The sequence below is a fragment of the Streptomyces sp. NBC_00690 genome (genome assembly GCF_036226685.1).
Lineage (GTDB): Bacteria > Actinomycetota > Actinomycetes > Streptomycetales > Streptomycetaceae > Streptomyces.
Genome location: NZ_CP109009.1, coordinates 1,095,759 through 1,153,429, shown reverse-complemented (window position 1 = coordinate 1,153,429; position 57,671 = coordinate 1,095,759). Strand labels below are relative to the sequence as shown.

Sequence of the window (57,671 nt, the reverse complement as noted above, 5' to 3'; positions counted from 1 at the left end):
ACATCACCCAGACCGGGGCTCCGCTGGGGCCGGGCATCCGCAACGGCCGCATCACCCACTCACCCGCACCCGGTGCGCATCGGGCCGTCGGTATCGGGCCCGGGGGAGCGGGGCGCATCCTCCAGCTCTACTTCTCCGGCGCCCTGACACTGCCGTCCGGTCCCCACCCGCTCCACGCCTACAACGCGGCCGACGTACCCACGGACGGCATCGGCGCCTACACCAGCGCCTGGGGTGCAGCGGACCGTGCCCTCACCGTGAACACCGCTGCCACCACCGCCGAAGCACTCGTGTCGGCGGGCCGGGTCGTCTCGGTCACCTCCCGACCGGGAAGCGGGCACCTCCCCCCGGACACCACCGCCCTGGTCGGTCGGGACGCCGGTGCCCGCAAGCTGGCCGCTCTCCGCCCGGGCGACCCCGTGTCCTGGGAGTTCCGACCGCGTACCGATGCCGGACCGGTTCCCCGTACCGCGGTGGGAGGCCGTGAGCTGCTCGTCGTCGACGGTGTGCCGCGGAGCCATGAAGGGCGGCCCAACAACGCACCGGCCCCTCGTACCGCGGTCGGCTTCTCCCGGGACGGTCGTACGCTGCACATCGTCACCGTCGACGGGAGACAGGCCGACAGTGCAGGAGTCACCCTCACTGAACTCGGCCGGATGCTGCGGCGCGCGGGTGCGCATCAGGCGCTCAACCTCGACGGCGGCGGTTCGTCGACCCTCCTCGCCCGCCCCGCGGGCGAGGACATCCTCCAGGTGGAGAACAGCCCGTCGGACGGCAGCGAACGCACCGTCCCCAATGGAATCGCCCTCACCGTGCCCGACGGCAGCGGGTCGTTGCGAGGGTTCCGCCTCCACACCCGCACCCCCGCAGCCTCGGCACCCACTGCGGACCCCATCGCCGGGGGCCACCCCGACCGCGTCTTCCCCGGACTGACCCGACAACTCGACGCAGTGGGGTACGACGAGACGTACGGCCCGGCTGCCGGCACACCCCGTTGGCACTCGTTGCGGCCCACCGTCGGACGGGTCGATGCGGGAGGAGCGTTCCACGCCCGCACCAGTGGTACCGCGGTCGTGCGGGCCGAGCGCGCCGGTGTCCACGGCTCCCTGCCCCTCACCGTCCTCGGTCCACTCGCCCGGATCGAACCCACCATCCATCGGGTCTCCCTCGCCGACGGACGGACCACCGGGAGTTTCGGCCTCGTCGGCTTCGATGCCTCCGGCACCAGCGCGCCCGTCGAACCCAGCGATGTGCGCCTCGACTACGACCGGTCCCGATTCACCGTGCGTCCGAACTCCGAAGGTTCCTTCACGGTGGCCTCACTGACCGGCAGCGGGGCGGGCCGAATCACCGCGACGGTCCGTGACACCACCACCTCCATCGCCGTCAGCGTCGGCCTCACCACCCACCCGGTCGCCGATTTCGACGATGCGGAGCGCTGGACCTTCAGCCACGCACGGGCGGCCGGTGCCCTGTCCGCCGTGCCCGACGGCCACCAGGGCACCGGGCTCGGACTGGACTACGACTTCACACGATCCACGGCGACCCGGGCCGTCTATGCGGCACCCCCGCGCCCGATCGACGTACCCGGTCAGCCGCAGTCCTTCGGCCTCTGGGTCAACGGCGACGGCCAAGGGGCGTGGCCGACCCTGCACCTCAGGGATGCGGCGGGCTCCCATCAACTGCTGCGCGGGCCCTTGGTGACCTGGACCGGTTGGCGGCATCTGACCTTCTCCGTCCCGCAGGGCGTCGCTCACCCACTGACGGTCCATCGCTTCTACCTCGCCGAGACCGCGGCGGCACGCCAGTACCGGGGACGGATCGTCATCGACGGACTCAGCGCACAGGTGCCGCCCGAAGTCGCCCTGCCACCAATGGAGTCGACCGCGGACCCGCTGATTGACACGGCGGCGCTCACCCGGCGCAGGGAGTGGCGGTTCGCCGTGATGTCCGATGCCCAGTTCGTCGCCCGTGAGCCCACCGGCCCCATCGTGCGGCAGGCGAGGCGCACCCTGCGGGAGATCAAGGCGGCACGACCCGACTTTCTGATCATCAACGGGGACCTGGTCGACGAGGGTTCACCGGCGGACCTCGCCTTCGCCCGGAGCGTCCTGACCGACGAGCTCGGCGATGATGTGCCCTGGTACTACGTGCCCGGCAACCACGAGGTCATGGGAGGCCGGATCGACGACTTCATCGCCGCCTTCGGACCCGCCCACCGCACCTTCGACCACCGCGGCACCCGCTTCCTGACCCTGGACACCTCCCGTCTCTCGCTGCGCGGCGGCGGCTTCCCGCAGATCTCGATGGTGCGAGAACAACTGGACGCGGCGGCCCGCAGTTCCCACATCGGATCGCTGGTCATCGTCCAACATGTGCCGCCCCGCGACCCCACACCCCAGCGGGGCAGCCAACTCGGCGACCGCAAGGAGGCAGCACTCCTCGAACGCTGGCTGGCCGAGTTCCGGCGTACGACCGGTAAGGGCGCCGTGCTGATCGGTGGACACGTGGGCGTCTTCCACGCGGATCGGATCGACGCGGTGCCCCATCTCATCAACGGGAACTCCGGCAAGTCACCCGCCGGTCCGGTCGACGCGGGCGGATTCACCGGCTGGTCGCTCATCGGCGTGGACCGGGTGGGCATCCGGGACCGCATCGCCGCGGTGCGACGACCCTGGCTCGGCGGAGCCGACTGGATCTCGGTCCAGACCCGTGCCCACCTCGACTCCCTCGCCGTCGCAGCGCCCGCGACCCTGGTGCCCGGCGAGAGCGGCGAGGTCCGCGCCACGGTGACACAAGGACCGCGCCGGGTACCCGTGGGCTTTCCGATGAGCGCGGACTGGAGCGGCTCACCGGAACTCCACATCGGGGCCGCAAGCCGGGCCCGCGGTCACCACCTGGCGTCCTTCGATCCCGTGACCGGAAGGATCGCCGCTCTACGGCCGGGCAGTCTGACCTTGGCGGTGACGGTGAATACCGTCACGGAACGTGTTCGGATCAGGGTCGACACCTCAGGCACCTCGGTCGGCAGATAGGACGGGACGCCCGGTCCCTGCACCCGTACGCCCGACGCCGTCGGCGCAGGACCGTCCCGACCGAGAGCGGCCGGGCCAGCGGTGACGCCCCCGGTGCTGGGGGCGTTCCGGAGCTTCTCTCACCGTGCGGGAAGCCCTCGTAGCGGGCAGCCTTGGTCATGAGCGCTACGAAGGAGGTGGTGCCCTGTGGCAGGGCCGAGTGCCTCCGCGGCGATGCCCTCCGGCCAGGGTGACGAGGGCTTCCCACCGTTGCTGTCGCTGGCCCTCACCGGGATCCTGGACGACGTACGCGCCCAGTCCGGGGGTCTCTACCTGCTCTCGTCGAGCGGACAGATCCTGGAGATGGTGGCGAAGGAGGGGCTGCCGCGCGACTTCTCCGCCCCCTGGGAGCGCATCCCCCTCTCCTCACCCGTTCCGGTGGCCGTCGCCGTGCGTGAGCAGCAGTTGGTGTGGGTCTCGGGGGAGGAGGAGATGGCCCGCCGCTATCCGCGGATCGCCCTCGTACTGCCCTATCCGTACTGTTTGGCAGCCCTCCCCATCGCCGTCGCCGGCACCATCTACGGCGCGGTCTACCTCACCTGGCCCATGTCCCACGCCCGCGAACTCGCACCGGCGGAGCGTGAGAAGCTCGTCGCCGCCTGCGACCTGCTGGCCCTCAATCTGCAACGAGCCGCCGAGCAGGGCAGCCCCATCCTTCCCGAGGCATTCCTGCCGGAAACCGACACTGCGGCCGTCTCCGCTCCACAGGTCGAAGCCATCCGTACGCTCGCCAGACTGCCCGACGGCATCTGCTCCCTCGACGTGCACGGCCGCATCACCTACGCCAACCCCGCCGCCGCCGATCTCCTCGGCACACCCGCCTCCGGCTTGGTCGGCCAGCATCTGTGGGGCGCCCTGCCCTGGGTCGACGACCCCCTCTTCGAAGACCGCTACCGGGCGGCGATGCTGAGCCAGCGAGAGACCTCCCTCACCGCGCTTCGTCCGCCGCGTACCTGGCTGGCCTTCCGGCTCTATCCGGGCCGTGGCGGCATCACCCTGCGCATCACCCCCGCGACCCGCGAACCCGTTCGGACCGTGGCGGCGGCCGACTCCGCCGCCCCGTCGGTGCGCCTGGTCACCATCTCCCACATCCTCAGCCTGGCGAGCGCCCTGACCGAAGCGGTGGGTGTCGAGGAAGTCATCGAACTGGTGGCCGATGAGATCATGCCCGCGGTCGGCAGCAGTGCCCTCGCAATGTTGGCGGCCGAGAACGGCCGCTTGCGGGTATTGGGACAGCGCGGCTACCAGGACCGCCACCTCGTGGACCGGTTCAACGGCACCCCCCTGACCGCGCGGATACCGGGAACCCAGACCCTCGCCACCGGCATACCCTCCTTCTTCGCCTCCCGGGCAGAACTGGAACGCGCCTATCCCGCGCGCCACGCCACCCCCGACGGCATGTCCGCCTGGGCCTACCTTCCCCTCATCGCCTCCGGGCGCCCGGTGGGCACCTGCGTCCTCGGATATGCGGAGGAGCACCGCTTCTCCCCACACGAACGCGCGGTCCTGACCAGTCTGGGCGGGCTCATCGCCCAAGCCCTGGAGCGCGCGATGCTGTACGACGCCAAACACCGGCTCGCCCACGGCCTCCAAGCCGCCCTGCTGCCGTGTTCCCTGCCCGCCCTGGACGGCCTGGAAGCCGCCTCCCGCTATCTTCCGATCACCCAGGGCATGGACATCGGCGGCGACTTCTTCGACCTCGTCCCCACCGACGGCAAGGCAGCGGCGGTCATCGGTGATGTGCAGGGACACGATGTGACGGCGGCCGGTCTGATGGGGCAGGTGCGCACGGCGGTGCGCGCCTACACCGCGGTCGGCCAACCGCCGGGAAAGGTACTGGAGTCCACCAACCGGCTACTGATCGAACTGGAAGGGGACCTGCTCGCCAGCTGTATCTACGTACATCTGGAGCTTGAGGAGCAGCGCGCCCACATCGCCCGGGCCGGTCATCCGCCACCCCTGCTCCGCGAGCCGGACGGCCGGGTCCGACTGCTGGAACTCGCGGGCGGTCCGCTCCTCGGCGTCGACCCGGCCGGCACCTATCCCGTCACCACGATCCCCCTGTACCCGGGATCGGTCCTGGCGCTCTACACCGATGGGCTCGTCGAACTCCCCGGAATCGACGTCGACACCGCACTCGCCGCACTCGCGGAACGGCTCAGCCGCGGCGGTGGCGACTCCCTCGAAACCCTCGCCCGCGACCTGACGGGACCGGTGGGCAGCACCGGTGAACGCGCGGACGACACCACGCTCCTGTTGCTGCGCCCGCTGTACTGAGGGCCACGCGGTTCGAGCCGGCCCATCCTGCTCCCGTGCGGTGCCCAACGACCGCCGCGGGAGCGCCGACGCCCGGCAGCCCGTTCCGCTCAGGCCGGTGACAGCCCCAACTCCCCTTCTCCGAGCGGGGCGAAGAAGCGTTCGACGTCCGCATCCGTCACACCGTCGAGCGAGGGCGGCAGCCAGCGCGGTGTGCGGTCCTTGTCGATGATCTGGGCCCTCACGCCCTCGATGAGATCGGGCGATGAGTGCGCCGCGCAGGAGACCCGGTACTCCTGGTCCAACACGGCCTCCAGAGTGCTCAGGCCGCGGGCGCGTCGCAGCGCGGCCAGTGTCACCTTCAGCGCTGTGGGCGACCGGGTGAGCAGCACATCGGCGGCGCCCTTCGCGGCCGGATCGCCGTGATCGAGCAGTCGGGTCACGATGCCGTCGACCGTGTCGTGCGCGTAGCAGGCGTCGATCCACTCCCGATGCTCCGCCAGTTCACCCCCGGGAGCGGCCTGCGCATGGCGGGGCAGGACCTCCGCCACATCAGCGGTGGCGAGTTCGGCCGAGAGCTGCGGCAGCCGATCCGACGGTACGTAGTGGTCGGCGAGCCTGCAGAGCAGCGCATCGGCCGCACCGACCGGGCGGCCCGTGAGGGCCAGATGGGTGCCCAGTTCACCGGGCGCCCGGGCCAGGAGGTGCGTACCGCCCACGTCCGGAACGAAACCAATACCGGTCTCGGGCATCGCCACCGTCGACTTCTCGGTGACGACACGCACGTCACCATGGGCGGACACACCGACTCCGCCCCCCATCACCAGCCCGTCCATCAGCGCCACATAGGGCTTGGGGTAGCGGGAGATCCGGGCGTTGAGCCGATACTCGTCGCGCCAGAAGTCGGCCGACGCCCGTCCGCCGGCGACCGCGTCGGCATGGATCGCCCGGATGTCACCGCCCGCACAGAGTCCGCGATCGCCCGCACCGGCGATCACGACCGTGGCGATCGCCCCATCGCCCTCCCAGCGGTCGAGGGCGGCAGCGATGGTGCGCACCATGCCGTGGGTGAGGGCATTCAGGGCCCTGGGCCGGTTGAGCAGGATGTACGCCGCCCGCCCCTCGGTGCGCAGCAACACGGAGTCGTCCTGGACCATCGGCTGCCCTTCCTCTGGAGATGGTTCCCGCCCGCTGCCGCCCGCCCCCGCTGATCTGAGGGGGAGCAGGGCCAGCGGGACGGCCGTCACGTCTACTCGAACCGCGAGGGGTCGCCCGCTCCCCGACGTACGATCTCCGGCTCGCCACCGGAGAAGTCGATCACCGTGGTGGGCTCGGTGCCGCAGTCGCCCGAGTCGACCACCGCATCGACGACGTGGTCGAGGCGCTCCTTGATCTCCCAGCCCTGGGTCAGCGGCTCGTCCTCGTCGGGCAGCAGCAGCGTGCTGGAGAGCAGGGGCTCACCGAGTTCGGCGAGGAGGGCCTGAGCGACGACATGATCGGGAATGCGGACTCCGACCGTCTTCTTCTTGGGGTGCAGCAGTTGGCGCGGTACCTCCTTCGTCGCAGGGAGGATGAAGGTGTACCGACCGGGAGTCGCCGCCTTGATCGAACGGAACACGTCATTGTCGATCTGGACGAACTGACCGAGTTGGGCGAAGTTCTGGCAGACCAAGGTGAAGTGGTGGCGGTCGTCGAGGCGGCGGATCGACCGGATGCGGCTGATTCCGTCACGGCTGCCCAACTGGCTACCGAGCGCGTAGCACGAGTCCGTGGGGTACGCGATGAGCGCGCCGGCCCGGATGCTGTCGGCCACACTGATGATCGTGCGCCGTTGAGGGTTTTCGGGGTGCACATCGAAGTACTTAGCCATTCGGCGAGTCTAAGGGCTTGTCCCGGCATCCCCGCGGGTGCTGATCCACCGCGGATTCGGGACAGCCCTCAGATGATCGCAACAGTGCCGCCGCTGGGAGCGGGCGCCCCACCGGATCGACGCCCACCGAGTGCCTCGTGCGCCGTGTAGTCCGCCGCGCTCCGCACGAACATCGCATGCAGATCCCGAGCGGCCCTCGTGGTGGTGGCGGACAGCGGGCGTTGGATCACCATCAGGACCGCCGGCACATCCCCGGCGATGGGGCGCTGAGTGATGATCCCTGAGCGCTCCAGCGGGTCACCACTGACACTGAAATCGGGCAGCACCGTGGCGCCCAGGCCCTCGGCGACCATGAGCTTGCCCATTTCCGCACCGTCCGTGGAGTACGAGAACGCTGGATTGCGCCCTTCCAGAAGTCGATGGACATACCGGTGCATCACATAGCCGGAACGCATCACGATGAGCGGTTCCCGCAGCAGGTCGTTGACGGAGACCGAGCGCAGCGCCGCGAGCCGGCTGTCGGAGCGCATGCAGACCACGGGGCGTCCACGCAGCAGTTCGGTGGTCTGGAGACCGGGGGGTTTGTCGTCGCCCTGGAGGTAGTTGACGAGCCCGAGGTCGAGGCCGCCCTCCGCGAGTTCCCGGTGGATGTCCACCTGCTGCCCGCCCGTGACCTCGATCTGAGTCTCAGGATGGCTGCTGCGGAACGCCTGGATGGTGGGCACCAGGAGCGGCACGGTGGCCGCGTTGACCGTCCCCAGTCGGATCATGCGCGTGGTGCGGTGCTGATCGTCGGAAGCTCGGCGCAAGGAGTCGACCGCGTCGAGCACACCCATGATGTGGGGCAGGAGCTCACGTCCCGCGGCGCTGATCCTGGCTCCTGAGCGTCGCCGGTCGAGCAGGTCGACACCCAGTTCGCGTTCCAAATTGCGGACCGTTTCGCTCAAGGCCGGTTGGGACACATGGAGCGCCTCGGCCGCGCGGCGCAACGATCCGAATCGGGTGACGGCCGCGATGTATTCGAGCTGCTCGATCCGCATGGGGTGTCATCACCTTTCGGCCCTTTCGAACTCATGTCCGCGCCGGGTCCATTTCGGTGAAAGGGAAACCCTATCACCGGCTCGATTATGCCGAATCGACCCCAAGAAGTCCCAGCGGTACGCTCCATGGCCAGAGAGCTGTCGAGCGTGCGGAAAGGCGGGTGGCACGGCGGTGAAGGAGCTTCGGAGGCTTGCGGGCCTCACGCGTCGCCGTCACGTTGACCTCGTCCGTGTCTCCAGCGCCCTGTGTCCCATCAGGGACTGAATCGCCCGGAGAAATCGGGATCCCCGGCCGTCATCGGGCTGTCATTCCCCAAATTCCCCCACCCTTTTCCTTGTGCCCAGGGCCCCTGATGTAACGAATTCTTCATGAATTCCATCGACGGCCCATGGGTTCGGCAGACTCCATCCCATTCCGCAAACCGGGAGACCCGATGTCCGTCCCGTCCGCCGCCGAACCGCTGCGCTTCGCCTACTGGGTGCCCAACGTCAGTGGTGGCCTGGTCACCAGCACGATCGAACAACGCACCGACTGGGGATACGACTACAACCGGGAACTGGCGGTCCTCGCCGAGAACAGCGGCTTTGACTACGCCCTCAGCCAAGTCCGCTACATGGCGAGCTACGGGGCCGAGTACCAGCATGAATCCACCAGCTTCAGCCTGGCCCTGCTGCTCGCAACCGAGCGGCTCAAGGTCATCGCAGCGGTCCATCCGGGCCTCTGGCACCCGGGTGTGCTGGCGAAACTCGGGGCCACCGCCGATCACCTCTCCCAGGGCCGGTTCGCCGTCAATGTCGTCAGCGGCTGGTTCAAGGACGAGTTCACCGCCCTCGGCGAGCCCTGGTTGGAGCACGACGAGCGCTACCGCAGGTCCGAGGAGTTCATCCGCGCCCTCCGCGCCATCTGGACCGAGGACCACACCGAACTCGCCGGGGACTTCTACCGGATCAGGGACTTCTCGCTGAAGCCCAAGCCCCTGAACACCCCCGAACGGCCACACCCCGAGATCTTCCAAGGGGGCAACTCGACCGCGGCCCGCGCCATGGCCGGGCGGGTCTCCGATTGGTACTTCAGCAACGGCAAGGACTTCGACGGGGTGACGGAGCAACTCGCCGACGTCGGCGCAGCGGCAGCCGCCGCCGGCCGCCGGGTGCGGTTCGGACTCAACGGATTCCTCATCGCCCGGGACACCGAAGCCGAAGCGCGCGAGGTACTGCGGGAGATCGTCGCGAAGGCGGACACCGAGGCGGTGCACGGCTTCGGCGCAGCGGTCCGGCAGGCCGGACGGTCGGCCGCCGACGGCAAGGGCATGTGGCAGGACTCGTCGTTCGAAGACCTCGTCCAGTACAACGACGGCTTCAGGACCGGCCTGATCGGTACGCCCGAGCAGATAGCCGAACGCATCGTGGCGTACAAGAGGATCGGTGTGGATCTCCTCCTGTTGGGCTTCCTGCACTACTTGGAGGAGGTCGAGTACTTCGGCAAACGGGTGCTCCCCCTCGTCCGCGAACTGGAAGCCCAACTCCCCCACACCGAAACCGCAGCGGCCACCGTGCCGACTGCCGCCCCGGTGTGAGCCCCTGACCCAGGCCCTGACCCCGACCGCCGGTCCATCCGTCGTCTTCTGATCCTGCTCGACTACGTCAGCGCCCTCAGTTTCCGTCAGCCTTCCTCAGATTCCGTCAGATCTCGTGAGAGAACATCAAGACCAGGGAGAACCCCGTATGAGCACCACCGCATCCACCGACTGGACGGCACTTCCCGTCCCCACCGACGCATCCGGTTGGATCGCGCGGGCAGCCGAGGTGAGCGCGGTCCTCGCCGTCGACGCCGCAGCCCGGGACAAGGCCGGGGACACTCCGTACGCCGAAGTCCAACTGCTCAAGGACTCCGGACTCGTGACGCTCCTGGGCCCCGTGGCCCACGGTGGCGGCGGGCAGAACTGGACCACCGCGTACCGGGTGGTGCGTGAAGTGTCCAAGGCCGACGGCTCGATCGGTCAACTGCTCGGCTACCACTACCTGTGGAACTGGGCCGCCCGGCTCGTCGGCACCTCCGAGCAGTGGCAGCAAGTGGAAGCCCAAGCGGCGGAACACCGCTGGTTCTTCGGCGGCGCGGTCAACCCGCGCGACAACGACGTGGTGGTACGGGAGGAGGGCGGCGACACCCTCGTCTTCACCGGTCGCAAGTCCTTCTCGACCGGCAGCAAGATCTCCGACGTCACGGTACTTGAAGGGGTGTTGGAGGGCACCGACCAGCACATCTTCGCCATTGTCCCCTCCGACAGCGAAGGTCTCACCTTCCACGACGACTGGGACAACATCGGCCAGCGGCTCACCGAGAGCGGAAGCGTCACCATCGACGGCGTACGAGTGCCCTGGGCCGCGGCAGCCGGATACACCGACAAGAAGTTCACACCGCGGGTCTACAACACGCTCAACGTTCCTACCATCCAACTCGTCTTCATCAACTTCTACCTCGGCATCGCCGCAGGAGCCCTGGAGACCGCCGCCACCTACACCCGCACCAAGACCCGCCCCTGGCTCCACGGTGGCCAGGAGCAAGCCGTGGACGAGCCGTACGTCATCGACGTCTACGGCGACCTGACCGCCAAGCTCTGGCAGGCCGAGGCATTCGCGGATCGGGTGGCCGAGGAGGGGGAGCGGCTCCACGCCGACCCCGATGCCATCACCCCGCGCGACCGCGGCGCGTTCGAGGTTCGGGTGGCCGCCGCGAAGGCCGTCTCCACGGACGTGGCGCTGGAGATCACCAGCCGGATCTTCGAAGTCACCGGAGCCCGCTCCACGGCCAGCGGAGAGGGTCTCGACCGCTTCTGGCGCAACGTCCGCACCCATACGCTGCACGACCCCGTGGCCTACAAGCGGCGCGAGGTCGGTCGCCATGTGCTGACCGGTGAACTGCCCGAACCCACCTGGTACTCCTGACGCCGCCCCGCCCGTCATAGTCCCCGCGTCGTTCCGTTCCGTTCCGCCGGTGCTACCGCATCGGCGGAACGGAACCGCCACCCGAGGTGAGACCCACATGGCCACGATCCTCTCCGTCTCCGGTAGTCCGTCCCACACCTCCCGCACCGCCCGACTGCTGCGCCACCTCGACGGACGGCTCGCCGCCCAGGGCCATCGGGTGCACCCTCTCGACGTGCGGAGCCTGCCCGCCGACGCACTCCTCACGGCCGACTTCGCCCACCCTGCAATCGTCGAAGTCCAACGGCTCTTCCAGGAGGCCGATGCCGTCGTCGTGGGAACGCCGGTGTACAAGGCCGCGTACTCGGGCCTGCTGAAGGCGCTGTTGGACCTGCTGCCCCAGTACGCACTCGAAGGGAAGACCGTGCTTCCGCTCGCCACGGGCGGCTCGATCGCCCATGTACTGGCCATCGACTACGCCCTGCGGCCGGTGCTCTCGGCGATGGGGGCCGCACACGTCGTCCAGGGCTGGTTCGTCCTCGACCGGCACATCACCCTGTTGGAAGCGGGAGGGATCACCGTGGACCCCGCGGCGGGCGACGCCCTGGAACGAGTGGTCGACCGGTTCTCGCAACTGCTGAGCGCCGGACCCGTCCCCCTGGCGGCCTGAGATGGCAATACGAGTGATCGACGACGACCAGGAGGCACTGGCGGTCGCGGCCGGATTGGCCGTCGAGTTCCGAGCCGAAGCTGCGGCGCGCGACGCCGATCGCATCCTGCCCCGAGCGGAGGTCGACCGGCTGTCAGCGTCCGGACTGCTGGGAATCACCGTGCCTGCCGCGCACGGCGGAGCCGATGTCAGCGCCCGCACCCTCGCGGAGGTCTTCCGCCGTCTCGCGTCGGCGGACCCGAGCCTGGCGCAGATCCCCCAGAGCCACTTCGTGTACGTCAACGTGCTGCGACGCCAGGGCACCGCGGCGCAGCAGAAGTTCTTCTTCGGCGAAGTGCTCGCCGGACGACGGTTCGGCAACGCCCAATCGGAACGGAACACCCGACACGTCCAGGACATCCGTACCCGACTCTCCCCCCGCGCCGACGGCACCCAACTGTTGAACGGCGAGAAGCACTACTGCACGGGCGCGTTGTTCGCCGACTGGATCCCGGTTCTGGCGCGGGCGGAGAACGACGCCCTGCAGGTGGCGTACGTGCCCAGCGGCGCACCCGGAGTCACCGTCGTGGACGACTGGGACGGCATGGGCCAGCGCACCACCGCCAGTGGCACCGTGCGGTTGGTGGACGTGGTCGTCGACGCCGAGCGGATCGTTCCCCATCACCTCACCTTCGAAGGCCCGCAACTGCACGGGGCCGTTGCCCAACTGCTGCACGCGGCCATAGACGCCGGCATCACGACCGGAGCGCTCGCCGAAGCCGCGGCCTTCGTCCACGCCAAGAGCCGCCCCTGGTTCGAGAGCGTCGCGGAGGGCTACGAGAAGGCCGTCGACGACCCACTCCTGATCCAGCGCTTCGGTGAACTCGACATCCAACGGCGGGCATCAGATGCACTCCTCGCCGTGGCGTCCGACACCGTGGACGCGGCCACCCGCGAACTGACGGATGAAACGGCCGCCCACGCATCGATCGCGGTGGCGGCGGCGAAGGTGCACGCGGCACGAACCGCGGTTGAGGCGAGCAGTGCCCTCTTCGAGGTCGCGGGGACCCGCGCGGCACTGGCGCCCCTGAATCTGCATCGGTACTGGCGGGACGCGCGCACCCACACATTGCACGACCCGGCGCGCTGGAAGGTCCAGCACATAGGCCGCCATGCGTTGAGTGGCGTCCGGCCTCCCCGGCACGGTCTGCTCTGACCCCATCACGTTCTGGAGAGTCCCGTGAACCTCACCTTCCACTGGTTCCTGCCCACCTACGGGGACAGCCGCCATGTCATCGGCGGCGGTCACGGGGTGCCCGCGGGCACGGCAGGAGCCGCGGGTGGACAGCGCCCCGCCGACCTCGGCTACCTCACCCAGATCAGCCGCGCGGCCGAGCAACTCGGCTTCGAAGGTGCACTCACACCCACCGGCGCATGGTGCGAGGACGCCTGGCTGACCACCGCCATGCTGGCGCGGGAGACGGAGCGGTTGAAGTTCCTCGTGGCCTTCCGACCGGGCTTCGTCTCACCCACGCTCGCGGCGCAGATGGCCACCACCTTCCAACGCCATGCCCCGGGGCGGCTGTTGCTCAATGTGGTGACGGGAGGCGAAAGCCATGAACAGCGCGCGTACGGAGACTTCCTGGACAAGTCCGAGCGCTATGCGCGGACGGGCGAGTTCCTCCACATCGTGCGGGCGCTGTGGCGGGGGGAGACGGTGACCCTGGACGGCAGGCACCTCCGGGTGGAGGGCGCCCGGCTGGGCCGTCTTCCCGATCCCGTGCCCCGGGTGTACTTCGGTGGTTCGTCCGACGAGGCGGGCGCAGTCGCCGCACGGCACAGCGATGTCTATCTGACGTGGGGTGAACCACCGGCCCAGGTGGCGGAGAAGATTGCGTGGATACGCGGTCTCGCCGCCGAGCAGGGCCGTACCGTCCGCTTCGGCATCCGCCTCCATGTGATCACCAGGGACACGTCCGACCAGGCGTGGGCCGAGACACGACGGCTCCTGGACGGGTTCTCGCCCGAGGCCGTTCGCATGGTGCAGGAGGGATTGGCCCGCAGCGAGTCCGAAGGCCAGCGCCGCATGCTGGCCCTCCACGGTGGCTCCACGGACGGGCTGGAGATCTCCCCCAACCTCTGGGCCGGGATCGGATTGGTCCGTGGCGGCGCAGGCACCGCACTCGTGGGGAACCACCGCGAGGTCGCCGAACGCATCGTGGAGTACCACCGGCTGGGGATCGACGAGTTCATCATGTCCGGTCACCCCCACGTGGAGGAGGCGTACTGGTTCGGCGAAGGCGTGTTGCCCCGGCTCGCCGAAGCAGGGCTGTGGACACATCCGACCGAAGGGGCGGCGAAGAACGGACGCACCGTCTCCGTGCCCTTCGCCGGACAGCTCGGACGGTGAAGCCTCCCGCTGGGCGACGTTGGACCTACAGCATGTGCCCGATGGGTTCTTCGCACCAGAGTCCCGGCGCATTCGCCTTTCCGGGGAACAGAATTCTTCGTACCGGGCACATCACACACTGAAGGGACCCAACTACACAGCGGTGTGAATCGGTGCCCGGGCATACCTTCGCCCAACTCATCGCACGCCGTGTTTCTCCTGCTCACACGGCCTGTGCGGCGTCGCCACCGTGCCTTTGCAGCCGCGCGAGCAACGCGCGATGCACCCGTGCACACCTTCGGGCGCACCAGCCGTGGTGACAATGAATCCGCGAATTCCACCACCACGGCCCGAGTTGGACGCTACGGTGACGCACCCGCCCCCACTTGCCAGAGGTCCCCATGCGAAGACCACTTCTGACCACCCTCGGCATCATCCTCATCGCACTGTCCGTCTGGGCCATCGCCTCCGCCACCAAGTTCCAGGACGGCCCGGCACTCATCGTGGACGTCCTCATCGCCTCCGCCCTCGCCGCCGCAGCCTGGCTCAGCCTCAGTTCCGCCACCCGCTAGCGCCCCCGTCCCGTCCCCGACGACTCGACTCCAAGACGGCCGCCGACAACGGTGTGGCCGCTTCCCCCCCCCACGAGCGAACTGGCGCATGTGTCTGAAGATTTCCACCGTTCGGCCGGTACCTCGGTCACCGTGGGTGTGAGGTCCCGGCCGGACGGTCCGTCGACGGAGTCCACTTCGGGTTCGGAGTGGTGAAGTACCGTTCGTGTCGGGTACGGCAGACCAGTCGACCCCGGTGGAAGACGGCCCGATCCGCGCGGGCGTCCGCCAGAGCTCCTTCCACCGTGCTCGCCCTCACGGCCAACAGCTCAGCCGGCGAACCGGGTTCAACAGCACCACTCTCCAGACCCATGGCCCTGCGCGCCGCGCCACTCACCGCCTCATAGGCGGCACGGGGCGATAGATGCCCCGCGAGCACCAACAACGACGCGGCTTCCATCGGGTCGAATCGGCCCAGAGGGTTGAACGGGTCCCGTGCATTGTCCCCGCCTGCCGCCACGGTGACCCCGGCAGCGCGTAGTTGGGCGATCGCGGTGAGCCCCCTCGGTACGGGTGGTGGGTGTGCCCGGGCCTGGAGATAGAGGTTCGTCGCAGGGCAGGTCACGACCGCGATGCCGGCCCGGGCGACCTGGGCGGCCGTACGCTCCACGACATCGGGCCGTTGGGTGCCCAGGCTCACACAGTGGCTTGCGCTCACCCGGTACGGGAATCCGCTTCGCAACACCCACTCGGCGAGTGCGCCAAGGGTGTGGGAATCAGAGTCGAGCGTCTCGTCGATATGGAGATCGACCGGCTTGCGGCAGTCGAACGCCGTCTCCATCAAGATGTCGAGACACGCGGACGGATCCTCATCGCGGTAGGGAGCGCCACCCACCGCGTCGGCGCCCTGCGCGAGGGCGTCCACCAGGAGTGCACGGTTGTCGGCGCCGGCAACTCCGCGGAGGGGAAAGTCCACGAAGGCGACGATCTGAAGGTCCAACTGCCCCAGCAGGAGTCGACGCACCTCCTGGAGAGCCTCGACGAAGACGAGTCCGGTCTCCGTTCCCACGTCCACGTGGGAACGGATCGCCGTGGCACCGCTGGCCAACAACTCCTTCGCCGCGCGCAGGGCACGATCGCGTACATCCGTCGGCGAGATCGACTGCCGGGCCGCGTACCACGCTGTCACTGCCGTATCGAGGCCCCTCGGCCCCCGGTCGATGTCCACTCCCCCCAGGAGGACCTTGTCGAAGTGACAGTGTGGTTCGGCGGGAGCGGGCAGCAGGAGGTGCCCGGAGAGATCGATCACTTCACCGATGGGATCCTGTGCCCCGGTTGCGGTGACCGCCTGGATGCGTCCGGCCCCGAGGTGCACATCGGCCGTTGAGCCGTCGAGGAGTCGGACGTTCGCCAACAACAGTGGTCGGTCGGCTTCATCCATCACTGTTCGGCCCGTCGGCCCCGGACCTTCCGGCACCGCCGCTGAACAGATCACCCGCGTCAAGTCTGCCCATGTCGGGTGTCACCACCGGGCCGTGCAGTTCCTCGTAGAGACTGAAGCCCAGGAGGTTGATGCCCGCGAGATGGAGTCGCTCCGTCGCCACGGCGGCGCTGTTGATCACCGCGGCCAGTTCAGGACCGGTGTGGCACCGGGCGGACACCAATTCGCCCACCGCGAGCAGTGTGCCACCGGTGGCGGCAATGCAGTCGATGTAGATCGTGGCCTGGTAGGAGTCCCGTGGGATGTCGGTGAGGTACTCGTGCTCGACGGTGTTCCCGTCGGGCGACCGCCGCATGCCGACCATGCAGAAGTCGGCGTGTGGAAAGGCTGCGGCGAATCCGGGATACATCAGCGCGCCGCCCCTGAGGACCACCACGCAGAGCACGTCGTCCAGCGGGCCGAGCTCGCCATGGACGATGTCCGCGGTCCGCGGACCCAACACATGGCCCAACTCGATGATTCCCTGCCGCACATCGAAGGGGTCGGTGGCTTCTTGGAGTCGGGCGACGCGCTTCTCGGCGCCGGAGATCTCCGTGGGAAGGGTCATCGCGCCGCGCCGCCCGTCCGGACGATGTCACGACAGATTCTCGCCATGTCGATGCTCGGATCGCTCAACAGTTCGGCCAATGGATGCTCCGGGTCGACGGTCGCACGCCCGCGGGTCAACAGATCCTGAGTGGCGATCAGGGTGGCTGCGAGGCGTACGTCGTCGGGGGCCAGGAGATCGTCCACCAGAGCAGCGGAATCATTCTTGTCCAGGGCGGCGGAATGGGTTTTGGGATCCAGATCCATCACGAGATCGGAAAGCGCCCAAATTCCTTCGTCCACGAGGAGATGTGTGAGCGGATCTTCAAAGAAATAGGCCACTGCTTCGGCGAAGTTCTGCTCACCCAGCAGCAGTTTTCGATCCGGTGCGGTTCCGCAGAAGATCCAGAACGTGCCATCGGAGTTGAGGGTGACAGCGAGCCCCGAAGTGGCCGTGTAGTCACCCCGAATTGCATCGTTGACGGCGGTGGCCAGGGAGAGGTTGCCGGGCTGCTTCTCGAACGGTCCGTAGTACTCCCGGAGTGTTTTGCTGGCTCCTCGATGATCCTCTGCGAGGTGAAGCGCCTTTCCGCTGCGGCGAAAGACATTGAAGGTGATGGGGACCGACCCTCCGGAAGGGAGTAGGAGGGTTCGGTTCCAGTCGTCGACCTCATGGAGCTCCGCGCCCAGCTCATCGGCGATCATCCGATCCACGATGCCCATGTCCGGTTGGATGCTTCGCAATCCGGCGGCGAACCGGGGTGCGGTTTCCGACCAGCACCGCAGCACATTTCCATAGTGCTCGATCCGGACGGGGCGGGGTGCGTTGAGGTGGTAGCGGTCGATGCTCAGTCGCAGCAGTAGTTCCGGGTTCACGGGATTACGGGCCCTAGCCGCGTCCAGCTGACCCATGATGCGCGCCGTGCGCTTGGGGGTGGTGGCCCAGTGGCCGGCGGTGACGATCTCGATCCTGGGGACGTCAACGGTCTCCAGCAGCCTCAATATGCTGGAGAGCTTGAGGAAGGGCTCTCCGCCACCGGTGATGTTGAGCTTCTGCGAAGACGATTCCGAGATGAAGCGTATGGCTCCTTCCAGTTCACTTCTGGAGAGGGCCACCTTCTCGGACTTCCGCTCCAGGTCCGACGAGTACATGCAGTGCTCGCAGGCCACGGGGCACAACTCGCTCACATGGATGAAGAAGCTCGATCCGCGTGCAGGTAGGGATTCCAGTCGATGGTGAAAGGACCGGATGATCCTCTCGCGAGCTGGCACCGGATCGGCGAATGCTTCCAGAACGTGCGGATAGTGCAACCTTGCCTCCTCATCAGGGAATGCCAGAAGTGAACTCCGGTCAGGGAATCCACTTCTTCCGTGCAAGATTTTTTCTGCAAGATCCACTATTTGGCTCAACTGTCAGCTTCCTGCTTCGCCTATCTGCCGTCAAGGACCCGGAACGGTTGACGTCGGGTTGGCCTGAATGAGCGTGTCGGATCAGATCGATTTCCTGCCCCCGGGTGATCGGCCGTGATTTCCCTGAGATGCTGTGGGCCGTTCGGGGTATCTCGCGGCGAAGTCCGGGTCAGACATGGCGATGCCCGATAGGCTGAAGCCTTGTGTGTCGTGCCTCCTGGTAATTGCAGCCGGCATTTGGGAGGGAGTGCTTCCGGATGTCGGAACGCACATCGGTATCGGTGGTCCTGATCGCCGGGGTACTGGCAGCGGTCTCGCTGGGGAAGTTCTCCCCCTTCCTCGATGAAGTGCGCGACGGCTTCGGCCTCTCGTTGACCGCTGCCGGATGGCTGACCTCCAGCATCACCGTGGTGGCCGCCGCAGCCGCCACCACGGTGGGGCGGTGGTCAGGCGCGGAGCGGTCCCGGCCGGTGCTTGGCTGGGGACTGGTCGCCATCGGACTGAGCGGGCTGTTCACGTCGGTGCTCGTGGAAGTGGCCTGGCAGCTCTACGCCCTGCGTCTGGTGGAAGCCGTCGGCTATGTGGCGGTCATGGTGGCGGGGCCCAGTCTGCTGGTCCAGGTGAAGGACCATGTCGTACGCAAATGGGCACTGGCGCTATGGGGGATGTGCATTCCGGCCGGGCTTGCCACCGCCGCCGCGGTGGGGGGCCTCCTCTCCGACGCGGGCTGGCGGGTGTGGCTCGTGGCGCCGGCACTGGCCTCGCTCCTGTTGGGCCTGTTGGTGCCCTGGACGGTGGCGCCGTGGAGTGCTGGATCGCCAGCGGACGACGATTCGGCTCAGGTGTCTCCGCCCGGGCGTTCCGGAGGGGCCGTGTGGCTGTTGGCCTCCGGCTTCGCCCTTGTCACCATGGTCGGCTTGGCGGTGGTGACGATGCTCCCCGTGTTCCTGTCCACCGAGAAGGGGCTTTCACAAGGCCGGGCCGGCGCTCTCACCTCGGTCGTCGCGGCCTCCAGCATCCTGGGCAGCGTGGCCGCGGGGTATCTGGTGCAACGCGGTGTCCGCTCGGTGTCCCTGTTCACCTCGGCGCTGTCGATGCCGTTTCTGGGCGCCGGGGTCTTCCTCGCGCCGGCCTGGTCCGCATCCTTCGTCGCAGCGGCACTCCTCATGGTCGTCAACGGCATCGTCGTTGCCGCGGTGTTCTCCGCACTCCCCGCGGTGTCAGGGGTTGCAGGGGCCGCCCGGGCGGCGGGCACGGTCACCCAAGTAGGCAGCCTGGGAACGCTGTTGGGACCGCCCGTGTTCGGCGCAGCACAGGAACTCATCGGCTGGTGGGCGGCCGTACCGCTGGTGATGGCCGTCGCACTGGCAGGAGTGGTGGCCCTGTCGACGGCCGTCAGACGAGGCGCACCGGCCACCTCGGAAGTCTGAGGGGGCACAGCCTGCACCTGGCCATCCGATGCAGGCTGATGCCGAACCCGGCCCATGGCAGACCCCTCGTATGACCGGTTATGTACGACGGCTCGTACCTACCGCCCGTGTGGTGGAGGACTGCTGGACTCCCTTGCACCGGGGAGGGCGGGAGCCCATCCGTCTCACTCGGGGAGATGACGGGTGTCACCGAGGCTGACGACCTGACGGTTGTGGAAGAAGTCGTCCTCCCGCAGGGTGGTGATGCTCCCCGACGGCGCCCGGAAGTTCGCATAGCCCAGGGACTCGATCGGCATCCCGATCCACCAGGCCACGATGAACGTCAGAGCGAACCCATGGGTCACCACGATCTGGTGTTCGTAGGGGTGCTTGAGGATGTCGTTCATGACGGCGTAGACACGCTCCGCGAAGGCCCCCTTGGTCTCCGCTCCCGCCACGCCCTCATCGTGCCCCAGCCGATCGCCGACGGCCGGTGGGGTGATGAAGCGCTGGTCGAGCCATTCCTGTGGTTTTCCCTCCGCCTCGCCGTACGACTTCTCCCTCAAACGGCGATCGAGGACCGGCTTGACGTCGAACACATCGGCGATCTTCTGGGCCGTTTGGACCGTCCGCTGGAGGTCCGAGGAGATCAGTTCGATCTTGGACTCCTCGGGAACCGTCGACCGCAGCGCCCGGGCGACGGCGGCAGCGGTGCGCCGTCCGTCGGGAGTGAGGTCGGAGTCATGCCACCCGCCGACGACCCGTTCGACGTGGTGCGTCGCCTCCGGATGCGTGACGACGTAGAGCGTGCGCACGAGTGGGTGCCCTTCTGTTGATGAGTTCGGACCGGGGCAGGCCGTATCTGGCGGACACGGTTCAGGGAAGCGCCAACTCCAGCACCATCAGCCCCCACAACAGACGGGAGTGGTCCTGGCCTTCCCCATGTTCCCCGATCACCTTCCGCACGGCTGCCGCACTCAGATATCCATCGGTGCAAAGGCGGGGTCTGCTCAACACATCGACGGTGAAGTCCCACAGGTGGGAGCCCTCACGCATGAAGGCACTGATCGGAAAGGTGAACGGTTGCTTCTGGCGGCCCTGGACACCGGGAGGAACAACCCCGATCCCGGCGTCCCAGAGGATCTGCTTCCGGCGCGCGCCGTCCACCTTCATCCCATCGGGTGCTCCGCGGGCGAAGGCGGTGACGGCCGGCTGACAATACGGAACACGGCACTCGATCGCGTACGCCATCGAGAGGTGGTCGAGTTTGCGCAGGTTCAGGCTCGGCAGCTTGCATAGGCGATCGAATGTCAGAAGCTGCTCCAGACGGGAGGGGGCCGGGCGGTTCAGCAGGTCCAAGGACCGTTGTCGGCTGCTCGCGCCTGAGTCGATGAGTTCGCGGTACTCAGGGGTGTAGAGCTGTCGGTACCGTGCTTCGGGGATGAGCGACAGTCTGTCGAGATAGCGGGACGGCCAGGTCTCGTCGGACACCGCGAGTGCCGTGCTGTACCGGCGGTAGCCGCCGAACTGCTCATCCGCCCCGTCTCCCACGAAGCAGACCCGGAAGCCCCGCCCGGAGATCTCCCGGAACAGCGCGAACGCACTCAGCGCATGGGGTGTCGCGTTGGGTGGGCCCAAGGCCCGCACCATGGCCGGAATCAGTTCGGGAAGCTCAGCGTCCCGGACTTCCACCACTTCCAACTCGATCCCGGCGTGTGTGGCGGCCTCCTTGGCGTGGACCAACTCGTCCGATGAGTGGGTCCCCTCGTGGGTCACATGGAATCCGGTGACGTCGCTGCGCAATTCGCCGAGCAGTGTCGCGAGGATGCTGGAGTCGAGCCCGCCCGACACTTGGACGGCGATCGGCGTCGACTGGAGTGACATGTGGGCCAACTCCCGGCTGAGCAGGGCACGCAACCGGTTCGGTGTGTGCACTTCGCCGGTCACCAGGGGATCGGCCGCCTGCGCGCCTTCCACGGTGGTCCTGCCGTCGCAGATCAGTCGCTCACCGGCGCGCAGCGAGGAGGTCTGTCGGTACCAGGGTGAGCCGTCCGGTAGGCACTGCCAGTTCATGTAGTCGTCGACGGCGGACGGCGCCAGTTCCCGGGGCCCGGGCAGCAGGGTACGGAGCCCGCTGAGCTCGGAGGAGAAGGTGACGCCCCCGCCTTCGACGGAGTAGTACACGCTCTTGACCGCCAGGGGATCGCACCAGAGCTTCAGCCGCCCGCCCGTCCGCAGGTCCACCACGGCGATGGCGAACATTCCTTCGAGTCGCTCGATGAATCGGTCGCCGTGGAGCTCGTAGTACGGCAGGAGGACGGAGCCGTCCGAGTCGCCCTCGATAGGGACACCGTGCGAGGCGAGTTCCTCCCGGATGGCCCGGAAGTTGTAGATCTCCCCGTTGAACACCGCGTACACCGAACCGTCGGCGTTGACGAACGGCTGGCACCCGTGGGAAGGGTCCTGGATGGAGAGGCGATTGCATCCCAGGCCCCAGTTCGCCCCCCGGACGTAGTGCTGTTCATCGGGCCCGCCCGACAACTGCGCGTCCCGGGCGGCCTCCAGAGCGGTCACCTCGACCGCTCGTCCGAAGTAGCCGTAGATCCGACACACATTCCTCTCCCCCCCCGGTCCGGTGTGTTGGGTGGTTCCGGTCTCAGGCGGATGTGTTGTTCTCGCCTGCGGGCGCCGTGCGGCGCAGTGCCCACTGTTGCAACGGGAGCCCGTGCTCGACCGCGCCGCGTGCCTCCATCGCGATCAGCAGCTCGCGCAGCGAGGGAACGTCGCCTCTCGCCTCCCGGGCGCGGAAGCAGTACTCGTTGGAGATCTCGGCGTTCCAGCCCATCGTCTCGTGCAACTCGTGTTTCAGCAGATCCAGAAACTCCTGCCGGCTGACGAACGCCTCGGCCGTGTCCCGTGCCTGCCGCATCTCGCCGAAGGCCGCATCGATGAGATCGAGCCACTCCAGGACTGCATCGGGCGCCTCGGCCGCGCTCGGCACACCGTAGGCGTTGAGGTGGCGGAACCGTGTGGTGAGTTCGGACAGGGACGCAGGCAGTCGGGCAAGGAACCGAGCCAGGTACTTGGGATTGCGATTGGTGTTCCCGTGGACGTGGGTCAGACCGCGGAAGGTGTCCACACCGAGCTTGCGAGCTGCGATCAGGGCGGACTCGTAGTCCTTCTGCGCCCACATGCCGGCCAGGTCGCGGAAGTCGGGGTAGCTGCCGACGGCCGTGCGGAAGGCCGTGTAGGCAAGCTCACCGGGCCGCAGCTCAGCCGTGATCCGTTCGAACTCCGGTACGTTCGTCAGAGGGACGCCGTACGTCAGACGGGACAGCAGCCGGAAGTCCACCGCGGACGCGGCAAAGCTGGACGATTTACGGGCCCGGCTCCTCAGGTGGTCGTACAACTGCGCATGAGCCGTGAGCATGTGGGAGATCTCCTGCACGGTCCAGTACTCCACATCGACGCCGAGCAGGCTGTGGGGCAGGTAGTCGAAGCTGGCCTTCACCCGGTCACCGCTGGTGTAGTACCTCATATGGCCTTCCCTGGGGAAGGTGTCGCGATGGAACCTCTCGTCCCTGGTGGGCGCGAAGACCGAGAAGTCGAAGTCCGATGACGGGGTGCCCGAACCGTCCACGAGGGAGCCGGACAGCATTAGTACATCGCCGTCCACGAGATGGATCTTCGCCCGGACCGCCTCCTCGTCGAAGTCGTCCATGCCAGCGACTGCGGAGATGTGTTCACGGAAGGAGAGCATGGCTGTGGTGGATCCTCTCTGCGTCACGGTCCGTTCGACAGCCGGCCTCGGAGCAGGTCGGCGAGTCGATCAACCTCTTGGCGCACATCGCTGAACGAGTACCGGAAGCGGAAGGTGGGTAGCGCGGTCACAGCGTTGTGGGTGCGCAGAAATGCCTCAGGTTCGGGCTCGTGGCCGAAGATGTTGAGGTGCTTGTTGGGTAGTGGCAGAACACCGCGGTCCAACAGTTCGCCGCGGTCGGGCGGGGGTACGGGGGCGAACTCCGCTTCGGCGGGATCGTCGGCCAAGCTCAGATGGACGATCGCATCCACCGTGAGGGATCGGCCGATCTTGGTGTCCAGGAGGTCGGCGTACTCCCAGGGGTAGATGAGGGCGGTTCCGTGCTGCTCGATACCGGACTCCCGCAGGCTCGGCAGTGTTTCATTGGCCGGGTGCGACAGCGAAGCCAGAACGGTTCGGGCCCGATCCTCTCCGAACAGCAGGTCCAGGGTGTCCAGTCGTACCGAAATGGAACGGGGCCAGCCCGTACCCGTCACCGTGCCCCCGGCGGGGTCCACCGTGAGGCTCACATCGTCGTTGCAGACCATGACACCGGAACCGTTGAGCACGCTGGCCATGACGAAGGAGGTCTTGCCGGCGCGGCTGCCGCCGACCAGGGCCACCCCGAGGCCGTTCAGCTCGACGAGCCCGGCATGGACGAACAGCACTCCCCTTCTGCTGGCGGCCGAACGGTGGATCGCCCGGGTGGCCCGCAACAAGGACTGGGTGACCCATGCTTCGCCGTGGGGTGCGAGATGGACGAGGGTTTTGTCGGTGTGGTCGACCGCATAGTCGACCGCTACCTCGCCGAGTGCGGTGACCGACTCCGTGACCGATCGGTCCGAAGGCGCTGCGTTCGCGGTCACTCGCCAGGTGCCCGGATCAAAGGAGCCCGGTTGCAGTTGGAGATAGGGCGCGGCGAGCCGCTGGACATGGTCCGCGACGCTCGGTGTGCACAGCAGACCGGTGCAGGCGAAGGGGGAGCGAACGGTGTAGTGATCGGTCGCAGTGTTGGAGTCCATCGTGGTGAATCACCCCCGTGGATCTGGCCGGGCGGAAAGGACGCCGGCGACAGCGGACCGCCCCGGGGCGAGAGCCCTTGGTGGCCGGGTTGGGCAGGTGATGTGTTCCTCCAGGATGCTAGTTCGGTGGATTGACGGATGACAAGGGCGCCCCGAACCGATGCGGGGCCGCGTGAGAGCGGCCCTCACCGCGGACTCCCAACGGCTGGGCTGCACCGGCTCGATGGGCCCGCGCGGCGAAGTCATGGTTCCCGCGCCTCGGGCTCAGTCCGCCGTACCGGTCCGCTCCGGTCCGTCACGAACGGACCGCGGACGTCCCACCCCAGTTCGTCCGGCCCGCGGAAGAAGGCGCCGTTGGTCTGCGCAGACGGCTCTTCCAGGAGTTGTACGAGGTCCATCGCTGCCGGCCCGGGGTCGCGTGGGGCCGAATCCGTCCCCATGTCGGTTCTGATCCACCCCGGGCAGTAGGAGAAGGCCGACAGATCACCAGGTGCAGCGGCGAAGTGGTGTGCCAGTGTGAGGACGAGTGAGTTGAGGGCGAGCTTCGACGACCGGTACGCGAACGAGGCCCCGTCGGCGTCCTGGAGCCGCCCCATCCCGGACGAGACGCAGACGATCCTGCCCGAGCCTCGCGCAATCATCGAAGGGGCATGTACGCGTGCCAGTTGAACGGCACCGAACAGATTGACCTCGAAGGTGTCCCGAAGATCGTCGAGGGAGAGGGAGAAGAAGTCACCGTACGACCGGCGGGGGTCATCGAGATACACCCCCGCGTTGTTGACGAGTACATCGACGACCTCGCCGGCGAACGGATCGGCGGCCATCGGCTGCCGCAAGTCGATCGTCCGGTAGTCGTCGAGGGCATCGTTGTGGGGGAATGCCGTCTGCCCCGCTCCCAACACCCGATAACCCGATGCCTTGAGGGCGTGGCAGATGTGCTGTCCCAGCCCGCGGGAGACCCCCGTCACCAGTGCGTTCGGCATGCCTTTGACCATGGTGGCCTGCGATTCCATCTCTCGTGGCGTGTGGATGTTGCACGGGCCGGTGCGTACCGGACTCGCGCGATCGATCGGTGGCGGACGGTGCGACGACCGGGCGTCATCAACCGAAACCCATCGGTGTCAGCGAGCGGTTCGCCGGGTGACAGCACCCCCTGGCCGATAGAATCCGATGGACCGGGCACCGCCCCAGGAGTGGCCCCAAACGGACGGTGGCCAGGGCAGGTTGTTCGGCACTCAGGACCGGACGAAGGAGAGGGCACATGCGCGGGCATCGGTTACTCGTGACGGGGGCGAGCGCAGTGGGCACGACGACCCTGGGCCGCACCCTGGCCTCCTTGCAGTCGGTTCCACATGCGGATGTCGATGACTACCTCTGGCTCCCCACTGCCCCGCCGTACACCCACAAGCGCCCCGAGGAGGAGCGGCTAGCCCTGATGCACGCGCTGTTCGTCCCGCGTGACGCCTGGATCCTTTCGGGGTCGTTGAAGGGGTGGGGTGACAGCATCATCGATCGGGTTGACGGTGTGGTGTTCCTGGCGCTCGATCCCCGTACGCGCATGGAGCGGCTGATGAGTCGCGAAGTCCTGCGCTACGGGGACACGATCGAGCAGGGTGGGGCCAATGAGGCGGCCCACCGAGACTTCCTGGACTGGGCGCGGGGCTACGACGACACCTCCCTCTCGGGTCGAAGCCGGGCCAAGGACGAGCGTTGGCTCGCAGAACTGCACTGTCCGGTGCTGCGGCTCGACAGTGCGCAACCCGTTGCCCAACTGGTGGCCCAGGTCACCGAGTGGCTCGACCACGAGGTGGCACCGGGCGACCCGCAGTCATGACGGGCTCGCCGGTACCCACGATCCGACACCTGATCGAACGCATTGCAGCAGGCGACGCGGATGCGCTCGACGGCAGGGGCGTCAATATGTCCCATCGCATCGTGGCAGGTGAACAGCGCCTCTCCGTGAAGGTCCACTGTGCGGAACGCTCGTCGGGACCTGAGCTGCAACGCATCCGGAGCGTCGATGCGGAGCTGCGGGGGACCGCGTGGTACCCCCCTGTGATCGACATCGGTTTCGACGGTGGGAAGCGCCCACGGCTGGTCGTGGTCCGTCCTTTCGTCCCCGGCGAACCCGCGGATGACGCGCGCCGACACATCGACCCACTCTTCTCCGTCCTGGCCGATCTGGCGGGCAGCACCGGCCGCACCGAGATCCACCAGGACCTGATCGCGGACTATGCGTCGCCGTGGCTGACGCCCGGGGAGCGGGAGCTCACCGTCGCAGCCTTGGCCGGTGACCGGCGGGGGCTGGTGCGCGCCATGGACGACCACCTCGATGACCTGCGGGCCAGTGCGCTGCGCCTGACCCGTCCGGGCGAAGCGATGATCTATCACGGTGACCTCCACGGTCGGAACCTGCTGACTGATGGATCCGGCTCCCCGACCGTCATCGATTGGGACGAGACGGGCTATTCACAGCGTCCTGCCGACGCCGGCAAGGCGTTGTGGCTCTCCTGCCGTCGTGGGCGGGGGGACTTCGAACTGGACCCGTCGGCAGCCCGTCGATTCGTCGAACACCTGTGGAGGCGCTTGGGTATTCCGCCTGCGCAGGTGGGCGATGTGGCAAAACTGGGGGCGATCTGGTTTCTGCCGCGCTCCGACCATGTAGCGCTGCTCGCCGAACGCGATGTCGAACTGGTCCCTTGGTACCTCGACTGGGTCTCCCGATTCTGGTCGCGCTTCGAGGTGAACGTGGAGCTGTTGCTCCGCACCGCTGAGGAACTCGACGCACGGGGGAGTGCGGTCGAGGGGGAGCGGTCATAGCCGCACCGCACGCGCGAACTCGTCGGCGAGCCTCGCCACATCCGCTGCGCTGCCCAAGGAGCAGCGCAGTACCGGGAGCTTCGCGAGGTGTTCCAGGAAGTCCTCGACCGACGGCGGTGGGGCGTGGTGGCGAACGGGTACCTTCAGCCAGTCCTCGCCGTACAGATTGTCATCGAGGGAGAAGCAGTTCCGTCGGATGACTTCGCTCGTGTGGTCGAGTGTCGAAGGCTCCAGCCGGTACGCCGCTTCCCTGTCGATCCGTGGCAGGATCACACCGGCGAGCGGTGCCTGCGGTACGACGTCGACTCCGAGGAAGCGGTGCACTTCCCGCGAACTCAGTTTCAGCTTGTCCTCGCCCTGGAACTGGTCCCAGTCCGAGCCCACGCCGGGCAGACCCGCTCGTACCGGCCAACCGTCGAAGTCGCTGACACCCATGACATCGAGCGAGCCCTTGTTGATGGCCAGGGGCAGTGGACAGGCCGTCACATCGTAGGAGTGACCGCGCCGGTCCAGATGCATCCGGTCATTGCCCATCCAACCCGCCTCGGGCAGCAGCCGGGCCAAGGCGATCGCGGTGGTGGACTTGCCCGCGCCGGAGTCACCGACCACCAGGTAGGCGCCGTCGTCGAAGACCAGTGCTGAGGAGTGCAGCACGAGCGAGCCCTCGGCCTTGGCGATCCGGGTGGCAACATCGCGGATGATGCGGGTGAGCCATCTGTCGCCGAGACCGGACCGGGGACGCACGATGACAGCCCGGTCCTCGGTGCGTACCAGGGCCGCCACCTCGTCGGAGTTGACGTCCCGCAGGGTGAAGACCGTGTGGGTGTCCGCGTCGTACCGGGGCAGTCGATAGTCGCGGGTGAGTTCGAACTCCCCCGGTACGCAGTTGTCCGCCGCCAGTCGGAGCAATGCATGGATGTCGGTGGGAGAGGAGGGCAGGTCGACCACCGTCAGATCCGGGCGATGTGTCGACCCGGGCGGTGTGTCGAAGACCCCCAGCATGCCCGGTGGCCAGAAGGTCTCGGATACCAACGCGTCCGCCTCGGGCGAGGTGGTGACGACCTTCAACAGATGGCCTCGGATCCGTAGTTGGCGGAATGACGCGCCATCCGGCTCGGCGGTCACGAGTTCGCTGATGTTCATCAAAAGCTCCCGTGGTGAGGACAGAAGGTCACGCCAGGGGGCACTGCCGAGCAGCCCCGCGGCGGAAGACCGTCCAGGTGGTGAAACCCATGTCGAGCAGGACGTGGACCACGTCCGGGTACTGGTCGCAGATGCGGCCAGGAACGTGGGCGTCCGAAGCGAACGTGATGGGGACCCCGAAGTGGAGTGCCCGTTCGAGGAGGTCGAACTCGGGATACCAGCCACCGCACTGCTTGGTGCCACCCGAGGTGTTGATCTCCATGACCGCGCCGGAATCGCGGATCGCGAGCAACATCTCATCGGCCGCGGCGGGCGCCGGAACCTCGCCCAACTCGGGGAAGTTGCCCTTGAGCGCGTCCACATGGCCGATGACCTGGAAGAAGTTGGAACGGGCACAGTCCGCCACCGTACGGAAGAACCGCGATTTGAGTGCCGGAAGATCCGCCGGATCGACGGCCCCCCATCTGCTGACGTCGAAGATGTCCTTGCCCTCGAACATGTGCACCGACCCGATGACGTAGTCCAACGGGTAGGAACTCAGTGCGGCGGAGTACGCGTCCACCTTGCCGTGGAAGTAGTCGGCTTCCGTAGAGACGAGGATCTCGATGCTCCGCGCGAACTCCTCCTTGAGGGCGAGTGCCTCGGCGATGTAGGACGGGAACTCGGACTTGGGCATGGCCACCGGCGGCAGTGCGTGGTCCTCTTCTGCGGCGAACATTGGTGCGTGGTCCGACAGTCCCAACACGCTGACGCCCTTATCCAACGCCTCGATGACATAGTCGCGCAGTGTGCCCGTGGCGTGCCCGCACCGCTGGTGGTGGGTGTGCAGATCGATCACCCGTCACACCGCCAGATATCCGCCGTCGACGACGAGATCGGTGCCCGTGATGAAGCTCGCCTCCGATGACAGGAGAAAGGCGATCGGCGCCGCCACCTCGGAGGGGTCCGCGAAACGACGGAGGAGGAACTTGCCGCCGTGTTCCGGAGCGGCCTCGGCCGCCGCCCGGTCCAGCCCGAGTGCCTCACGGTGGTACCGCTCGTTGTTGGCGTTCCACACGGTCCCGGGGCTCACCGAGTTGACCCGGATGCCTCGCGGGGCCAATTCCTGGGCCAGGCATCGAGTGAGTCCGAGCACCGCCGTCTTGCTGGTGTTGTACGTCAGATAGCCGCTCTGCGCGATGTGTGCCGAGATCGACGCCATGTTCACGATGGCCGCGTCCGCGTGGTGTTCCGGCAGCCCCGCGACGAAGCGTCGGGTGATCAGGGTCAGTCCGATGATGGTGGGATCGAAGGCGGCGTGCCAATCCGTGGGGGTCGCGTCCAGCCCCTTGAAGACGAAGCCCGCTGCCAGGTTCACCAGCAGCGTGGGCGTCGACCAGCCCGCCGGGACACCTGCGAAGGCCGCATCCACCGCTGCCGCGTCCATCACATCACCGACGGCCAGGTGCACCGCATGACCCTTGTGCTGCCAGTGGTCCACCACGGCGCGGCCGTGTTCGGCGCTCCTGTCGTAGACGACGACCCGGCAGCCCTCGAAGCACAGCCGTTCGACGACCGCTGCACCGATGCCCTGCGCACCGCCGGTCACCACCGCGGTGCGCCCTGCCAGCCCGCGCGGGAGTTCGCTCACTCTTCGACTTCCTTTCCGGTCGCCGTCCATTGCCCCACGAGGTCGAGGACCTCGGGGCGCGGGAGGTGCTCCGTGGCCCCGTGGGGAGCGAGGGTCTCGCCGGAGTCCCCGGTCAGATTGTGGTCACCGGCCAGGGACGTCAGGGCCGTCGAGGACACCCCTCGGTCGACCAGGGACCGCCCCAGAGCCGTGCTCGTGATGCCCTGCCCGTCGGCCGCCGAGAAGTACCGCCAGACCTGGAACATCCCCTCCAGGTGCCCGGCCGACAGATGAACCGCGTTGCGGCCCTCGGAGAGCGACGGGGATCCCCTCCCCTCGACCAGGGAGTGCAGGGCGCCGCGGAGCGAGTCGGGTGCCGCGGCGGCAGGGTGCAGGGCCCCGAGAAGGTGCGTGCGCAGATCGTCGATCTCCCGAAGGCTGTGGCACTCGACCAAGCCGACCAGGGCGGTGGTGTGGTCGTAGTGCCCGACCAGCGCAGGGAGGAAGCCGTTCAACACGACCACGGGGCGGCCGTTCAACTCCACCACCGAGGCGTAGGAGCCGGAGCCCAGTTTGTGGATGCCCGCCCGTCGGCAACGCTCGTCGAGCACCGTCGGCGAGAGGACCGTGTCGTACGTCATCGCCTCGAACGCGCCGAGAGCCCCGAGCGCGCCTGACGAGTCCAGGAGCGAGCGCAGCTCACGGTGGGCCTCGGTGCACAACGCATGGACTCCATCGGCGGCGACTCGGTGTAGCCGGGGGTAGTGCAGCAGGAGGTAGCGTCGTTCGGCGAAGTGGCTGGCGGGCACCAGTGCACAGCGCAGGATGTCCGCCTCGCCCGCGCCCAGCACCCGGACGACCTCCGACATCGCATCGGCTGCACCGTCGGTGTCCAGGACCTCGGGCTTGACCAGGATGACGAAGTGGCTGCCCGTAGCCGGTACCGGATGGTGGTGCGGTCCGGTGTCCTGCCGCTGTCGCAGCCGGTGGGCGTCGGTGACCAGGGCCCGCACACGGGCCTCGGTCACCACAGCGTGATGCCCGTCTCGATCAGCTCGGCGGTCAGATCGCCGGTGCTGGCCACGGCGGTTTCCACCAGGTCCGTGAGCGCCGACTCGTCCGCGCCCCCGGTCGTGACGACGACCTCGTCCGGTCGCTCCAGCGGCGCTTCCTTGGAAGTGAAGATGTGCACCTGAGCAGGGCCGCCGAACTCCTCGTGCACCTGCTGGGCCAGGCGCATGGCCATGACGTTGTAGATCTTGCCGGTGTGGTCCAGGGGGTTCTTGCCCGCGGGTGCCTCGATGCTCATCGGTCGCATCGGAGTGATCAGACCGTTGACCCGGTTTCCCCGCCCGACCACACCCACATCGCCGGTGTCCGCGACGGACCCCAACGCCGTCAAATAGGGGCGGCCGTTGCGGTCGGTCGCGTTCATCAGCATTCTGAAGTCCCCGATCTCCAGGGACGTCACAAACGCCTCCAACTCCTCCTGGACCACCGCCTTGCGCGCGCGGTAGTGATCCATCGAATCGATGTGAGAGGCGAGGAACGGCATGTTGACGACCAGGCTGAACGCCTCGCCGCGGCGACTCCCGAACACCTTGACGTCCCAACCGGAGTCCGGGTGCCGCTGCTTGAACGCCGCTCCGTTGATGAGGTGCTCCAGCTCCAGGACCGCGGTCTCCAGGCGGGACAACGGTGCATAGCCGTGCAGCAGGTTGGTGTCGTTGGAGACCAACCCGGGCGAACGAAGGGGCACCAACTCATTCGATGAGGTGGGTTGGTACCGTGACACACCGCGGCCGGAGCCCTGATGGTCGACCACACCGACCTCGATGACCAGATGTCGGTCCGCATCGAACCCGGTGGTGACCTGGCCCAGTACGTCCGCAGCGGCCTGGAACAGGATGTCCTGTACCGGAATCTCGACACTGCCGACCCGGAAGGCCCCCTTCCCGAAGACCTTCACCCGGTAGGGCGCGGTGAGATCCCCCCGGCCGTAGTCGATGTCGGCGCCGCCCCCGTACAGCGTCACCTTGTCGAACCAGTGGTGCGCCACACCGCCGAACTCCTTGAGGCAGTGCAGCGAGTAGTAGCGGGACATCCGCTCCGCCATGGCGTCGCACATGGTGTCCGGGTGTCCCACTCCCTTGCGCTCGACGAGTTCGTAGGGCAGGTCCTCAACCGTGCGGGAGTCCCGTTGTATCGAGAGCATTGACCTTCTCCCTTGCTCGTAGCCGGCAGACGTCAGGAGACGAAGTCCAGGAAGGCGGCCCTCGCCTCGGATTCGGGCAGGCCGCGCGGGGGGCTCTTGAAGAGGATGGCGGCGGCGTCCTCCACGGCGCCGGACAGACCCCGGTCGGTGGCGGTCTTGCCCAGCCGGACGGCGTTCGCGATGACACCTGCGGCGTTCGGGCTGTCCTCCACGGTGAGCTTCACATCGATCTCCACCTCCGAGCCCAGGACGGACGTCGCCTTGATATTGGCGAAGCACACCTTGGTGTCGGCGAGGTGTCCGATGAATCCGGTGGGGCCGGCCACTCCGTCGACGTCCGTCACCCCGGCCGCCCGGAGCGCATTGGCCTTCGATGCGAACTTGGAGGCCGAGCGCCCCGCGTCCGCCAGGTTGAGGAAGTCCGTGTTGCCACCGACGTTGAGCTGGTAGGTGCTCGCCAGTACCAGCCCTCGACTGAGCAACAGTTCGATGAGGGTGGTGTGGAGGGAGGTGGCACCGACATGGCTGCGCAGGTCGTCCCCGAGCAGGACGAGCCCCGCGTCCGCGAACCTACGGCGCAGGTCCACATCCCGGGCCAACTCCTCGGGGGTGGCGTTGACCACGGCGACCCCGGCGGCGAGGGCGGCGTTGGCGAACATGCGGATGGCCTGCGAGGCCCCGGTCGGCAAAACGATCACCAGGACGTCGACCTCATGTTCGGCCAGGGCCTTGCTGACGTCCTCCTGGGTGGTGTCACGAGCGGATTCGGCGAGTTCCACCACTGCACCGAGCGGGCCCGCGAGGCCGTCGAGGACCGGCGCGGCCAGCACCGGTGCGTTGCGGTCGACACCGAGCGGGGTGAAGTCGGTCGCACAGATCGCGGGAGCGGTGAACGCCTCGGCAAGGGGTAGTCCGACCTTGGCCGCATCCACGTCGAACGCTGCGACGATGCGCACGTCCGAGAGCCGGTAGCCGCCGACCGTATGGCACATGAGTCCCGGTAGTCGAGTTTCGGGGTCCGCCTGCGCCTGGGCGACGAACTGGCTGAAGCTCCAGGCACAGTTGCCTGCACCGGCCAGCGCAACACGTACGGATTTCATGACAGGGGTGGTTCCTTCCTACGCGAACACCAACTCCAACTCGGCAGCCCAACCCTTGACTTCCGTGATTCCCTCCATGGCTTGACTGAGATCCCCGACCTGATCGACACCTCAGGCTCCCCACGGTCGGGGCACTCGGCGTGCCGATGCGTCGTGCATATCGGCCCACCGCCGTATCGACCGGTGCAGCACCTGTGCGGTGTCCGCCACCCGATCGGTGACCGCGAACGGCTCGGTGACCGAGAGATAGCCCTGGTACGCACGAAAGGCGGTGACCCGCACCAGTTGCGCACGGTCCAGATACTGCTCGGCGAAGGGCAGGTAGAAGCGATTCCACTGGTCGGGAGTCACATAGGGCAGATGGTCCAAGCGGGGCACGCCCGCCTCGGTGCGCCAGGAGTTGAGGGCGTCGAGGATGGTGTCGAACACCTCCTCGACCCGTTGGGCCCGATCACCGCGCCCCAGTACGGCCAGGCGGTGATCCGAAGGAGGCCCACCCGCGACGATGCGGACGATGTGATCGGCTACGTCGTCGGTGCTGACCATGTCCAACAGCGCCTTTCCCTCCGCCACCAGGGCGGGCACCGCCCCGCTGCACAGCGACGAGGGGAGCCAGAAGAATCCGCTGTAGCGATCCAACCGGCCGTCGGACCTGGCTCCCATCACGATGGGGAACCGCACGATGTCCGCGCTCTCCCGTTCGGCACGCACCAGTCGTTCGGCCGCGGCCTTCGACCACTCGTAGGAGTTGCGGTAGGCGTCGGGCGCGGACGGGTCGGATGTGCCCTCCAGGCCGGTCACGTACGAGGAGGAGAGATGGATGAAGTGGGTCTCGGGCCCGATGGTCGACAACAGGGCTCGCAGCGGGGTGATGTTCGCCTCCGCCGCCCGCTCGGTGGAAAGGTTCCAACGGGTGTCGGCGGCGCAGTGCACCACGACGGGCCACGGGCCGCGCAACGCGTCGGGCGCCGCCTCCTGCCCGATCCGCCATGCGTACTGGCGCGCCCCCGTCCCGCCCCGGCGGCTGACGCCGTACGTGGCGTGTCCCGCTGCGTCCAGTGCGCGTTGCACGGCACTGCCCACTGCGCCGGTGGCCCCGGTCACCAGGATCCGCGCGGGCGGTGTCACGAGACCGTGATCCGCCGCTCGATGGCCCGGAGCATGTGCTCGGAGTTCTCTCGCAGGGCCTTGGCGGCGACGGGGTTGAGCATGTCGGCCAGCAACGGGATGCCGATCTCGAAGTCGACCGAGAAGGTGACCACGGAGGTTCCCCTCCCACCGTCCTCGACCCGCCAGTACCCTCGGAACTCGTCGAGGTCGCCGGAGACCTGGGTGAACGTCATGGTGCGCGTCGCCTCGTCCAACTCGTCCTCCTCGACCCACTCCAGTACGGAGCCCTTGAGGTAGACCGACCACTCGCTGACGCGTGCGCCGGCCTCGGTCTGTCCGCGCACGGTCACCGATTCGACGTTCTCCATGTAGTCGGCGTAGTCCTCCAGCCGGGTGACGGCCCGCCAGGCATCACTCGCGGGGGCATCGATCGGCAGATTGACTTCGACGTGGGGCATGGCTCTCTCCTTTGGCAGGGACGGCCGGGCGGCTCAGCCGGCCGGATCGAAGCTGATCTCACGTCCCGTACAGAACGCACCGACGACCTCGTCGCACATCAGGAGCGACGGTGGATGGTGGTGGACGGCGAGCGAATCGACCAGGAGGTCGGCCGCCCGTTGGCCTCTTCCGTACAACCGGCTGCCGAGGACCGGGGTGACGGCACTCAACACTCGATCGCGCGTGTCGCTGAGCGTGGCCCGCAGTCCCACCGCCGCCGCCAGCGCAGCCCGTCCGGCGATCGCCCCCGATTCGACATCGGCCCCGAGCTGACGGCAGGCGCCGCCGAGCGTCAACAGTTCCCGGGTGGCGCGACCGAGGAGGGCGGTTCTCGGCCCATGGGCGCCGGCGCGCACCACACCGCGGTGGGCGAGGTCCAACAGTCCGCTGAGGACACCGTGGTACGTGGCGCTCAGCAGCACCGCGAACCAGACCATGCCGGAGATGACGTTGTCGTCGATGACGTCCGCCGGGCCGCGGTGGAAGACGAGCCGGTCGTCCAGCTCGACGTCGTGCAGGACGAGTTTGGCCGTGTCGGACTGTCTCATCCCGAGCGATGGCCATTCCCCCTCGACCGTGAGGCCGGGGGAGCTGCTGGGACACAGGGCGAGGATCGTCTCGTCGGTCCCCGTGACCCGGGCCGTCAGACACACCAGGGTGGCCGTGGAGGCAAGCGAACAGGGGTACTTCACCCCCGACACCCGATAGCCCTTGGGAGTCTGAACGGCTTCGGAGCGACTGCTCAGGAAGTTGGGGCTACCGCCCGGCTCGGCGAACGCGGATGCCACCAGCGCGCCGGACCGGGCGATCCCCTCCAGCAGCATCCAGCTCGTGTCCCGGTGCCGCTTCCAATAGTCGGTCATCAGCCCCACCGTGAAAGCGTGCATGTTCAACGCGATCGCGGCCGAGGGGTCGACCATGCCCAACGCGCGTTGGGCCGAGGCGACTTCCACCAGGCCCGCGCCCCCGCCGCCGAAGTCCGCAGGGATCGGCAGGGCCGCGTATCCACTTGCCGCGAGTGCACGGATGCGGTCCGCACCGGTGTGTTCCTCGGCCACGGCGCCGGGTTGCCACGCCGTGCTCCAGCCCGAGTCGAGGAGCACCCGGTGCGGCGCTTCGTCGTCTTCGACCGGGTCCGGCGTCTGGTCATCGGCGACTGTCATGCCCGTTCCCCTCTGGCCCGGCAGCGCGTGGCCGGCCCCGCCGTCCGTCTCCCAACGGGTACCCCGGGGCACGATGCGTGCGGCTTCGGTGCACACCGCGCGGGCCGCCGGTGAGTCCCCGTGCACCATGTGGTGACTGGGGTCGGGCTGGTGCGACACAGGCCGGTGGCGAGGGACTGCATGAGGTGACTCCTTCTGCACGGCGCGGACGGGCGCGGGGTGAACGACGAGGACAGAGAAGTGGAGTACCTGGACGCAGGCGTCCGACGGTGTCGGGGAAACCCTAGGTAGTTCCGGGGCGGGAATCAGCCGGTGTTTCTTTGTGCGGAACACTGGATCGTGTGGAGCACGCGGTGTCGGGGCAGCGCTGTCTCAGAGTTCCAGGAGTGACATGAGTTCGGTCAGATCAGGGCGATCGGGATCGACGAGTACGGTGTCCCATCCGAGGGCCGCGGCCGGAGCGATGTCGTCAGCCTCGGAGTCGCCGACCATCACGCGCCGTTCGAACTCGCCAGCTCCGATGAGGTGGAAGGCACGGGGGTCGGGCTTCTTCGGGCCGCCGTCCGCGGTGAACAGCACCCGGTCGTACACCTCGGGCACCTTCAGCCCGTTCAGCAGCCGACGCATCAGCGTCCCCGGTAGATAGCAGTTGGACAACACCCGGACCGAGTGCCCGGCCTCGGCGACCCGGACCATGGCCGTCGCCGCAGGCTCGCACAGGGCGTACCGGTCGGGGTCCGCACAACCGAGCGCGTGCCACAGCGCCCGTTCCAATGCGACCCGCTCCCGTACGACGCCATGCTCGCGCAGGGCGGTGTCCAGCAGACCGAGTGTCGAGGGCTGGAGTGCGGACCTGTCCGACATCGCCGCGTACACGGCACCGAACACCGTGCCGACCACGGCGTTCGCCCGCCCCTCGTCGATGGTCAACACATCGACCAGGCAGGCGGTGAACTCCTCGGGGCTCGGAAACGGCCGGTGGGACGTCACGAGCGTGTCGAAGCAGTCGAAGACCACGGCTGCGGGCATGGCGCACCCTTCTGCTGGCGGTGGGCCGCTGTGCACGGCCGGGCCGATGTGTCGTCTGTCGTAGTGCGGCGCGCGCTCTCGGATGGCGGCGCCACACCGCTCAGGACCAGGAGACCTTGCGATGGTCGGTGCGGAAGAAGGCCAGGGTGACGGCGGTGAGGCCGATGGCGAACAGACACAGCAGGCTCGCAGGCAGCAGCACCGAGCGGACGCCACCGCCATCCAGCACCACCGTGGAGAATCCACGCATCGCCCAGTAGCTCGGTACCGCAGGAGCGATCGGAAGTGCCCACTCCGGGAGTGCGGAGTGCGGAGTCAGCGCGCCGCCGAGACCAGCGAAGAACAACGCGGCCAGGTTGGCGAAGACAAGGAGTTGGGAAACGGTACGGCACAGGGCCACCAGGGCCATGCCGAGCATGACGACGCACAGCGCCAGCGGTACGCCGACCACCACCAGCCCGAGGTACGAGCCGCGCACCCGCAGCCCGAAGAGCAGCCCGCCCGCGGCGAAGACCACGGCGAGTTGGAGCAGCGCGACCACCAGTGGCACCACCACCCGACCGGCCACCAACTCGAACGGCCGTGCAGGTCCCGCCCGCAGTCGGTCCCAGGTGTTCCAGCCGTGCTCCCGGAACATCGCGAATCCGACGACGTTGACGAGGAGGAACAGAAACATCACGGCCATCCCGGGCACGGCCTGTTCGGCTCCATTGGCGTCGTGCACGCCCTCGGCGCGCAGGGCCACCCGGAACAGCGGCTGCATAAAGCCCATGATGAGCAGCGGCATGATCGTACGGACGACCAAGGGCGCCGGATCGCGCACCATGAGTCTGGCGTCGTGGCGCACCAGCGCGAAGATCCGTCCCAGTGACCCGTCACCCATGATGCCCCGCCCTGTGGGCGACTGCCCGGCCGTCGGAAAGCGGTGCGGAACCGTCGTCCGAACCGCCCTTCGGGTCGCGCCCTGCGGTTTCCCGCACCGTAGTCTCGACGGCTCCCACCGGGTTCGACCCGGGCGGAGCGGCCTCCGTGGACTCCCCGGCGTATCGGCGTCCCGTCAGCCGGAGGAAGACGCTCTCCAGACTCGGTTGGACCACCCGCAGATTGACCAGCCGCAAGGCAGCCTCTCCCAGGGAGGCGAGCACATCGGGCGCCGCGAGTTGCGGATGCTCGACATGGACGCGCAGCACATCGGCCGCACGCGTCACCGGCCATGGCAGGCTCAGCTCGGGCGGCTCACCGGTGAATGTCAGTTCCACGGCGCTGTCGCCGTGACGGCGTACCAACTCCTTGAGCGGGCCGCGGGCGATCATGCGTCCATGGTCCAGTACGGCCACACTCGCATCGAGCGCCTCCACCTCGGCGAGATAGTGGGTGGAATAGCAGACGGCCGTACCGGCGGCGGCCATCTCACGGACGAAGGCGATGAGCCGTGCCCGAGTCTCCACGTCCACTCCCGCCGTGGGTTCGTCCAGCAGCAGTAGCTTCGGCCGGTGCAGCAGTGCCATGGCGGTGTGTACCCGCCGCTGTTCGCCGCCCGAGAGTTGGGAGACACGGCGCTCCAGCAGGGAGGCCAGTCCGAGCGGCTCCGCCACTTCTTCGATGCGGCGCCGCACCTCCTTTCCGCGCAGCCCGGCCAGTTCGGCGAAGAAGCGGAGGTTGTGCCGCACGGTCAGCGGTGGGTAGACCCCCAGTTCCTGTGGGGCGAGCCCCAGTCCTCGACGGGCCCGGCGACGATCGCGGACCGGTGACACGCCGAGGACCTCGATCTCTCCCGCGTCCGGGCGCAGGAGCCCCGCCACGAGGGACATCAGGGTCGTCTTTCCCGCCCCGTTGTGCCCGAGGAGGCCGACGATCTCGCCTTCGGCGATGTCCAGGTCCACTTCGTCGAGTGCGGTCGCCGTTCCGTACCGTTTGCTCACACCGCGCAGGGACAGTGCACGCACCGGCTCTGAGCGGCTTCCCGTCACATCAGTCGGCACGGCGCGTCCAGGCGTCCGGCAGCAGATCGGGAAGGCCGACGCGCAGCAGGTGCGGCTGCCAGGTGCGGGCCAGTTTGAAACCCTTCATCAGCCCGCTGGCCGAGCGAACATCGGGCAGGGGCTCGCTGTAGCCGAGGAGCGCCTCTGTGTCCCGCAGATGCTCACGCAGCCGCTCGACCCACTGTTCACCGTGGTCTCCCACTGCTTCGCGGCCCTCGGCCGCGAGGAGCAGCCCGGCCTCGACATCCGTTGCCGGAACCCCGGCGAAGGGATCAAAACTCACCTGGTCGCCTCCGATGCTCACTTCGCCCTCGGTGCGCAGACCGCGAACCGAAAGCGAGGACTGCACCAGGTCATAGGCCATCAGGACGGCGACTTCGGTCTGACCCGCCGCGACGGCGCCTTCGATGTCCTCCAAACGCGCCCGACACCGCAGCAGGAGACGGGCCGCCCCGTGCGCGCGGAACGCGAGGAGCCGTCGCAGGTCCGCCAGATGGAGGTCGGACTGTTCCGGTCCGCTCGCCGTGGAGTCGGGGGCGCTGGGCGTACGGGCGCTCGTCACGAGGAGACCTCCTGGGCCGGGTGGGCGACACCGAGCCACACCATGTCGTGGACGAACAGCGGCAGCACATCGTCGGGAGGGAGGTCTCCCACCGGCCCCGACCAGATGACGTCGTCGTCCCCCGGTTCCGGCAGACCTGGGCGGAAGGTCTCCACGGCGCGCAGTTGCCAACGGTCCACAACGGTCCGGTCGTCCAGCACGGTCTGGCCGACGCCCGTCGCCCAGCGCAGCACCGCGTGCAAGGGCGCGTCCACGGCGGCGAGCTGTTCGACGAGGGAGAGACACCGCGCCACCCGCTCCCGGGGCGCGAGCGGCGGCCCCAACACCTCGTGGAGCACGGCGAGCCCCTCGGCGTCGTTGCGCAGCTTGAGCTTCTCACCCACCCACTTCTCGGTGAAGTACAGCTCACCGGCCGCAGCCGCCCGCGCGTTGAGCGCGGCGACGACGGCCTCCCGACCGCGTACGGCCGCGGCCATGGGCCGCGCTTCGAGCAACCAATGGGCTGCCAGCGCGAGCCGTTGCGCCTCCACCGTCCACCACTGTTCCACGACCTCGCCGAGCCAAGGGCCGCGCACCCTCGTGAGCCAGTCGTCCCACGGCGGTGAGACCACCAGAGGCAGTCCCAGTGCCAGCCTGCTCACGGTGTTGATCGCCCGTCGGCGGTGGTTCCAGGCACTTTCACAGACGCCCGCGAACCGGGGCCAGGGCTCGGCGGTGAGCTCCGCCGTGCTCTCCCGGACGGCGCTCGCCCGGCGCACATTGATGTCGATCAGAGTGCCGTGTTCGTGGGACTGGATGGGAAAACGAGTGAGTCGGTCGTTCTCCACCAGCACGAGCAGATCCAGATCGCTGCGGTGGTTGCCGAACCCGGCCAGCACCGATCCGGCGACGACCGCGAGCGCGGGACTGCCCAGACCCTGGTCGATCTCCTTGCGCACCGCGTCCCGGTCCATTCCACGTTGTTCCAAGAATGCGTCGAGACGTCTTTCCAGCAGGTCGGAGTCCGGGAACAGGGCGGTTCTCGCTGACGTGGTCTCCATGGCGGTCGGTACACCTCCCGATGACGGTGGCGACGGTGCGGCCCACTCCCCTCGGCGAACCGCGACCTCGACACCCTCGGCAGCTTCCCAAGCGCCGCGTCCCAGATCAACGAACGTTCCGGCAGCCGGAACGCGACCTTTCGTCCGTGCGGGCGGAGGGCTACACATCGTCTCAAGGCTGACCGCAGAGTCTCCCTGCAACAGCCCCCGGACCGATCCTCACCCGCATGGGTGGCGGTCGGGCGGTCGGGCGGTCGGGGCGGTCTGTGGGCCGTGCGGCTCGGATCACGGACCACGGCGGGAGCCGGGCCGGCAGGCAGAAGGAGAGGAGGGGACCGATGACCGCAACCGTCGGACCCGGTACCGCCCGCGGTGCGCTCGACGCCATCCGCAGACATCTCTCGCCCCAACTGGCACTCGTCTACGGCATGAACGGCTCCGGGGCGATCGAATCGAGCGGGCGGGGAACCCGCCTCAAGCTCTCCGACGGGCGGGGCGCGCTCGACTTCGGCAGCTATGCCGTGACGCTACTCGGACAACGCCATCCCGCTGTCGTCGCCGCGGTGCGCGCCGAGTTGGACGCGATGCCGGTCTCCACCCGGGTCCTCGGCAACGGCACCACCGCCCACTTCGCCGCCGCACTGGCCGCATACGTCGATCCGGAGCGGCTGACGAAGGTGTGGCTCGGGCTAAACGGCTCCGATGCCGTCGAGGCGGCCCTCAAACTCGCCCGCCTCGCCACCGGCCGCACCCGAGTCATCGCCGTCGAAGGCGCCTACCACGGCAAGTCACTCGGAGCCCTCGCCGCGACCTGGAACGCGCGCTACCGGCACTCGCTCGAACCGCTGCTGGGCGGAGTGACCCACATCGCCGCGCACCCGTCGGCGATTCCCGGAGCCTTCGCCACCGGAGAGGTAGCCGCGGTCCTCGTCGAGCCGGTCCAAGGAGAGGGCGGAGTCCGCCCGCTGGACGCCGGATTCCTCCATGCGCTGGCGTCCGCAGCACACGAGCACGGCGCCTTCGTGATCGTCGACGAGATCCAAACCGGACTACGCAGATGTGGCCCGCCCCTGGTCAGCACCGACATCGGATTGCGTCCCGACGCCGTACTTCTCGGCAAGGCGCTCGGCGGCGGAGTGTGTCCGGTGTCCGCAGTGGTGGCCACCGAGCGGTTCTACGCACCCTTGGCCGCCGATCCGTTCGTGCACACCACCACCTTCTCCGGGCATCCGCTGGGCGCGGCGGCGGGAACGGCGGCGCTCGTTGCCGTGGAAGCGCTGGCGGGGCGGGGTCAGCACCTCGCCGCACTGCTTACCACGGGACTCGCACACCTCGCCCGCCGCCATCCGCAGCTGATCGCCGACGTACGCGGGCGGGGACTGCTGTGGGGCATCGAGTTCGCCCATCCCGCCGTCGCCGGTGACGTCCTGTTGGAGTTGGGCCGCCACGGCCTGCTGGTCTCCCCGTGCCTGGGCCAGCCGGAAGTGCTCCGGCTGCTCCCACCGCTGGTCGCAACGGACGAAGAGGTCGAGGAGGCGCTCGCCGTACTGGACGCCGTCTGCGCCGCCGTACCCGATGAGTTTCGGCACCTTGCTCCGGCACCGCCATGAGCGCTACCGGTGCCGCACCCATGAGCCGCGATCGTCCGCACCGAGGAGCATCACCGTGTCGAACACCGCAAACCCCCCGGCTGCCACCCGCGCCGACGTCTTGCCGGGGTGGCCCACCGTGCCGTCGCTCGCTCCCGCGGTGACGCGGCCGAAGGCCCCCGATCGGTCCGTGCCCCCCGGTGAGGCCCGCGCCGTGGGGCGGCGACGTTGACCGCCTCAGCCGGGGCGACGCCCGGAGCCGAAGCGCAGTACCGCTATCACCGGGAGCTCTTTCCCGCACTCCACGATTGGGAGCGCACCGAACGGTCCATCGTCGAGTTCACCGGAGACTCGGGACCCAGTGGGCTGCTCGGTCTCGATCAGATGGGGCACTTCGGACCGCAAGGTTGCGATCTGGTCGTCGAGGCGATGAGCACCGGGGCCGAGACCGTCTTGCACGGCGCACCCGTGGAGCTGTGCGAGCTGGGCAGCGGCTTCGGCGGCGCCCTGCGCTATCTCGTCGACCGGCTCACCGCGCGGGGGATCGCCGTCCGGCATGCGTACGGCGTCGATCTCGTCGCCGAGCACTGTGCGGTCAGTCGACGCATCAGCCGTTCACAGGGGCGAGCCGAGCTGACGGAGATCTGCGCCTGCGCCACCTCCGTCCCCTTGCCTGAGGATTCACTGGACACCGTGGTGGTGACGGGCTCGATGCCGCACTTCCCCGAGCCTGGTGAGGTCGTGCGTGAGGCCGCAAGGATGCTGCGCCCGGCGGGACTGCTCGTGCTTACCGAGGAGGTGAGTCTCACCCCTGGTGTTGACGGCCCGTCGGAGGCGTTCCGTGCGACCCATCCACACGGCGTCTTCTTCACCACGCCCGCCGCCGAACGTCAGCGCCAGTTGGAGCGAGCGGGGTTCGTCGACGTGGTGCGGCACGATCTGGGGAGCTGGGCGGTGACACTGCTCGCGGAGCGGCTCAAGGTGGTGCGGATCTTCCGGGGGAGCGTCGCCGGGATCTACGGGGATGAGTCGGTTGACCTCATCCGACGTACTCTCACGGCCGCGCGTGATGAGTATCTGGCGGGACGGCTACTGCCCTCACTGTGGACGGCGCGACGGGGGTGAGGTCGTCGCATCCACTACGGGAGAACGGTGGATGCCGCGGGACGTACGACACCGCGGAACTGGAGCGAGCCCCATGGGCTCGTGCGGGCGGGCTCGCCCTGGCCGCCCCAGGGCTCGATGCCGCTCTCGGGGACACGATGGTTTCGTGCCCGGCCCGACGCGGCGTCGGCAGGCCGTTCGGGAGGTTACTGGAGGCGGTTCACCACACCGGTACCAACTCCGGTGTCCCTTGGAGTACGCGTGACACCGCCGCGCACGCCGCCCGTAGATGTGCTGCAACCCGTGCCGGTTGCAGCCGGTCCACCGGCCCCGCGACGGCCAACGCCCCGACGGCCGTGCTCGGCGCGGTCAGCAAGGGTGCCGCGATTCCGACGGCACCGGTGGCACCACGGACGACGGCGAAGCCCTGTGCCAGGACCCGGGCCCTGTCCTCCACCGTCGCTGGTACGCCTCGTGGTGGGAAGGCCCCGCTTCCTCCGTACGCATGGAAGATGCCGGTCGCGGCCAGGGCCGAGGCGCGGTTCTCCGCTTCGGCGTCAGGCCCGGCCCCGGGGCCGTAGGCGCGGCGTACCGCGTCCACCAGCGCCGCGTCCGGGCCGAAGAGATCGGAGATGAAGACGAACGTGCTTCCGTGGGTGAGGCGGTGGAGCTTTTCGGCGTAGGGGAAGGTGAGATCTCGGAGTTTGATCTGACGGGGAACTCGTGCGCCGAGGACGAATAGGGCCACACCGAGGCGCAGTCCTTTCTCGCCGCGCTCCAGCATCCCTTCCTCAAGGAGTTCTGCAATGATCCGGTGGGCGGTGGCTTTGGGCATGTCGGCCCTGCGGGCTATTTCGGACAGCGGGAGTTCTGGTTCACCTGATCGAAAACAGCGCAGAATGCTCAGACCGCGGGCGAGCATGGAGCGGGATGACTGCGTCTGGATGGACAAAGGCATCTCCTCCGAAGTGGACTGGGGGAGGCATGTGGGTTGAGTGCACAACTGACTCTTGAGACAGGACATCTGTGCAGTTCGGATCGTGTATGCCGCAAGACTGCGGACGAGATAGTGAAATCTGCTAATAGCAGTTATCGCAGAAGGACGCTGGAAAGCGATGCGGGACGTTCCGAGGCACGCTTTATGATCCTCACCGAATCCCCCGTTCACTCCCAGCGCGGTCAACAACCGGACAGCTGGACAGAAAGGAGACTTTAGCAGTGTCGTTCCCGGCGGAATGAAAGCCGACGCAGACATCCAGCCAAAACCTAGTCGATCAATTGATCCGGGTTTGAGGTGGGAGAGTCGCCCTAAGTGCATGACGGTGTGATGGTCGGGATTTCCCGGTGAAGACCGAGTGGCAGGCTATAAGGCCCACCGATGGGGAATCGGCCATTTTTCGTGGCTGAACCGCCGTGTGGATCGGTTGATCGTACTTCCCCTGTCAGGCGAAAGCCCCTGTGGGGCGAATGGTCTGGGGCGGAGTCAGTTCCTCAGGGCGCATCGGCCGGCTTGCAGCCGTTCCCAGCTCGGACGGTTGCAGCCGAAGGGATCGTGCCGCAGGCACACTCATGGTGCGGTACGGGATGGTGCGGTCGCCGCTGGTGTTTCCCCGGGCGAGATTTTCGGCCGACCGATCGGTCACACGCTGCCGCGCCCGCTGTGCCCGTCAAGTCTGCCGTTTCCATCGACAGAGGGCGCGACGTAGGTCAGCGCGAGCAGGGCCATGTCGTCGGTGACATGGCCACCGGTATGACGCAACACATCGTTCACCACCCAGTCCAACAGGAGGTCCGGATCGCTGAACGTCTTCCCCACCAACTCGACGGCCGGATCGTAGAAGACACCGTTGGCATCACGCGCCTCCGTCAGCCCATCGGTGTACAGCAACAGCGTTGCATTCCGCGGGATCTCATACTCCTGCGCCTGGAAGGGCTCACCCACCACCTCCGACATCCCCAGCGGAAGCGCGTACCCATCAGGGGGTAGTGACTCGGGGTCGCCACCGGGCGTCAGCAGCAGCGGGGCGGGATGGCCCCGGTTGATCAGCCGTACGACACCACCTCGATGAGGGATCTCGGCCAGGACCGCCGTGGCGAACGATTCGCCCGCCTCCTCACCGCACTGGCGCTCGGCTTCCCGCGCCAATGCGCCGTCCAGCCAGTCCGCCACTGCCTCCAGCCGGTCTTCCCGTTCGGACGCCTCGCGGAAGGTCCCCACGGCCACCGCGACCATACCGACCGCACCGAGCCCTTTCCCGCGCACGTCCCCGACGACCGCCCGGGCGCCGCAAGGCGTGTTCTGCACCGCGAAGAAGTCGCCCCCGACCAGGGCATCGGTCACCGCGGCCTGGTACCTCGCCGCCACCAGGAGATCGTCGACCTCCTTCGCGGGGGAGGGCAGCACGGCGCGTTGTGCGGCCTGGGCGATCTCGCGGGCGGACGCCAACTGCTCACCGCTGTGTCGGATCGTCACATTGATGGCGAGCGCCAGCGCGGAAACGGTGAGCAGGGTGAACTCCTCCGTGTACGCCTGTACCTCGTCCACCGTCCGTTCCTGGGCGTGCAGGGCCACCACCGCCAGAGTCGACGTCACACCGGTCCACAGGGTGCCCTTGAACGAGTAGAACGGCGCGGCCACCAGCGGCGCCGCGGCGAACACGGGTATGGCGGTGAACCGCGGCGGTGTGGTGAGCACGATGGCCACGCCCACCACGATGAGCAGCACGGGCAGTTGCCGAACGAGACGGTGGGAGCCCTTCACCCTGTGGCTGTGCCCTGTCGACCCCATGGGTGAAACGGACGCTAGGCCAATGGACTGGTCCGCGGAAGGAACGGTCCCGCACTGCACCCGGGCCGATGAAGTACCTGCTCATCGGCTCTCACCGACGACCGCGTCCGGTTGCTGAGCACGTTTGGACCCCGGCGCGTCTGCTCGAACACCGTCCTACGCGGTGTCCAGCGCGGCGCGCAGGACGGCGGTTGCCTGGGCGACCGCGGCCCGGGCCGCCTGTGTGTCATGGAGGGCGTTGAGCATGACGAAGTCGTGGATGACACCTTGGTAGCGCACGGCGGTGACCGCTACCCCCGCCTGTCGGAGCCTGCGGGCGTACGCCTCGCCTTCATCGCGCAGCACATCGGCCTCGGCGGTGATGACAAGTGCCGGTGGCAGACCGGTCAACTGCTCGGTGCTGGCCCGCAGTGGGGAGGCGGTGATCTGGTTCCGGTGGGCGGGGTCATTCGTGTACTGGTCCCAGAACCACTGCATGGCGTCACGGCGCAGAAAGTACCCCGTGGCGAACTGGTGGTAGGAGGAGGTGTTGAACGCGGCGTCGGTGACCGGATAGAAGAGGACCTGAAGGCGTAGTGGAACATCGCCGCGCTCCTTGGCCATCAGGGTCAGTGCGATGCTCATGTTTCCGCCCACGGAGTCGCCCGCCACCGCGATGCGGGTCGGGTCGAGCCCCTTGGTGGCGCCGTCGGTGACGACCCAGCGGGCGACGGCGTAGTTCTGCTTGATGGCGGTCGGGTACCTGGCCTCGGGGGACAGGTCGTACTCGGGGAAGACGACCGCGGCGTCCGTGCCCACCGCGAGGTCGCGCACGAGGCGGTCATGGGTGTGGGCGTTGCCGAAGACCCACCCGGCTCCATGGATGTAGATGATCACCGGCAGCGGGCCGGTGGCACCGACGGGCTTGACGATGCGGGCTCTGACCGAGCCGGTCGGGCCGCCCTGGACCGTGATCCACTCCTCGTCCACCGGGGGCTTGGCGATGTCGCTCGACTGGACCTCGTCGACGGCCTTGCGCCCCTCTGCCGGCCCGAGGTCGAACAGGTACGGCGGATTTGCGGTGGCGGCGGCGAACTCCGCCGCGGCCTCCTCCAGCACCGGGGTGACGGGCGCATCAGCAGCCATCTTCGATCCCTCCACGAGCACACCGCTGGAAGACCCAGGCCAGGGCCACCGCTCCATTCACCCACCAACCCCGCACGGCCGCCACCTCGCCTCACCCCCCTGGGAACGCGGCGTCCCGGCCCGGGTCGACCCGGTTCCCCACCGGGTGGGATCAGTTGCCGCGCGGTATCTGCATGAGGGGCACCCAGCCACGGGACTCCTGACGGAGCAGGGCCTGACAGTGCCTGCGCAACTGCTGGGGCCATCGATCCTGCCAGCCGTTCCAGATGGCGAAGTGCAACGGCACCAGGAGCACCAGGGAGAGGACTGCGGTGCCCAACGTCGCCGTCATCACCCCCATGAGGAGCTCGGGGTCCTCGTGGGGTGGGACATCGGACTCACCCAGGAAGACGGTGTGCACCAGGACGAAGCAGGTGTTGAGCGTGATCCATCCGGCGCCGATCAGCCCTGCGCCGAAGAGCGTGCGGTCGCGGCGGTCGGCATGCCCGGTGCGGTACGCCGGCAGCTGTTCGGCGAGCCGCTCCGCATGGGATGTGCACACCGAGGTGAACGCCTGATCGGCGATGAGCGCCCTCACCGTCACCGGCCGGGCATCCGACCACGCCGCACGGGTGAACCGCCAAGCCTCACGGGTGACGGGATGCTCCGGAGGCGTCGCAGTCTCCGGTGCGGTCTCCTCGTGCGGCACGATCCCCGCATCGGTGTCGAGCCGTACGAGCCCGTCGGCGATCAACGACCGCAGCGCCACCTCGGCCCCGGTGTCCCTCCTGCTCCACTGCGCGGAGATGCCGTAGCCCGGGCCGGTCAGCCAGGTCGCGTGATAGACGTCCAACTCATCTGTGGCCAGCAGCCGTCGAGTCACGCGCAGGCCGGAACGGTAACTCCACAGGGCCAGTCCGCCGATGCCGAGGTTCACGAGCACCAGAAGCCCACCCGTACTCCACACGAGCCACGCGACACCATCCATGACGACAAGACATAGAGCATGTGTCGCTGCCTGACCAGAGCGCATCGACCGGACCGGGCTTCCGCGCGGCGTGTGCGATGTGCGCCTCAGACGTTGATGCGCAGTCGGTCCAGCGGCTCCACCAACTCCGCCTCCTCGTAGTCGAGATGGGAGAGAAGGATACGGTCCACTACGCGGGCGATGTCCTGTACCTCGCCCATATGGCCGTCGTCCTGGACGAGGACGACCAGCGCCGCGTCCAGCCGGGCCAGGGCTTCCGCGATGACCTCGTGCTCCTGCTCCAGTCGCTCCACCACCGGGCCCAGGGACTGTTGCTTCTCCCGGAGCTCGGGAAACATGTACTGGTCCTCGATGGTGTGATGCGTGGTCAGGGTCCGGCTGTAGGCGGTGCAGAAGGACCCGAGGGTCCAGTAGTTCTGCCGCAGCGTCAGGCTATTGATCATCGAGCGGGCCGAGGCCGCGTCCTGCTGACCGGCCGCCACCTGGGCCACCGCATCCCTGATCTGCCGCATCTCCTGGCGCAGGCTGTCATGGATGCGTACGAGTCGAGTGCCGGTGCTGCCGGGGTGGGAGGACCCCGCCGACTGCTGCTTGGGGGCGCGGGGCCGGGTCGCCTCGTCCAGGGGGTCGGCGGACCAGAGGTCGATGTGCTCGGGCGCCGGAGCCTGGGCGTCCTGGTCGGCGCCAGTCGCGGTGAGAACCGTACGCGGGTGTGCGTTCTCGGGGCCGGCGGGGGAGGGCTCCCCACGCGCGTCGCCCACCGCGGCACGGACCAGCGGGGCCACTTCCTCGGCGAAGATCCGCAGCTCACGTTCGATGTCAGGGCCGGAAGGTGCCAGTACGAAGCCGCTCATCCCATGCGTGAGGGCAAGGTCGGTCAACTGGCGTGCCCACTGTTCGGGCGGTCCGGTGAGAAAGCCGTCCGATGCGAGGCGGGAGAAACGCCCCGTGACGGTGTAGACCCGTCGGACGTCGGCGGGGTCGCGCTCTACGGCACGGGCGGCGTCGTCGATGGTGCAGGTCATCGCTGCCAGGGCGGCCGGGGGCGCGTACGCCGAAGAGGGGAGCCAGCCGTCGCCGAGCCGTCCGGTGAGTTCGAGCATTCGCTTCTTGTACGAACCGATCCAGATGCCGATGGGATGTGCAGGAAAGGGGCCGGGGCGGGCACCGTCGAGGGAGTAGTGACGACCGGCGAAGTCAGCGCCGGCGCCCGGTGTCCACATCGCCCGGATGACCGTGATGGCCTCTTCCAGTGCGTCGACGGCTTCCCCCGGTGTGCGGCGGGGTCCGCCGAGAGAGGCGATGGCGTCCCAGAAGGCGCCGGCTCCGATGCCGAGTTCCGCCCGGCCGCCGCTGAGGATGTCCAGGGTCGCGACCGAGCGGGCGAGGACCGCAGGTGGACGCAGGGGCAGGTTTGCGACGTGGGGAAACAGGGACACCCGCTCGGTCCGGGCCGCCAGATGGGTGAGCAGGGTCCATGTGTCCAAGAACGCCGGCTGGTAGGGATGGTCCTGGACGCCGATGAGGTCCAGTCCGATCTGGTCCGACAGGACGGCCAGCCGTACGAGGTCGTCGTGGCCGTCCGCCGTCGGCGTGAGGAATGCGCCGAACCGAAGGTCGTGTCCGTAGTCGGTCATGTGGGTGTGGTGCTTTCCGTGAGCAGCCGGCTGTCGGAGGCGGCCGGGAGGGGAAGCCCGCCGATGCAGCGGGCTCCGATCAGCAGTCGTTGGCGTGTTCGTCGAAGCCGACGGTCTCCCAGATCTCGGCCATGGCCGTGAGCTGCTCCGGGGTGAGCTTGTCGAGGAACTCGCGCCGGAGGTGGGTGAGGTGCACCTTCCGCCCGCGCCGGTACGCCTTGGTCCCGGCGTCGGTGAGGACAGCGTCGAATCCGCGGGCGTCGGACGAGCACTTGCGCCGCTCGACGAAGCCCTGTCGTTCGAGGTCGTCGACGATGCGGGTGAGTCCGCTCCGGCTGATGAGCAGGGAGGCGGCGATGTCCTTCATCCGCAGGTGCCCCCCGGGGGCTTCCGCGAGTGTCAGCAGCACCTCGAAGGACGACATGGGAAGGCGCTCGGCGGCGACCAGCTCATGGTCGAGGGTGCGCAGTAGTCGCATGTGGGTGGAGAGGAGTCCGAGCCAGACCGCCCGCTCGGTGCGGTTCAGCGGACGGGACGGGGAGACTTCTCTCGATGTTTCTGAGTGGGCGGCGTCGACCTCGGGGATCGCGGCCGGACGCGCCTCATGGGACTTCAGGCTCATGGCCTCTCCAAAAGGTTTGTTTCACAACGAATTATATCCGGAGTCCCTCCGTTGCGGGACGGGCCCGGCCATCAGTCTGCCGGGCCCGAATCCGTACTCCCTGTACTGCCGTGGTCACTCTCCGGTGGGGATGATGAGCTTTTCGAAGCCGGAGACCATGCCGTATTCGAGGCGGAGGGCTTCGAGGATGGAGTAGGCGTGGTACTTGGTCATGACGTCGGCTCCGGCGAGGCGCTGGGCCCAGGTCTGGCCGTTGTCGGTGACCTTTTCCAGGGTCTTCTTGGTGACGTAGTTGGTCATCTCGTTGAAGTAGTTCTCCCACAGGACCCAGGCGTTGGAGAAGCCGATCTTCTCGATGTATTCGAACTCTTGGCCGTGGTCGAGGGCTTCTTTGGCGAAGGTGACGATGTCGTTGGTGTAGTCGCGGGAGGCGCGGGCGTCTTCGGGGGTGCCGTAGCGGTTGACGTGGCCGGAGACGACGCCCTTGAAGTCGTATCCGAGGATCCAGTCGTGTGCTTCGGCCCAGCCGCGGATGTTCTCGGAGGCGTCGCAGTGTTTGAACGCGGACCATCCGGGGCTGATGATGTCGATCGCGGCGAGCGCTTTCTGCTCGGGTGCGTAGATGAAGATGTTGCCCGGGGTGTGGTTGACGCCGTGGTAGTCGAGGTTGAACCGGACGCCGTTGACGTCGAGGGTGTCGCTCTCGGTGATCGTGTCGGTGGGCAGGGGCAGTCCGCGTTCGCCGCCGAGGTCGGGCCAGCGCTGGATCATCTCGCGGGTGTAGTCATGCGCGATGACCTTGGGCTTGTCCGCGGCGAAGATCCCGGCCGCGCCGATGTGGTCGGAATGCCAGTGGCTGTAGATCAGATGCGTCACCGGCTCATCGGTGACCTCCGCGATGGCCTTCTTCAGATTCGTGCCCAACAGCGGCGGAGCGTCCACCACCACCACACCGTTGCCCGTACGCACGAACATCGTGTCGTACGCACCCGACGTCACGTAGTAGGCACCGTTGTGGATCTCCTCCACGTGATAGCCCTTGGCGATCCGATCCGGGAGGAACAACGCACCGTAGCCATCAGCGGGGATGGGGCGGTAGTCGGCCAACGTGTTCAACGGCATACCCGCCGCACCCAACCCATGCCGATCAACCGGCGTACCAGGCTTCTGCACATCACTCATGATCCACACCTCTTGACTGAAGAAGACAGAGCACCCACAAACCCAGGCACTCCCGACACCAACACACTCGAACCAAACAAACCCAACAGGGTGAACGAGTTACACGGGATCTGATCGAACACCCGGAAGCGGTTGGCTGCGCGGGGTGGTGTGCTGTTGTGTATTTAGTTCGTTCTGCAACGAAGATAAACATGCTTTCGGTCAAGGGTCAAGCGATGCCATGTGCGGCGGGGTGTTGCCGGTCACTCGCTGAGAACGTGCAGCTCCGAAGCGAATCGACGTGCTGTATGGTTCGTTGCGAAACTAACTATATTTATGTTTCACTGGCCGCAACGGAGATGCGAGACCCAGACAGAACCGCTCTGTGGGCCTCGCCACCGACTACCTGGTCACCGTCGCTTCGAACGCCCAGGTGTGAGGAGAAACCCCTGATGTCTTCCACCACCACCGACACGGTCCACGCGCGCAACTTCATCGACGGCGAGTGGGTCGATTCACCCAGGACCGCGGAGTCGCTCGATCCCGCCACCGGTGCGGTGATCGGTACCTATGCGGATGGCGGCGCGGACGCCGCCCAAGCGGCCATCGACGCGGCCCGTCGTGCCTTCGCGACGGGTGATTGGTCCCGTGACCGTGATCTGCGTGCCGCGGCGCTCTTCGAGATGGCTGACCGGCTGGCCGCTCGCCAGGACGAGCTGATCGCCCTGCTGTCCCGCGAGAACGGCAAGATCCCTGCCGAGGCCGCCCTCGAAGTGGGTCTGACGATCTCCAAGATCCGCTACTACGGTGCGCTCGCCCTCACCGAGTCCGGCCGTGCGGTGGAGGTCAAGCCCGGGTTGTACTCGATGACCCTGCGCCAGCCCGTCGGGGTCGCCGGTGTCATCGCGCCGTGGAACTCACCGGTCATCCTGTCCGTGCGGTCCTTCGCCCCGGCGCTGGCCGCCGGCGCCACCGTGGCACTGAAGCTCCCGGGGCAGACCGCGCTCACCAACAGTCTGCTGTTCGAGATCATCGGCGGCACTCCGTCCCTGCCCCCGGGCGTGTTCAACGCCTTCAGCGAGTCCGGTAGTGCCGGCGCCCGGCTGATCGTCGCCAGCCCTGACGTCGACGTCATCAGCTACACCGGCAGCACCCATGTCGGGCGCAGCATCATGGCCGACGCTGCTGCCTCGTTGAAGGGGATGTCACTGGAGTTGGGTGGCAAGACCCCGATGATCATCTTTGATGATGCCGACCTGGACACCGCCGTGCCCGTCCTGGCGAAGGCGATCACGACCTTCACCGGGCAGTTCTGCATGACGGGCAGTCGGGTTCTGGTGCAACGCGGTGTGGCCGACGAAGTGCGCTCCCGGCTTTCCGCCGCGTTGGAAGCGGTGAAGGTGGGGCCCGGCAGTGACCCGACCAGCGAGATGGGTCCGCTCATCGATCGCGCGAACGCCGAGCGGGTCGACCGGGAGGTCGCCGATGCGGCCGAGTACGCCGATGTGCTGGTGCGCGGCGGTCGAATCACTGAGGGTCCGCTCGCCGATGGGGCATTCGTCCGGCCGAGCCTGATCGAGGTCCAGGACGTGGATCGTCCCATCGTCCAGCAGGAGATCTTCGGACCCGTCGCCACCTTCGAGGTCTTCGACGACGAGGCCGATGCCATCGAACGTGCCAACGCCACCGAATTCGGGCTCGCCGCCAGCATCTGGACCCGTGATGTCGACCGCCCCCTGCGCGTAGGCCGCGAACTCGACGCCGGCACCGTATGGACCAACACCTGGGCCGTCATCGTCGACCAGATGGAAGAAGGCGGCTTCAAGCAGAGCGGCGTCGGACGCCTCAACGGCGAACGCGCCCTCGAAGAGTTCCAGGAGATCAAGCACATCGTCCACCCCGCACCACGCCACTCCTCCTGACCACACCCGGCGAGGTTCCCGGGTGGCCGTCCCCGGCCACCCGGGCTCACCCCTTCCCGAAATCCACCACAGCTCACCGAATACGCCCCCCACGGCAACCCGCGACTTCCCGCGACAACGACGACATAGGCAAAGGAACCCCTCACGATGAACACACCACCGACGCCCGACCTGTACGAGGGAAACCTCGCCCTTGGGGCCGAAGCGCGCCGTCTGCTGTTCACCGGCGCGCGCACCGCGAACTCCTTCACCGACGAGCCCGTCCCCGATGAGACCCTCAGAGCCATCTGGGAATTGGCCAAGTGGCCGCCGACCTCGGCCAACACCAACCCCTTGCGGGTGCTCTTCCTCCGTACCGGGCAGGCCCAGGAGCGGTTGATCCCCCACCTGGCCGAGGGCAACCGTGCCAAGAGCACCTCCGCCCCCGTCATAGCGGTGTTGGCATACGACACCCGGTACAGCGAGCACATTCCGCGTTTGTTGCCCTTCATGCCCGAGCTCAAGGACGTGCTTGAGGCCGATCCGGTGCTGCACCAGGAGCAGGCCCGTTTCAACTCGGCGCTCCAGGCCGGATACTTCCTGCTCTCCGTCCGCGCGGCGGGACTGGCCGCTGGACCGCTCGGCGGCTTCGATGCCCAAGGGGTGGACAAGGAGTTCTTCCCCGACGGACGTCTGAAGTCGTTCCTCGTGGTCAACATCGGCAAGCCCGGCGAGAACCCCTGGTTCGAGCGGCTGCCCCGCCTCGACTACGAAGAGGCCGTCAGCTGCTTGTAGGCCGCCCGTCGCTGCGTATCACGGCCCGGCTTGACCGTGTTACGCGGCGGCGCCCATCTCGCCCGCCCAACCGGACGCCCCCGACCCGTCAGCGGCAGTGAGGCAACAACGTGGTTGCCGAAGTGCGGAAGCACCTCTTGACACTTCGAGCCGGCCGGGCTGCTTCGCCTCATCACCCTCGGAGCCCGTCCCTGCGCTGTCGCCCGTCCGAAGGCGGCCTAAGGACTGTCAACCGCCCTCGGACACCGTGTGTTTGCGCCGACCCGGTCGGGCCCTGGCGGAGATCCAACCCCTCGTCGGTGTGCGGCCCCGCATACTGCCATGGTGAAGAGCAACCACATGGCCCTCGACTGGGCGCTGCCCTTCGAGGAACGGATCAGGAACCTCGTCGACGCGTGGATCAGCGACGGCCGTGACGGCCATCGACTGGTGACCGGGAAGGCGTTCTTCGCCGTGTACTCCTGGCACCTGATGCACTGGACGGACCACGACATCACCTGGGCCGAGTACGCCGCTGCCGCGTTCCACAACATCGGCGGCACGGACGGCTGGAATGCCATGCTGCGCGAACGGGCCAACTGTCAGAGGTGCGGCGATACCTACCGGTTGGAGAACATCGGTCTGTGTACCGGATGTATGAGATACACCTGCTACGCCTGTGGCGGGCATGACTCCTGCACCGGTGAGATCCTCTGAACCGCCTCTCCTTCCAGGGACGTTGACATGGCGGTCGCTCCCGCGTTCCACGCCCGCCAGAGCCGCGCATACGGGCCATCCGCGGCGATGAGTTCTTCATGGGTGCCCCTCTCCACGACCCGTCCGGCATCGAGCACCAGAATGCGGTCCGCGGCTGCGGCCTGGGAGAGCCGGTGGGCGATCACCAAGGCCGCCCGCCCCTGGACTGCGGCAGCCGCGGCCCGGTCCAGGAGGACGGCATCCGCGGTGCCGGCATCAGCGGTCGCCTCGTCCAAGATCACCAACTGGGGGTCGGCAAGCACCAACCGGGCCAGCGCGCCCAGTTGGGCTTGTGCCGCGGTCAGAGGGTGCCCGCCATGACCGACCGGCGTGTCCAGCCCGTGGGGCAGCGAGGACACCAGGGACGATGCACCGACCACGGCGAGTGCGTGCAGGAGCTGCTCGTCGTCGGTCTCGCGAGCGGTGAGGGTGAGGTTGTCGCGGAGGGTGCCCGCGAAGACATGGGTCTCCTGGGTCACGGTCATGATGCTCGTCCTCGGTACGCCTCGGTCGATCCTGCCCGCCCCCGGTCCGTGGACGCCCGCGATGAGCGAGGCGAGGGTCGACTTGCCGGACCCCGTCGCGCCGACCAGGGCGACGGTCTCTCCGCGAGCGATGTGAAAGCTGACCCCGGACAGGACGGGCCTCTGGGGGCGATAGGCGAAGTGAACCTCTGCCGCCTCCATCACGTTGACCGCACCGACCGCACTGATGGGAGCGTCGGCCACGGGTGTCTCGTCGGCAGGTCCGCTTGCCGCTACTGCTGGCATCTGCTCCGCGTCGGCTTCGGGATCGGGCCGACGGATGACGCCGATGATCCGCCCGAGTGCGGCGAGGGCGGACTGTGCGTCGTCCATGACGAACAGCAGCGAGGAGATCGGGTCGACCGTGCGCAGGAACAGCAGTGCGGCGGCGGTCACCTGGCCGGGGGTCGCATCGCCGGTGAGGGCGAGCCACACACCGATGCCCAGCACGGAGACCAGCCCGATCGCCTCGGTCAGATTGAGCCGTCCGAACAGCCTGTTCTGCACGATCCGGGTCCGCATGGCCCACCGGACGGCCCCCCAGGTCGCATCCCGGATGTGCCCCAGTTGACGTTCCTCAAGGCGATGGGCCGTCACGGTCGGCAGTTCGGTGAGCGTCCCCAGGATGTGTTGCCCGCGCCCGGACTGCGCCGCGCGCTCGGCGGCGTACACCTCCGGGGCCGTACGCAGATACCACCGCACGGTGCAGACGTACGGCAACACGGTCAGGGCGAATCCCAGCAGATACCGGGGGTCGAGCGTGCCCAGGCCGGTGGCGACGAGCGCGATCGTGAACCCCGACACGCACAAGCGGGGCACCACCTCCGGCAGGGCGTCGGAGACCTGTGCGATGTCATCGGCGGCGCGGGTGACCACATCCCCCGCCCCGGCGGTCTCCACCACACGGCGCGGCAGGCCCAGGGCAGCGGTGACATACGCCTCGCGCAGTTCTGCGATCACCGTCTCCGCGAACCGGGCCAGCGCCCCCGCGGCGATCCAGGCCAGCACTCCTGTGGCGATCGCCGCACCGATCAGCAAGGTGACCTGCCACCAGAACGACCCGGGTACGCCCGACCCGTCCGCGGCGATCACGGTGTCCAACAGTCGGCCGACGACCAGCGGGAAGACGAGGGACATCGCCGCCTCGGCCAGGAACAGGACGAGCACACCCGCCAGGGCGCGCCGCCGGCCGTGCACCATGGTCCATAGATGCGTGGCCACCTGCCGGGCCGTTGCGACCGGCAGCAACCGGCCCTCGGCCCCTGGGACCTTCACCGGCTCAGACATCGACCCTCGTTTCCTCGTGGATCACGGCGACCGGGTCGGCCACGGCATGGAAAGCCGCGGAGGCCGTGAGGACCAGCGTGGTCCGCCCGGCCCGGTGTTGCCGCAGCCCGGTGGCGATGTGCTGCTCGGTCACGGCATCCACCGCAGTGGTCGGCTCGACCAACACCAACACCTCGGGGTCGGCGGCGACGGCCCGGGCCAGGGCGATCCGCTGGCGTTGCCCACCCGATAGCTCCCGCCCGCCGTCGCCGACCACGGTCTCGTACCCGTCGGGAAGTTCGGCCGCGCCCATCCCCGCAACGCCGAGCGCGGTCCGTGCCGTGTCGACTGGAGTCGTTGTGACTCCGGTGGCACGGACGTTGTCCAGCACCGTCCCGGACAGGATGCCCGGCGTACGAGGGGAGACCAACACGCGCTCGCGGAGCAGCGCGGATCGGTGTTCGTGCACGGCCCGGTCGAAGTGTTCGATGCGTCCGGCCGATGGCATCGCCTTCAGGGTGAGCAGATCGGCCAGGGCCGCCTGCGCGGACTGGGGCAGATCGAGCACGACGAACCCACCAGCGAGGACGACTGCGTTGAGTACGACACCGTCCTCCAGGTCGAGTTGCTCGAACACCAGGGCGCGTTCGCCGGTGTCGGCGGGCACAGCCGTCCCCGATGCGGCGGGGTGCGGAGGCAGGGCGACCAGGTCGAGAACGCGGCTGGCGGAGGCTTGCGAGACTGCCCAGAACGATCCGAGTGTGCC

Annotated in this window: 51 protein-coding genes (2 of these 51 cut by a window edge); 17 read left to right on the top strand and 34 right to left on the bottom strand. The window is 68.0% G+C overall.

Features of this window, described 5'->3' with window-relative positions; translation table 11 throughout:
• Window positions 1-3,035 carry the 3' portion of a phosphodiester glycosidase family protein gene (locus tag OID54_RS05025; RefSeq protein ID WP_443055521.1) on the top strand. The gene continues 448 nt to the left of window position 1, outside the view, so the window shows 3,035 of its 3,483 coding nt (coding positions 449-3,483); its start codon lies beyond the left edge, outside the window; its stop codon occupies window positions 3,033-3,035.
• 213 nt (window positions 3,036-3,248) lie between these two features.
• On the top strand, window positions 3,249-5,351 hold the full coding sequence (locus OID54_RS05020) for a SpoIIE family protein phosphatase (protein ID WP_329027264.1): 2,103 nt from the start codon (window positions 3,249-3,251) through the stop codon (window positions 5,349-5,351).
• 89 nt (window positions 5,352-5,440) lie between these two features.
• On the opposite strand, the gene OID54_RS05015 is transcribed toward OID54_RS05020, so the two are convergent.
• From OID54_RS05015 to OID54_RS05005, 3 genes are all read right to left on the bottom strand, one after another.
• Window positions 5,441-6,487, bottom strand: coding sequence for an enoyl-CoA hydratase/isomerase family protein (locus OID54_RS05015; RefSeq protein WP_329014513.1), 1,047 nt, complete (start codon window positions 6,485-6,487; stop codon window positions 5,441-5,443).
• A 92-nt stretch (window positions 6,488-6,579) separates the two neighbouring features.
• A complete protein-coding gene (locus OID54_RS05010; protein WP_329014510.1) occupies window positions 6,580-7,200 on the bottom strand; it encodes an L-threonylcarbamoyladenylate synthase in 621 nt (206 codons plus the stop codon).
• 68 nt (window positions 7,201-7,268) lie between these two features.
• A complete protein-coding gene (locus tag OID54_RS05005) occupies window positions 7,269-8,240 on the bottom strand; it encodes a LysR family transcriptional regulator (protein WP_329014507.1) in 972 nt (323 codons plus the stop codon).
• Here OID54_RS05005 and OID54_RS39155 point away from each other — a divergent pair.
• From OID54_RS39155 to OID54_RS04975, 7 genes are all read left to right on the top strand, one after another.
• Complete coding sequence (locus OID54_RS39155) at window positions 8,215-8,505, top strand: putative leader peptide (protein ID WP_443055755.1); 291 nt, start codon at window positions 8,215-8,217, stop codon at window positions 8,503-8,505. The genes OID54_RS05005 and OID54_RS39155 overlap by 26 nt on opposite strands.
• Window positions 8,506-8,674: 169 nt before the next feature.
• Window positions 8,675-9,817, top strand: coding sequence for a dimethylsulfone monooxygenase SfnG (gene sfnG / locus OID54_RS05000; protein ID WP_329014504.1), 1,143 nt, complete (start codon window positions 8,675-8,677; stop codon window positions 9,815-9,817).
• Between the two features lie 148 nt (window positions 9,818-9,965).
• Window positions 9,966-11,186, top strand: a complete 1,221-nt coding sequence (locus tag OID54_RS04995) for an acyl-CoA dehydrogenase family protein (RefSeq protein WP_329014501.1) — start codon at window positions 9,966-9,968, stop codon at window positions 11,184-11,186.
• A gap of 97 nt (window positions 11,187-11,283) precedes the next feature.
• Complete coding sequence (gene ssuE, locus OID54_RS04990; RefSeq protein WP_329014497.1) at window positions 11,284-11,835, top strand: NADPH-dependent FMN reductase; 552 nt, start codon at window positions 11,284-11,286, stop codon at window positions 11,833-11,835.
• A 1-nt stretch (window position 11,836) separates the two neighbouring features.
• The gene (locus OID54_RS04985) at window positions 11,837-13,030 is read left to right on the top strand and encodes an SfnB family sulfur acquisition oxidoreductase (protein WP_329014494.1); all 1,194 of its coding nucleotides are present in this window, start codon (window positions 11,837-11,839) and stop codon (window positions 13,028-13,030) included.
• A gap of 24 nt (window positions 13,031-13,054) precedes the next feature.
• Window positions 13,055-14,224 carry an LLM class flavin-dependent oxidoreductase gene (locus OID54_RS04980; RefSeq protein ID WP_329014491.1) on the top strand — a complete coding sequence of 390 codons (1,170 nt, stop codon included), beginning with the start codon at window positions 13,055-13,057 and terminating at the stop codon, window positions 14,222-14,224.
• Window positions 14,225-14,604: 380 nt separating this feature from the next.
• Window positions 14,605-14,775 (top strand): hypothetical protein, encoded by a 171-nt coding sequence (locus tag OID54_RS04975; protein ID WP_329014488.1) that lies wholly within the window; start codon window positions 14,605-14,607, stop codon window positions 14,773-14,775.
• A gap of 127 nt (window positions 14,776-14,902) precedes the next feature.
• On the opposite strand, the gene OID54_RS04970 is transcribed toward OID54_RS04975, so the two are convergent.
• The 3 genes from OID54_RS04970 to OID54_RS04960 are packed head-to-tail and all read right to left on the bottom strand — an operon-like array spanning window position 14,903 to window position 18,091.
• On the bottom strand, window positions 14,903-16,195 hold the full coding sequence (locus tag OID54_RS04970; RefSeq protein ID WP_329014486.1) for an amidohydrolase family protein: 1,293 nt from the start codon (window positions 16,193-16,195) through the stop codon (window positions 14,903-14,905).
• Window positions 16,188-16,802, bottom strand: coding sequence for a uracil phosphoribosyltransferase (locus OID54_RS04965; protein WP_329014483.1), 615 nt, complete (start codon window positions 16,800-16,802; stop codon window positions 16,188-16,190). Before OID54_RS04965 ends, OID54_RS04970 begins: the two co-directional genes overlap by 8 nt.
• Window positions 16,799-18,091: a 4Fe-4S cluster-binding domain-containing protein gene (locus OID54_RS04960; RefSeq protein ID WP_329014480.1), complete on the bottom strand. Its 1,293-nt coding sequence runs from the start codon at window positions 18,089-18,091 to the stop codon at window positions 16,799-16,801. The genes OID54_RS04965 and OID54_RS04960 overlap by 4 nt, the downstream gene beginning before the upstream one ends.
• A 356-nt stretch (window positions 18,092-18,447) precedes the next feature.
• Between OID54_RS04960 and OID54_RS04955 the strand changes: the two genes are divergently transcribed.
• Complete coding sequence (locus OID54_RS04955) at window positions 18,448-19,620, top strand: MFS transporter (RefSeq protein WP_329014477.1); 1,173 nt, start codon at window positions 18,448-18,450, stop codon at window positions 19,618-19,620.
• A 164-nt stretch (window positions 19,621-19,784) separates the two neighbouring features.
• Here OID54_RS04955 and OID54_RS04950 read toward each other — a convergent pair whose 3' ends face one another.
• From OID54_RS04950 to OID54_RS04930, 5 genes are all read right to left on the bottom strand, one after another.
• Entirely contained in the window at window positions 19,785-20,414 is a 630-nt protein-coding gene (locus OID54_RS04950; protein ID WP_329014475.1) for a histidine phosphatase family protein, read from the bottom strand.
• A 61-nt stretch (window positions 20,415-20,475) separates the two neighbouring features.
• The gene (gene asnB / locus OID54_RS04945) at window positions 20,476-22,212 is read right to left on the bottom strand and encodes an asparagine synthase (glutamine-hydrolyzing) (RefSeq protein ID WP_329014470.1); all 1,737 of its coding nucleotides are present in this window, start codon (window positions 22,210-22,212) and stop codon (window positions 20,476-20,478) included.
• Between the two features lie 43 nt (window positions 22,213-22,255).
• A complete protein-coding gene (locus OID54_RS04940) occupies window positions 22,256-23,359 on the bottom strand; it encodes a hypothetical protein (protein ID WP_329014467.1) in 1,104 nt (367 codons plus the stop codon).
• Between the two features lie 23 nt (window positions 23,360-23,382).
• Entirely contained in the window at window positions 23,383-24,420 is a 1,038-nt protein-coding gene (locus OID54_RS04935) for a hypothetical protein (RefSeq protein ID WP_329014464.1), read from the bottom strand.
• 242 nt (window positions 24,421-24,662) lie between these two features.
• On the bottom strand, window positions 24,663-25,403 hold the full coding sequence (locus OID54_RS04930; protein WP_329014461.1) for an SDR family NAD(P)-dependent oxidoreductase: 741 nt from the start codon (window positions 25,401-25,403) through the stop codon (window positions 24,663-24,665).
• Between the two features lie 278 nt (window positions 25,404-25,681).
• Between OID54_RS04930 and OID54_RS04925 the strand changes: the two genes are divergently transcribed.
• Window positions 25,682-26,254, top strand: coding sequence for an AAA family ATPase (locus tag OID54_RS04925; protein ID WP_329014458.1), 573 nt, complete (start codon window positions 25,682-25,684; stop codon window positions 26,252-26,254).
• Window positions 26,251-27,240 (top strand): phosphotransferase family protein, encoded by a 990-nt coding sequence (locus tag OID54_RS04920; protein ID WP_329014455.1) that lies wholly within the window; start codon window positions 26,251-26,253, stop codon window positions 27,238-27,240. The genes OID54_RS04925 and OID54_RS04920 overlap by 4 nt, the downstream gene beginning before the upstream one ends.
• Here OID54_RS04920 and OID54_RS04915 read toward each other — a convergent pair.
• The 14 genes from OID54_RS04915 to OID54_RS04850 form a co-directional block, all read right to left on the bottom strand.
• Window positions 27,235-28,383, bottom strand: coding sequence for a hypothetical protein (locus tag OID54_RS04915; RefSeq protein WP_329014452.1), 1,149 nt, complete (start codon window positions 28,381-28,383; stop codon window positions 27,235-27,237). The genes OID54_RS04920 and OID54_RS04915 overlap by 6 nt on opposite strands.
• A gap of 28 nt (window positions 28,384-28,411) precedes the next feature.
• Window positions 28,412-29,221 carry a histidinol-phosphatase gene (locus tag OID54_RS04910; RefSeq protein ID WP_329014450.1) on the bottom strand — a complete coding sequence of 270 codons (810 nt, stop codon included), beginning with the start codon at window positions 29,219-29,221 and terminating at the stop codon, window positions 28,412-28,414.
• A gap of 3 nt (window positions 29,222-29,224) precedes the next feature.
• A complete protein-coding gene (locus OID54_RS04905; protein ID WP_329014447.1) occupies window positions 29,225-30,013 on the bottom strand; it encodes an SDR family NAD(P)-dependent oxidoreductase in 789 nt (262 codons plus the stop codon).
• Window positions 30,010-31,020 carry a hypothetical protein gene (locus OID54_RS04900; RefSeq protein ID WP_329014445.1) on the bottom strand — a complete coding sequence of 337 codons (1,011 nt, stop codon included), beginning with the start codon at window positions 31,018-31,020 and terminating at the stop codon, window positions 30,010-30,012. Before OID54_RS04900 ends, OID54_RS04905 begins: the two co-directional genes overlap by 4 nt.
• Complete coding sequence (locus OID54_RS04895; protein WP_329014442.1) at window positions 31,017-32,207, bottom strand: methionine adenosyltransferase; 1,191 nt, start codon at window positions 32,205-32,207, stop codon at window positions 31,017-31,019. The genes OID54_RS04900 and OID54_RS04895 overlap by 4 nt, the downstream gene beginning before the upstream one ends.
• A 32-nt stretch (window positions 32,208-32,239) precedes the next feature.
• The gene (locus OID54_RS04890; RefSeq protein WP_329014440.1) at window positions 32,240-33,307 is read right to left on the bottom strand and encodes an inositol-3-phosphate synthase; all 1,068 of its coding nucleotides are present in this window, start codon (window positions 33,305-33,307) and stop codon (window positions 32,240-32,242) included.
• Window positions 33,308-33,418: 111 nt separating this feature from the next.
• Window positions 33,419-34,435 (bottom strand): NAD-dependent epimerase/dehydratase family protein, encoded by a 1,017-nt coding sequence (locus tag OID54_RS04885; RefSeq protein WP_329014437.1) that lies wholly within the window; start codon window positions 34,433-34,435, stop codon window positions 33,419-33,421.
• Window positions 34,432-34,875 carry a type II toxin-antitoxin system RatA family toxin gene (locus OID54_RS04880; protein WP_329014434.1) on the bottom strand — a complete coding sequence of 148 codons (444 nt, stop codon included), beginning with the start codon at window positions 34,873-34,875 and terminating at the stop codon, window positions 34,432-34,434. Before OID54_RS04880 ends, OID54_RS04885 begins: the two co-directional genes overlap by 4 nt.
• Before the next feature lie 33 nt (window positions 34,876-34,908).
• Window positions 34,909-36,078 carry an acyl-CoA dehydrogenase family protein gene (locus OID54_RS04875; protein ID WP_329014431.1) on the bottom strand — a complete coding sequence of 390 codons (1,170 nt, stop codon included), beginning with the start codon at window positions 36,076-36,078 and terminating at the stop codon, window positions 34,909-34,911.
• Window positions 36,079-36,450: 372 nt separating this feature from the next.
• The gene (locus OID54_RS04870; RefSeq protein ID WP_329014428.1) at window positions 36,451-37,107 is read right to left on the bottom strand and encodes an HAD family hydrolase; all 657 of its coding nucleotides are present in this window, start codon (window positions 37,105-37,107) and stop codon (window positions 36,451-36,453) included.
• Window positions 37,108-37,207: 100 nt separating this feature from the next.
• Window positions 37,208-37,990, bottom strand: a complete 783-nt coding sequence (locus OID54_RS04865; RefSeq protein ID WP_329014425.1) for an ABC transporter permease — start codon at window positions 37,988-37,990, stop codon at window positions 37,208-37,210.
• Window positions 37,983-39,053 carry an ABC transporter ATP-binding protein gene (locus OID54_RS04860; protein ID WP_329014422.1) on the bottom strand — a complete coding sequence of 357 codons (1,071 nt, stop codon included), beginning with the start codon at window positions 39,051-39,053 and terminating at the stop codon, window positions 37,983-37,985. Before OID54_RS04860 ends, OID54_RS04865 begins: the two co-directional genes overlap by 8 nt.
• 25 nt (window positions 39,054-39,078) lie before the next feature.
• Window positions 39,079-39,651, bottom strand: coding sequence for a hypothetical protein (locus OID54_RS04855; RefSeq protein ID WP_329014419.1), 573 nt, complete (start codon window positions 39,649-39,651; stop codon window positions 39,079-39,081).
• Window positions 39,648-40,691, bottom strand: a complete 1,044-nt coding sequence (locus OID54_RS04850; protein ID WP_329014418.1) for a hypothetical protein — start codon at window positions 40,689-40,691, stop codon at window positions 39,648-39,650. The genes OID54_RS04855 and OID54_RS04850 overlap by 4 nt, the downstream gene beginning before the upstream one ends.
• A 338-nt stretch (window positions 40,692-41,029) precedes the next feature.
• Here OID54_RS04850 and OID54_RS04845 point away from each other — a divergent pair, with 338 nt between their 5' ends.
• Both OID54_RS04845 and OID54_RS04840 read left to right on the top strand, forming a co-directional pair.
• Complete coding sequence (locus tag OID54_RS04845) at window positions 41,030-42,301, top strand: aspartate aminotransferase family protein (RefSeq protein ID WP_329014416.1); 1,272 nt, start codon at window positions 41,030-41,032, stop codon at window positions 42,299-42,301.
• Window positions 42,302-42,508: 207 nt separating this feature from the next.
• Complete coding sequence (locus OID54_RS04840; protein ID WP_329014415.1) at window positions 42,509-43,405, top strand: class I SAM-dependent methyltransferase; 897 nt, start codon at window positions 42,509-42,511, stop codon at window positions 43,403-43,405.
• A gap of 199 nt (window positions 43,406-43,604) precedes the next feature.
• On the opposite strand, the gene OID54_RS04835 is transcribed toward OID54_RS04840, so the two are convergent.
• From OID54_RS04835 to OID54_RS04805, 7 genes are all read right to left on the bottom strand, one after another.
• Window positions 43,605-44,336 (bottom strand): IclR family transcriptional regulator, encoded by a 732-nt coding sequence (locus tag OID54_RS04835; RefSeq protein WP_329014412.1) that lies wholly within the window; start codon window positions 44,334-44,336, stop codon window positions 43,605-43,607.
• Window positions 44,337-45,023: 687 nt separating this feature from the next.
• Window positions 45,024-46,145: a PP2C family protein-serine/threonine phosphatase gene (locus OID54_RS04830; RefSeq protein WP_329014409.1), complete on the bottom strand. Its 1,122-nt coding sequence runs from the start codon at window positions 46,143-46,145 to the stop codon at window positions 45,024-45,026.
• Window positions 46,146-46,328: 183 nt separating this feature from the next.
• Entirely contained in the window at window positions 46,329-47,297 is a 969-nt protein-coding gene (locus OID54_RS04825; RefSeq protein ID WP_329014406.1) for an alpha/beta hydrolase, read from the bottom strand.
• A 151-nt stretch (window positions 47,298-47,448) separates the two neighbouring features.
• On the bottom strand, window positions 47,449-48,264 hold the full coding sequence (locus OID54_RS04820; RefSeq protein ID WP_329014403.1) for a hypothetical protein: 816 nt from the start codon (window positions 48,262-48,264) through the stop codon (window positions 47,449-47,451).
• Between the two features lie 86 nt (window positions 48,265-48,350).
• Window positions 48,351-49,901 carry an LLM class flavin-dependent oxidoreductase gene (locus OID54_RS04815; protein WP_329014400.1) on the bottom strand — a complete coding sequence of 517 codons (1,551 nt, stop codon included), beginning with the start codon at window positions 49,899-49,901 and terminating at the stop codon, window positions 48,351-48,353.
• Between the two features lie 79 nt (window positions 49,902-49,980).
• Window positions 49,981-50,523 (bottom strand): MarR family winged helix-turn-helix transcriptional regulator, encoded by a 543-nt coding sequence (locus tag OID54_RS04810; RefSeq protein ID WP_329014397.1) that lies wholly within the window; start codon window positions 50,521-50,523, stop codon window positions 49,981-49,983.
• Window positions 50,524-50,637: 114 nt separating this feature from the next.
• Complete coding sequence (locus tag OID54_RS04805) at window positions 50,638-51,705, bottom strand: MBL fold metallo-hydrolase (RefSeq protein WP_329014394.1); 1,068 nt, start codon at window positions 51,703-51,705, stop codon at window positions 50,638-50,640.
• Between the two features lie 431 nt (window positions 51,706-52,136).
• Between OID54_RS04805 and OID54_RS04800 the strand changes: the two genes are divergently transcribed.
• The 3 genes from OID54_RS04800 (at window position 52,137) to OID54_RS04790 (ending at window position 55,076) form a co-directional block, all read left to right on the top strand.
• A complete protein-coding gene (locus OID54_RS04800) occupies window positions 52,137-53,606 on the top strand; it encodes an aldehyde dehydrogenase family protein (protein ID WP_329014391.1) in 1,470 nt (489 codons plus the stop codon).
• Between the two features lie 147 nt (window positions 53,607-53,753).
• Complete coding sequence (locus OID54_RS04795) at window positions 53,754-54,380, top strand: malonic semialdehyde reductase (protein ID WP_329014388.1); 627 nt, start codon at window positions 53,754-53,756, stop codon at window positions 54,378-54,380.
• Window positions 54,381-54,701: 321 nt separating this feature from the next.
• Window positions 54,702-55,076 (top strand): hypothetical protein, encoded by a 375-nt coding sequence (locus OID54_RS04790; protein ID WP_329014385.1) that lies wholly within the window; start codon window positions 54,702-54,704, stop codon window positions 55,074-55,076.
• Here OID54_RS04790 and OID54_RS04785 read toward each other — a convergent pair.
• Window positions 55,031-56,926: an ABC transporter ATP-binding protein gene (locus tag OID54_RS04785; RefSeq protein WP_329014381.1), complete on the bottom strand. Its 1,896-nt coding sequence runs from the start codon at window positions 56,924-56,926 to the stop codon at window positions 55,031-55,033. The genes OID54_RS04790 and OID54_RS04785 overlap by 46 nt on opposite strands.
• Window positions 56,919-57,671, bottom strand: partial view of an ABC transporter ATP-binding protein gene (locus OID54_RS04780; RefSeq protein ID WP_329014378.1) — the 3' end only. It continues 975 nt past the right edge of the window; the window shows 753 of its 1,728 coding nt (coding positions 976-1,728); the start codon falls outside the window, past its right edge; its stop codon occupies window positions 56,919-56,921. The genes OID54_RS04785 and OID54_RS04780 overlap by 8 nt, the downstream gene beginning before the upstream one ends.

Bases quoted from the DNA above. Each gene is read 5' to 3' on its own strand.
- OID54_RS05020 (WP_329027264.1), top strand. From the start codon at position 3,249: ATGCCCTCCGGCCAGGGTGACGAGGGCTTCCCACCGTTGCTGTCGCTG.
- OID54_RS05015 (WP_329014513.1), bottom strand. From the start codon at position 6,487: ATGGTCCAGGACGACTCCGTGTTGCTGCGCACCGAGGGGCGGGCGGCG.
- OID54_RS05010 (WP_329014510.1), bottom strand. From the start codon at position 7,200: ATGGCTAAGTACTTCGATGTGCACCCCGAAAACCCTCAACGGCGCACG.
- OID54_RS39155 (WP_443055755.1), top strand. From the start codon at position 8,215: ATGTATTCGAGCTGCTCGATCCGCATGGGGTGTCATCACCTTTCGGCC.
- OID54_RS05005 (WP_329014507.1), bottom strand. From the start codon at position 8,240: ATGCGGATCGAGCAGCTCGAATACATCGCGGCCGTCACCCGATTCGGA.
- sfnG (WP_329014504.1), top strand. From the start codon at position 8,675: ATGTCCGTCCCGTCCGCCGCCGAACCGCTGCGCTTCGCCTACTGGGTG.
- OID54_RS04995 (WP_329014501.1), top strand. From the start codon at position 9,966: ATGAGCACCACCGCATCCACCGACTGGACGGCACTTCCCGTCCCCACC.
- ssuE (WP_329014497.1), top strand. From the start codon at position 11,284: ATGGCCACGATCCTCTCCGTCTCCGGTAGTCCGTCCCACACCTCCCGC.
- OID54_RS04985 (WP_329014494.1), top strand. From the start codon at position 11,837: ATGGCAATACGAGTGATCGACGACGACCAGGAGGCACTGGCGGTCGCG.
- OID54_RS04975 (WP_329014488.1), top strand. From the start codon at position 14,605: ATGCGAAGACCACTTCTGACCACCCTCGGCATCATCCTCATCGCACTG.
- OID54_RS04970 (WP_329014486.1), bottom strand. From the start codon at position 16,195: ATGGATGAAGCCGACCGACCACTGTTGTTGGCGAACGTCCGACTCCTC.
- OID54_RS04965 (WP_329014483.1), bottom strand. From the start codon at position 16,802: ATGACCCTTCCCACGGAGATCTCCGGCGCCGAGAAGCGCGTCGCCCGA.
- OID54_RS04955 (WP_329014477.1), top strand. From the start codon at position 18,448: ATGTCGGAACGCACATCGGTATCGGTGGTCCTGATCGCCGGGGTACTG.
- OID54_RS04940 (WP_329014467.1), bottom strand. From the start codon at position 23,359: ATGCTCTCCTTCCGTGAACACATCTCCGCAGTCGCTGGCATGGACGAC.
- OID54_RS04935 (WP_329014464.1), bottom strand. From the start codon at position 24,420: ATGGACTCCAACACTGCGACCGATCACTACACCGTTCGCTCCCCCTTC.
- OID54_RS04930 (WP_329014461.1), bottom strand. From the start codon at position 25,403: ATGCCGAACGCACTGGTGACGGGGGTCTCCCGCGGGCTGGGACAGCAC.
- OID54_RS04925 (WP_329014458.1), top strand. From the start codon at position 25,682: ATGCGCGGGCATCGGTTACTCGTGACGGGGGCGAGCGCAGTGGGCACG.
- OID54_RS04920 (WP_329014455.1), top strand. From the start codon at position 26,251: ATGACGGGCTCGCCGGTACCCACGATCCGACACCTGATCGAACGCATT.
- OID54_RS04915 (WP_329014452.1), bottom strand. From the start codon at position 28,383: ATGAACATCAGCGAACTCGTGACCGCCGAGCCGGATGGCGCGTCATTC.
- OID54_RS04895 (WP_329014442.1), bottom strand. From the start codon at position 32,207: ATGCTCTCGATACAACGGGACTCCCGCACGGTTGAGGACCTGCCCTAC.
- OID54_RS04890 (WP_329014440.1), bottom strand. From the start codon at position 33,307: ATGAAATCCGTACGTGTTGCGCTGGCCGGTGCAGGCAACTGTGCCTGG.
- OID54_RS04880 (WP_329014434.1), bottom strand. From the start codon at position 34,875: ATGCCCCACGTCGAAGTCAATCTGCCGATCGATGCCCCCGCGAGTGAT.
- OID54_RS04875 (WP_329014431.1), bottom strand. From the start codon at position 36,078: ATGACAGTCGCCGATGACCAGACGCCGGACCCGGTCGAAGACGACGAA.
- OID54_RS04870 (WP_329014428.1), bottom strand. From the start codon at position 37,107: ATGCCCGCAGCCGTGGTCTTCGACTGCTTCGACACGCTCGTGACGTCC.
- OID54_RS04865 (WP_329014425.1), bottom strand. From the start codon at position 37,990: ATGGGTGACGGGTCACTGGGACGGATCTTCGCGCTGGTGCGCCACGAC.
- OID54_RS04850 (WP_329014418.1), bottom strand. From the start codon at position 40,691: ATGGAGACCACGTCAGCGAGAACCGCCCTGTTCCCGGACTCCGACCTG.
- OID54_RS04845 (WP_329014416.1), top strand. From the start codon at position 41,030: ATGACCGCAACCGTCGGACCCGGTACCGCCCGCGGTGCGCTCGACGCC.
- OID54_RS04825 (WP_329014406.1), bottom strand. From the start codon at position 47,297: ATGGCTGCTGATGCGCCCGTCACCCCGGTGCTGGAGGAGGCCGCGGCG.
- OID54_RS04820 (WP_329014403.1), bottom strand. From the start codon at position 48,264: ATGGATGGTGTCGCGTGGCTCGTGTGGAGTACGGGTGGGCTTCTGGTG.
- OID54_RS04815 (WP_329014400.1), bottom strand. From the start codon at position 49,901: ATGACCGACTACGGACACGACCTTCGGTTCGGCGCATTCCTCACGCCG.
- OID54_RS04810 (WP_329014397.1), bottom strand. From the start codon at position 50,523: ATGAGCCTGAAGTCCCATGAGGCGCGTCCGGCCGCGATCCCCGAGGTC.
- OID54_RS04805 (WP_329014394.1), bottom strand. From the start codon at position 51,705: ATGAGTGATGTGCAGAAGCCTGGTACGCCGGTTGATCGGCATGGGTTG.
- OID54_RS04800 (WP_329014391.1), top strand. From the start codon at position 52,137: ATGTCTTCCACCACCACCGACACGGTCCACGCGCGCAACTTCATCGAC.
- OID54_RS04795 (WP_329014388.1), top strand. From the start codon at position 53,754: ATGAACACACCACCGACGCCCGACCTGTACGAGGGAAACCTCGCCCTT.
- OID54_RS04790 (WP_329014385.1), top strand. From the start codon at position 54,702: ATGGTGAAGAGCAACCACATGGCCCTCGACTGGGCGCTGCCCTTCGAG.
- OID54_RS04785 (WP_329014381.1), bottom strand. From the start codon at position 56,926: ATGTCTGAGCCGGTGAAGGTCCCAGGGGCCGAGGGCCGGTTGCTGCCG.